Origin of the sequence: Streptococcus suis, from assembly GCF_046032515.1 — a bacterium.
Lineage (GTDB): Bacteria > Bacillota > Bacilli > Lactobacillales > Streptococcaceae > Streptococcus > Streptococcus suis_AL.
Genome location: NZ_JARQPJ010000016.1, coordinates 1 through 57,671 on the forward strand (window position 1 = coordinate 1; position 57,671 = coordinate 57,671).

General features: G+C 43.5%; 54 protein-coding genes and 1 tRNA gene (1 of these 55 running past the window's edge). 10 read left to right on the top strand and 45 right to left on the bottom strand.

The features are described from left to right. Positions 1 to 664: 664 nt before the first annotated feature. The 16 genes from rpmB to truA all read right to left on the bottom strand — a co-directional run bounded on the left by rpmB (position 665) and on the right by truA (position 16,586). The gene (gene rpmB, locus P7J49_RS07925) at positions 665 to 853 is read right to left on the bottom strand and encodes a 50S ribosomal protein L28 (protein ID WP_001140948.1); all 189 of its coding nucleotides are present in this window, start codon (positions 851 to 853) and stop codon (positions 665 to 667) included. Between the two features lie 393 nt (positions 854 to 1,246). Continuing rightward, positions 1,247 to 2,128 (bottom strand): class II fructose-bisphosphate aldolase, encoded by an 882-nt coding sequence (locus P7J49_RS07930; protein WP_024396627.1) that lies wholly within the window; start codon positions 2,126 to 2,128, stop codon positions 1,247 to 1,249. Positions 2,129 to 2,362: 234 nt separating this feature from the next. Further along, positions 2,363 to 2,448, bottom strand: a tRNA-Leu gene (locus P7J49_RS07935). 276 nt (positions 2,449 to 2,724) lie between these two features. After that, positions 2,725 to 4,329, bottom strand: a complete 1,605-nt coding sequence (locus tag P7J49_RS07940; protein WP_011921913.1) for a CTP synthase — start codon at positions 4,327 to 4,329, stop codon at positions 2,725 to 2,727. Between the two features lie 192 nt (positions 4,330 to 4,521). Continuing rightward, a complete protein-coding gene (gene rpoE / locus P7J49_RS07945) occupies positions 4,522 to 5,103 on the bottom strand; it encodes a DNA-directed RNA polymerase subunit delta (protein WP_004195758.1) in 582 nt (193 codons plus the stop codon). A gap of 126 nt (positions 5,104 to 5,229) precedes the next feature. Further along, positions 5,230 to 8,385 carry a pneumococcal-type histidine triad protein gene (locus P7J49_RS07950; protein WP_408570357.1) on the bottom strand — a complete coding sequence of 1,052 codons (3,156 nt, stop codon included), beginning with the start codon at positions 8,383 to 8,385 and terminating at the stop codon, positions 5,230 to 5,232. Between the two features lie 33 nt (positions 8,386 to 8,418). Further along, on the bottom strand, positions 8,419 to 9,333 hold the full coding sequence (locus P7J49_RS07955; RefSeq protein ID WP_029187056.1) for a metal ABC transporter solute-binding protein, Zn/Mn family: 915 nt from the start codon (positions 9,331 to 9,333) through the stop codon (positions 8,419 to 8,421). Between the two features lie 136 nt (positions 9,334 to 9,469). Then, on the bottom strand, positions 9,470 to 10,753 hold the full coding sequence (gene tig / locus P7J49_RS07960) for a trigger factor (protein ID WP_408570358.1): 1,284 nt from the start codon (positions 10,751 to 10,753) through the stop codon (positions 9,470 to 9,472). A gap of 102 nt (positions 10,754 to 10,855) precedes the next feature. Continuing rightward, the gene (locus P7J49_RS07965) at positions 10,856 to 11,467 is read right to left on the bottom strand and encodes a DUF1349 domain-containing protein (RefSeq protein WP_408570359.1); all 612 of its coding nucleotides are present in this window, start codon (positions 11,465 to 11,467) and stop codon (positions 10,856 to 10,858) included. 135 nt (positions 11,468 to 11,602) lie between these two features. Continuing rightward, on the bottom strand, positions 11,603 to 12,439 hold the full coding sequence (locus P7J49_RS07970) for an alpha/beta fold hydrolase (RefSeq protein WP_408570360.1): 837 nt from the start codon (positions 12,437 to 12,439) through the stop codon (positions 11,603 to 11,605). A gap of 8 nt (positions 12,440 to 12,447) precedes the next feature. Further along, positions 12,448 to 13,452, bottom strand: coding sequence for an NADP-dependent oxidoreductase (locus tag P7J49_RS07975; RefSeq protein WP_408570361.1), 1,005 nt, complete (start codon positions 13,450 to 13,452; stop codon positions 12,448 to 12,450). A 76-nt stretch (positions 13,453 to 13,528) separates the two neighbouring features. Beyond that, the gene (locus tag P7J49_RS07980) at positions 13,529 to 13,957 is read right to left on the bottom strand and encodes an Rrf2 family transcriptional regulator (protein WP_136670774.1); all 429 of its coding nucleotides are present in this window, start codon (positions 13,955 to 13,957) and stop codon (positions 13,529 to 13,531) included. A gap of 109 nt (positions 13,958 to 14,066) precedes the next feature. Beyond that, complete coding sequence (locus P7J49_RS07985; RefSeq protein WP_408570362.1) at positions 14,067 to 14,630, bottom strand: TIGR01440 family protein; 564 nt, start codon at positions 14,628 to 14,630, stop codon at positions 14,067 to 14,069. Then, a complete protein-coding gene (locus P7J49_RS07990) occupies positions 14,611 to 15,096 on the bottom strand; it encodes an ECF transporter S component (protein WP_408570363.1) in 486 nt (161 codons plus the stop codon). The genes P7J49_RS07985 and P7J49_RS07990 overlap by 20 nt, the downstream gene beginning before the upstream one ends. After that, the gene (locus P7J49_RS07995; RefSeq protein ID WP_408570364.1) at positions 15,086 to 15,847 is read right to left on the bottom strand and encodes a bifunctional hydroxymethylpyrimidine kinase/phosphomethylpyrimidine kinase; all 762 of its coding nucleotides are present in this window, start codon (positions 15,845 to 15,847) and stop codon (positions 15,086 to 15,088) included. Before P7J49_RS07995 ends, P7J49_RS07990 begins: the two co-directional genes overlap by 11 nt. Further along, positions 15,837 to 16,586 carry a tRNA pseudouridine(38-40) synthase TruA gene (truA, locus tag P7J49_RS08000; protein WP_408570365.1) on the bottom strand — a complete coding sequence of 250 codons (750 nt, stop codon included), beginning with the start codon at positions 16,584 to 16,586 and terminating at the stop codon, positions 15,837 to 15,839. The genes P7J49_RS07995 and truA overlap by 11 nt, the downstream gene beginning before the upstream one ends. A 166-nt stretch (positions 16,587 to 16,752) precedes the next feature. Here truA and P7J49_RS08005 point away from each other — a divergent pair, with 166 nt between their 5' ends. The 6 genes from P7J49_RS08005 (at position 16,753) to P7J49_RS08030 (ending at position 21,102) form a co-directional block, all read left to right on the top strand. Further along, positions 16,753 to 17,208 (top strand): Fur family transcriptional regulator, encoded by a 456-nt coding sequence (locus P7J49_RS08005; protein ID WP_014636557.1) that lies wholly within the window; start codon positions 16,753 to 16,755, stop codon positions 17,206 to 17,208. 162 nt (positions 17,209 to 17,370) lie between these two features. After that, positions 17,371 to 19,239 (top strand): heavy metal translocating P-type ATPase, encoded by a 1,869-nt coding sequence (locus P7J49_RS08010; RefSeq protein WP_408570366.1) that lies wholly within the window; start codon positions 17,371 to 17,373, stop codon positions 19,237 to 19,239. 131 nt (positions 19,240 to 19,370) lie between these two features. Next, complete coding sequence (locus tag P7J49_RS08015; protein WP_029187040.1) at positions 19,371 to 19,895, top strand: hypothetical protein; 525 nt, start codon at positions 19,371 to 19,373, stop codon at positions 19,893 to 19,895. A 1-nt stretch (position 19,896) separates the two neighbouring features. Next, positions 19,897 to 20,112, top strand: a complete 216-nt coding sequence (locus tag P7J49_RS08020) for a helix-turn-helix domain-containing protein (protein WP_015646430.1) — start codon at positions 19,897 to 19,899, stop codon at positions 20,110 to 20,112. 1 nt (position 20,113) lies between these two features. After that, positions 20,114 to 20,620, top strand: coding sequence for a DUF2975 domain-containing protein (locus P7J49_RS08025; RefSeq protein WP_408570367.1), 507 nt, complete (start codon positions 20,114 to 20,116; stop codon positions 20,618 to 20,620). An 11-nt stretch (positions 20,621 to 20,631) separates the two neighbouring features. Then, a complete protein-coding gene (locus tag P7J49_RS08030) occupies positions 20,632 to 21,102 on the top strand; it encodes a hypothetical protein (protein ID WP_408570368.1) in 471 nt (156 codons plus the stop codon). 37 nt (positions 21,103 to 21,139) lie between these two features. Here P7J49_RS08030 and P7J49_RS08035 read toward each other — a convergent pair whose 3' ends face one another. The 12 genes from P7J49_RS08035 to P7J49_RS08090 form a co-directional block, all read right to left on the bottom strand. After that, complete coding sequence (locus P7J49_RS08035; protein WP_408570369.1) at positions 21,140 to 21,811, bottom strand: amino acid ABC transporter permease; 672 nt, start codon at positions 21,809 to 21,811, stop codon at positions 21,140 to 21,142. Between the two features lie 91 nt (positions 21,812 to 21,902). Then, positions 21,903 to 22,778: a transporter substrate-binding domain-containing protein gene (locus P7J49_RS08040; RefSeq protein WP_029943879.1), complete on the bottom strand. Its 876-nt coding sequence runs from the start codon at positions 22,776 to 22,778 to the stop codon at positions 21,903 to 21,905. Between the two features lie 123 nt (positions 22,779 to 22,901). Next, positions 22,902 to 24,347, bottom strand: coding sequence for an amidase (locus P7J49_RS08045; RefSeq protein ID WP_408570370.1), 1,446 nt, complete (start codon positions 24,345 to 24,347; stop codon positions 22,902 to 22,904). Between the two features lie 91 nt (positions 24,348 to 24,438). Next, complete coding sequence (gene dnaJ, locus P7J49_RS08050) at positions 24,439 to 25,575, bottom strand: molecular chaperone DnaJ (RefSeq protein ID WP_408570371.1); 1,137 nt, start codon at positions 25,573 to 25,575, stop codon at positions 24,439 to 24,441. Between the two features lie 889 nt (positions 25,576 to 26,464). Next, positions 26,465 to 28,288, bottom strand: coding sequence for a molecular chaperone DnaK (gene dnaK / locus P7J49_RS08055; protein ID WP_002943084.1), 1,824 nt, complete (start codon positions 28,286 to 28,288; stop codon positions 26,465 to 26,467). Positions 28,289 to 28,481: 193 nt separating this feature from the next. Next, positions 28,482 to 28,913 carry a GNAT family N-acetyltransferase gene (locus P7J49_RS08060; RefSeq protein WP_408570372.1) on the bottom strand — a complete coding sequence of 144 codons (432 nt, stop codon included), beginning with the start codon at positions 28,911 to 28,913 and terminating at the stop codon, positions 28,482 to 28,484. Further along, complete coding sequence (gene grpE, locus P7J49_RS08065; protein WP_370594842.1) at positions 28,914 to 29,450, bottom strand: nucleotide exchange factor GrpE; 537 nt, start codon at positions 29,448 to 29,450, stop codon at positions 28,914 to 28,916. Between the two features lie 125 nt (positions 29,451 to 29,575). Further along, entirely contained in the window at positions 29,576 to 30,610 is a 1,035-nt protein-coding gene (gene hrcA / locus P7J49_RS08070) for a heat-inducible transcriptional repressor HrcA (protein WP_408570394.1), read from the bottom strand. A 164-nt stretch (positions 30,611 to 30,774) separates the two neighbouring features. Further along, positions 30,775 to 31,278 (bottom strand): DUF2812 domain-containing protein, encoded by a 504-nt coding sequence (locus P7J49_RS08075; protein ID WP_222330225.1) that lies wholly within the window; start codon positions 31,276 to 31,278, stop codon positions 30,775 to 30,777. After that, positions 31,268 to 31,591, bottom strand: a complete 324-nt coding sequence (locus P7J49_RS08080; RefSeq protein ID WP_222290805.1) for a PadR family transcriptional regulator — start codon at positions 31,589 to 31,591, stop codon at positions 31,268 to 31,270. Before P7J49_RS08080 ends, P7J49_RS08075 begins: the two co-directional genes overlap by 11 nt. Before the next feature lie 100 nt (positions 31,592 to 31,691). Next, positions 31,692 to 31,952, bottom strand: coding sequence for a hypothetical protein (locus tag P7J49_RS08085; protein WP_408570373.1), 261 nt, complete (start codon positions 31,950 to 31,952; stop codon positions 31,692 to 31,694). Positions 31,953 to 32,210: 258 nt separating this feature from the next. Further along, positions 32,211 to 33,071, bottom strand: a complete 861-nt coding sequence (locus tag P7J49_RS08090) for a helix-turn-helix domain-containing protein (protein ID WP_408570374.1) — start codon at positions 33,069 to 33,071, stop codon at positions 32,211 to 32,213. Between the two features lie 98 nt (positions 33,072 to 33,169). Between P7J49_RS08090 and P7J49_RS08095 the strand changes: the two genes are divergently transcribed. Beyond that, positions 33,170 to 34,066 carry an ATP-binding cassette domain-containing protein gene (locus tag P7J49_RS08095; RefSeq protein ID WP_408570375.1) on the top strand — a complete coding sequence of 299 codons (897 nt, stop codon included), beginning with the start codon at positions 33,170 to 33,172 and terminating at the stop codon, positions 34,064 to 34,066. After that, complete coding sequence (locus P7J49_RS08100; protein ID WP_408570376.1) at positions 34,050 to 34,742, top strand: ABC transporter permease; 693 nt, start codon at positions 34,050 to 34,052, stop codon at positions 34,740 to 34,742. The genes P7J49_RS08095 and P7J49_RS08100 overlap by 17 nt, the downstream gene beginning before the upstream one ends. An 80-nt stretch (positions 34,743 to 34,822) precedes the next feature. Here P7J49_RS08100 and P7J49_RS08105 read toward each other — a convergent pair whose 3' ends face one another. The 4 genes from P7J49_RS08105 to P7J49_RS08120 form a co-directional block, all read right to left on the bottom strand. After that, on the bottom strand, positions 34,823 to 35,518 hold the full coding sequence (locus P7J49_RS08105; RefSeq protein WP_024393277.1) for a histidine phosphatase family protein: 696 nt from the start codon (positions 35,516 to 35,518) through the stop codon (positions 34,823 to 34,825). 70 nt (positions 35,519 to 35,588) lie between these two features. Beyond that, positions 35,589 to 35,804, bottom strand: coding sequence for a hypothetical protein (locus P7J49_RS08110; RefSeq protein WP_024375940.1), 216 nt, complete (start codon positions 35,802 to 35,804; stop codon positions 35,589 to 35,591). 36 nt (positions 35,805 to 35,840) lie between these two features. Then, on the bottom strand, positions 35,841 to 37,178 hold the full coding sequence (locus P7J49_RS08115) for a PFL family protein (protein ID WP_029176352.1): 1,338 nt from the start codon (positions 37,176 to 37,178) through the stop codon (positions 35,841 to 35,843). A gap of 11 nt (positions 37,179 to 37,189) precedes the next feature. Beyond that, positions 37,190 to 37,456 carry an ACT domain-containing protein gene (locus tag P7J49_RS08120; protein WP_002941251.1) on the bottom strand — a complete coding sequence of 89 codons (267 nt, stop codon included), beginning with the start codon at positions 37,454 to 37,456 and terminating at the stop codon, positions 37,190 to 37,192. Between the two features lie 256 nt (positions 37,457 to 37,712). On the opposite strand from P7J49_RS08120, the gene P7J49_RS08125 reads away from it, so the two are divergent. Beyond that, entirely contained in the window at positions 37,713 to 39,455 is a 1,743-nt protein-coding gene (locus P7J49_RS08125; RefSeq protein ID WP_408570377.1) for an ABC transporter ATP-binding protein, read from the top strand. Beyond that, positions 39,445 to 41,193 (top strand): ABC transporter ATP-binding protein, encoded by a 1,749-nt coding sequence (locus P7J49_RS08130; RefSeq protein WP_408570378.1) that lies wholly within the window; start codon positions 39,445 to 39,447, stop codon positions 41,191 to 41,193. Before P7J49_RS08125 ends, P7J49_RS08130 begins: the two co-directional genes overlap by 11 nt. Before the next feature lie 94 nt (positions 41,194 to 41,287). Here P7J49_RS08130 and fni read toward each other — a convergent pair whose 3' ends face one another. The 13 genes from fni to thrC all read right to left on the bottom strand — a co-directional run. Continuing rightward, entirely contained in the window at positions 41,288 to 42,385 is a 1,098-nt protein-coding gene (fni, locus tag P7J49_RS08135) for a type 2 isopentenyl-diphosphate Delta-isomerase (RefSeq protein WP_184493830.1), read from the bottom strand. A 10-nt stretch (positions 42,386 to 42,395) separates the two neighbouring features. Then, complete coding sequence (locus P7J49_RS08140; RefSeq protein ID WP_408570379.1) at positions 42,396 to 43,475, bottom strand: phosphomevalonate kinase; 1,080 nt, start codon at positions 43,473 to 43,475, stop codon at positions 42,396 to 42,398. Between the two features lies 1 nt (position 43,476). Next, positions 43,477 to 44,502, bottom strand: a complete 1,026-nt coding sequence (mvaD, locus tag P7J49_RS08145) for a diphosphomevalonate decarboxylase (protein ID WP_408570380.1) — start codon at positions 44,500 to 44,502, stop codon at positions 43,477 to 43,479. Beyond that, complete coding sequence (gene mvk / locus P7J49_RS08150) at positions 44,495 to 45,430, bottom strand: mevalonate kinase (RefSeq protein WP_408570381.1); 936 nt, start codon at positions 45,428 to 45,430, stop codon at positions 44,495 to 44,497. The genes mvaD and mvk overlap by 8 nt, the downstream gene beginning before the upstream one ends. 608 nt (positions 45,431 to 46,038) lie before the next feature. Next, positions 46,039 to 46,914, bottom strand: a complete 876-nt coding sequence (locus tag P7J49_RS08155) for a helix-turn-helix transcriptional regulator (protein ID WP_408570382.1) — start codon at positions 46,912 to 46,914, stop codon at positions 46,039 to 46,041. Positions 46,915 to 46,929: 15 nt separating this feature from the next. After that, positions 46,930 to 48,546: an ATP-binding cassette domain-containing protein gene (locus P7J49_RS08160; protein ID WP_408570383.1), complete on the bottom strand. Its 1,617-nt coding sequence runs from the start codon at positions 48,544 to 48,546 to the stop codon at positions 46,930 to 46,932. A gap of 550 nt (positions 48,547 to 49,096) precedes the next feature. Then, a complete protein-coding gene (locus tag P7J49_RS08165; protein WP_408570384.1) occupies positions 49,097 to 50,374 on the bottom strand; it encodes an MATE family efflux transporter in 1,278 nt (425 codons plus the stop codon). Between the two features lie 5 nt (positions 50,375 to 50,379). Beyond that, positions 50,380 to 51,807: an ABC transporter ATP-binding protein gene (locus tag P7J49_RS08170; protein WP_408570385.1), complete on the bottom strand. Its 1,428-nt coding sequence runs from the start codon at positions 51,805 to 51,807 to the stop codon at positions 50,380 to 50,382. Next, positions 51,771 to 52,430 carry an energy-coupling factor transporter transmembrane component T gene (locus tag P7J49_RS08175; RefSeq protein ID WP_408570386.1) on the bottom strand — a complete coding sequence of 220 codons (660 nt, stop codon included), beginning with the start codon at positions 52,428 to 52,430 and terminating at the stop codon, positions 51,771 to 51,773. The genes P7J49_RS08170 and P7J49_RS08175 overlap by 37 nt, the downstream gene beginning before the upstream one ends. Next, on the bottom strand, positions 52,427 to 53,020 hold the full coding sequence (locus P7J49_RS08180; protein ID WP_408570387.1) for an MptD family putative ECF transporter S component: 594 nt from the start codon (positions 53,018 to 53,020) through the stop codon (positions 52,427 to 52,429). The genes P7J49_RS08175 and P7J49_RS08180 overlap by 4 nt, the downstream gene beginning before the upstream one ends. Then, on the bottom strand, positions 53,021 to 54,682 hold the full coding sequence (locus P7J49_RS08185; RefSeq protein ID WP_408570388.1) for an ABC transporter ATP-binding protein: 1,662 nt from the start codon (positions 54,680 to 54,682) through the stop codon (positions 53,021 to 53,023). It abuts the gene before it with no gap. Continuing rightward, the gene (locus tag P7J49_RS08190) at positions 54,675 to 56,435 is read right to left on the bottom strand and encodes an ABC transporter ATP-binding protein/permease (protein ID WP_408570389.1); all 1,761 of its coding nucleotides are present in this window, start codon (positions 56,433 to 56,435) and stop codon (positions 54,675 to 54,677) included. The genes P7J49_RS08185 and P7J49_RS08190 overlap by 8 nt, the downstream gene beginning before the upstream one ends. 152 nt (positions 56,436 to 56,587) lie before the next feature. Then, on the bottom strand, positions 56,588 to 57,671 hold the 3' portion of the coding sequence (thrC, locus tag P7J49_RS08195; protein WP_408570390.1) for a threonine synthase. The gene runs 401 nt beyond the window's last position; 1,084 of the gene's 1,485 nt are visible here — the last part of the coding sequence; the start codon falls outside the window, past its right edge — the gene reads right to left on this strand; it ends in the stop codon at positions 56,588 to 56,590.

Below are 57,671 nucleotides of genomic sequence, written 5' to 3' on the forward strand. Positions count from 1 at the left end.
TTTGTCATTGACGATTTATCCTTAGATAAATCACCCTGCACGTTTGGTTCGTCTTCTTTAATTTTCAAAGGTCTTGTTCGTTATCGCGCTCTCGCGACAACTATATTAGTTTATCATTTCTTAGAAACTTTGTCAACACTTTTTTGAAACTTTTTTTCGTTTCGCTGTTGACCAGTCCCTCAAGAGACAACTCAATTATTCTATCATCTTCTACTGAACTTGTCAACACTTTTTTGAAACTTTTTTCATCCCGCTACTGACTAGCCCCTCAAGAGACAACTCAATTATTCTATCACGACTTATACACATTGTCAACCGGTTTTTGGAGATTTTTTTGGATTTTTAAAACACTCTCTATTCTCTCTATTCTCTCTATTCTTCCAGTTCGTGATTCCCTTCTTACTTAGAACCCGTACGGATATGCTCCTCCCAATGTCAATCCAAGTTTAAATGTTCGACCTTAGAAAAATCCCCCACATCAATACACAGTTCATTTTTGACAACGTTCCTTCTTTGTTAACTTTTCAACAACAATGTGAAGGGCTATATAGTTGATATTCTTTCCTGTTTATTATGTAGTGACCGAATTTGCTCTTCATCGACTTTATATCTAGGCTATTTTTCCAAAAACAAAAGTCGCTAGATTTTTCTAACGACTTTGTTATTATACGCGTTCAACTTTGCCTGATTTTAGTGCACGTGCTGAAGCCCAAACTTTTTTAGGTTTACCATCAATCAAAACAGTTACTTTTTGAAGGTTTGGTTTAACTGCGCGTTTAGTTTGGTTCATAGCGTGTGAACGGTTGTTACCTGATACAGTCTTACGACCAGTGAAATAACATACTTTAGCCATTGTATCTTCCTCCTCATTTGATCAAATATATCGGATGTGCTAGCACCACATACCATACTATTCTAACAGAAAAGATTGGACTTGGCAAGAATTATTTTCACTTTCTTTTTTTAAAAGTATCTATACTCATAGGTAAATATTTTAATACTACAGTTTGCGCCCCATCCATAATTCTTCGTTCTCTAAGCTATTACAGTCATGAAAACTTTGGAGCGGTTTATATTTTAATTGTTCTCTGCTCACTTCTATCGTAGATTTCTTCATAGCGAAGAACTAGATCAAACTTAATCAACTATTATAATAAAAAGGATTCTCGAAAGAAAATCCTTTTTGGTTTAATCTAAGAAACTTATGCTTTGTTTGCTTGAAATCTGAGATTTCTTCGCAGTTACATTAAGCTTTGTTCGCTGAACCGAATACGTCGATACGCTCTTCAACAGATGCTTGGATAGCTTTCACGCCGTCTGCCAAGAATTTACGTGGGTCAAAGAGTTTTTTCTTATCGTATTCTGCTTCGTTTGCTTCATAAGCCGCTGCAAACTTACGAGTTGCGTTTGCAAATGCGATTTGGCACTCAGTATTAACGTTAACTTTAGCAACGCCCAATTTGATTGCTGCTTGAATTTGCTCATCTGGAATACCAGAACCACCGTGCAATACGATTGGGAAACCAGGTACAGCTTCAGTCAATTTACGCAAGTGGTCAAGATCAAGACCTTCCCAGTTTGCTGGGTATGGGCCGTGGATGTTACCGATACCTGCTGCCAAGAAGTCAATACCAGTTGCAACCATTGCTACTGCATCTTCGATTGGAGCCAATTCACCGCTACCAATGATACCATCTTCTTCACCACCGATAGTACCTACTTCAGCTTCAACTGAGATACCTTTAGCGTGTGCCAATTCTACAACTTCTTTTGCTTTTGCAAGGTTTTCTTCTACTGGAAGGTGTGAACCGTCAAACATGATAGAAGTGTAACCAACTTCGATACACTCAAGTGCATCTTCGTAGTGACCGTGGTCAAGGTGAATAGCAACTGGAACTGTAATGTTCATTGACTCGATCAAGTTAGCGATTAAGTTGCGAGCTACTTTGTAACCACCCATGTACTTAGCTGCACCCATAGAAGTTTGGATAAGAACTGGAGCTTGTTTTGCTTCTGCTGCACGCAAGATAGCTTGAGTCCACTCAAGGTTGTTTGTGTTAAATCCACCAACTGCATAACCGTTGTCACGCGCTGCTTGGACAAATTTTTCTGCTGAAACTAATGGCATTTCGATAGCCTCCTAATATTTTTTGAGGTTGCACCTCATACTCTTCTATTCTACCATTTTTATTTTGAAAATGCTAGTTGAAACCGTCTAGTTTTGAGAAAAGTTTCACATATCTTTTCATGAAAGCTATAACAATACCCGTTTCCTATCATTCTTGTAATTTATGACCTAGCATATATCGTGCTCTGCACTTATCTAGATAAAGCAAAAGGACTAGCCTTAGCTAGTCCACTATGCGGAGAGTGGGACTTGAACCCACACGACCTAAAGCGGTCACAGGATCCTTAGTCCTGCGCGTCTGCCAATTCCGCCATCCCCGCTTAACACAAGAATTAGTATATCATTAGGAACTAGCCTTGTCAACACTTTTTTTGAATTTTATTTTTTATTTTTACTTTTTTTGACAAAACGTATTGATTTAGCCGATTCTTTTGCAATACTCTACTAATATAATGCTTAAAACCATCTAGACAATGATGCCATATGGGGATGGTATTTCGTATTTTCTTCTATAAATACTGTCATCTTTTTCGTTTCTTTATATAAAATATAAAAGAAGATTGAATAATACCAATCTTCTTCTATAATAATTACACTTATTTTTCATTCTCCATAGCTGCCGAAACAAAGGCTGTATACAAACCTTCAGGGCGATTAGGACGAGATTGTAGTTCTGGATGATATTGGCAGGCAACGAAGAATTTATTTTCTGGAATTTCAACAATTTCTACCAAACGGTTGTCTGGTGACACGCCTGAGAAAACAAAACCTGCTTTTTCAAATTGTTCACGGAAGTCATTATTAAACTCATAACGATGACGATGGCGACGTTGTACAACTTCTTGATTATCATAAGCAGCTGCAGCCTTGGAGCCACGTTTGAGCTTGCTTGGATAAAGACCTAAACGGAGAGTTCCTCCTAAATCTTCCACTCCAATTTGATCACGCATGATGTCAATAATTGGATATTTGGTTTCTGGGTCTAATTCAAAGCTGTTAGCACCTTCTAAACCGAGAACGTGACGTGCAAATTCTACACAGGTCAGCTGCATTCCCAAGCAGACCCCTAGCATTGGCACGTCATTCTCACGAGCATAACGAATGGCTTGTATTTTCCCTTCTGTACCACGTTGTCCAAAGCCACCAGGAACGATAATTCCTTGTGCTTGTCCTAGACGTTCAGCTACGTTTTCTGCTGTCAAATCATTTGCATTGACCCAGTCCAATTCGATAGCAGCATCATTTGCATATCCTGAGTGTTTTAGAGCTTCAACTACAGAAATATAGGCATCTTGTAATTCTACATACTTACCAACTAAAGCGATTTTTACTTTTTTCTGGAGATTAAGAACCTTGTTTACCATTGCTGTCCACTCTGTCATATCTGCTGGAGGTACGTCGAGCTTCAAGTGATCGCAAACAATTTGATCCATGTTCTGCGCTTGCATATTTAATGGGATTTGGTAAAGATGTTCGACATCCAAGGACTCAATAACTGCTTCTGGAGCGACATCACAGAATTGTGCCAGTTTATTTTTAATTCCTTGTCCAGCAGGCTGCTCTGTCCGAATTACCAACATGTTTGGCTGAATACCTAGACCACGCAACTCTTTTACAGAATGTTGTGTTGGCTTAGTTTTCATTTCGCCTGCTGCTTTGAGATAAGGCAAGAGTGTTGTATGGATATACATAACATTGTCTGAACCGACATCTGCCTTCATCTGACGAAGCGCTTCAAGGAATGGCAAGCTTTCAATATCACCTACTGTTCCACCCACTTCCGTGATGATGACATCTGCATCTGTAGTACGAGCTGCACGCTTGATTTTGTCTTTCAAAGCATCTGTAATGTGTGGAATAACTTGAACTGTTGCCCCTAAGTATTCCCCTTTACGCTCTTTACGGAGGACTTCGCTATAAATTTTACCTGTTGTAACATTTGAATATTTGTTCAGGTTAATGTCGATGAAACGCTCATAATGCCCAAGGTCCAAGTCGGTTTCTGCGCCGTCGTCCGTCACAAAAACTTCACCGTGTTGATACGGACTCATTGTTCCCGGGTCAATGTTGATGTATGGATCAAATTTTTGGATTGTTACCTTGAGACCTCGGTTCTTCAATAAACGACCTAGGCTGGCTGCTACAATCCCTTTGCCGATAGAGGAAACAACGCCACCTGTTACAAAAATATACTTTGTCATGCAAACTCCTTTTCTACGATTCAGGCTAATAGGAAGCAATTTGTGGGGATACTTCCTGCTAACTTGAAGAAAAAACAAAAATAGCTCCCTATCGCTAGGGAGCTCCGACCTCAAAAGAGGTGCCCAATAATATCTTATCGTAATTTGGTAGTCTTGTCAAATTATTTTTAAGAATCTAGGGGGATATAATTCTTATTCGTCGACGACCTCTTCATCTGAATACTCGTCATCATCTTCACCTAAATCAACATCCTCTTCGTCCAATTCGTCATCTGGAATAATTTCGTTGATTTCTGAATCATAGGACTCAACTTCATCTTTTTCGTCATCTGGATTTTCATCATCGTATTCTGATGATGCACTACCCGGATAGTTGTCCTCATCTTCTGGATCGTCATGTCCATAGTCAATCGCATCATCATCACCGTCCATGAAGGCATTGACACGTTTCTTCTTGCGTTTTGGTGCATCTTCATCATCTTCTTCAAGAGTGATCACTTCTTCATCAATCTCATCGATTGCGTACCAAGAACGTAAGCCCCATTTGTTTTCGCCAAGTGGAATGAAGCTTCCATCCACATTCAAATCAGAATAGAAGGTTGGGAGGGCTGCGCGAATCTCGCTGTTTGATTTTTCAAGGTAGTTTTGAATTTCATTGACCAAGTCGTTGAAATACATTTCGTTGTCACGTCCACGTTCTTCCAAAATAGCACGGGCTACTTCAATCATGGAAAGTTCGCTTTTTTCTTGTCCTGCAAATACGTTAAGTTCCAAGGCTGTTCTCCTTTTTTGTCTTTCCTTTCTATTTTACGCTAAAAAAGGCAAATAGTCAAAGATAATCTTTATCGTTTTTCTGTAAAAAAATACCTGCAGAGCTAAGCGCTACAGGTATTTTGTTTACTATACTTGTTCTTCTAAACTTGGAAGGGAGATGGTCCGTTTGACCCCATCCTTATCTACAAGTCGAACAACTTTGCTTGTTGCATCATATTCGAAAGCTTCAAAAGAGACTTTGTAACGGTCTGAGAGTGTGACCAGACTTTGTTCAAAGGTTTTGAAGTCCATGCCAAACTCTTCTGCTCTTCGTTTTAATTCTTCTGTAAACTCGTCAATTTCCTCGGTTTCTTCAGAAATAATTTCTTCATCACTTTCTTCCGTCTCTGTTTCTTCTGTTGATTCAGATGGTGTACTTGGTGTAAATACTCCCCAGCCATCGTCTGAAACAGGGCGTTCTTGTGGATTAGTCATGTAGTACTTAACCGTTGCTAGGAAATCTTCTAGACTATACCCTTCAGGACTTCTTGCACTGCCTTGGTCAAACCATTTAAAGGATACATAGTGATAGTGATCTTGATGCGGAATTACCAGAGTCCCGTTGCGTACTTCGGTCGCATAGCCAGCATTGTAGGTCAGTGCTTCGAAAGGAACGACTTTCTTCGCTTCAACTCGGTTGTAAATTTCCTCTGCTGTTTCTTTGGCAACTTGTGGCTGTTCTGGCGTTGTTGTCTCGCCTGCACTTGTTCCTGTTTCAGTTGGTGCAGGTGTTGACGGTGAACTAGAATTAGATTTCTCACGTTGAGCTACCATAGCCTCTGCTGGGATCAGCTCGCTTAAGTAATTCAAATCACTCTTGTTAATCCGACGGTAACCATCTGTAATCACACGTGGGATGCGATAGCTATCCGTACCTATTTTCACTTTTAGATCTAATAGGTCTGCTGGGTCAAAAATATAGCCGTCTTTTGTTGTATATTTTCCTGCTGCCTTAGCTTCTACCAATTCTTCTGCTGAGTGAACAATTTGCCAATTTTTCAAACCTGTACGTTTCTCAATTGGTGTGACATTTTTCGCCAATTCTTCAGCGTCTCGTTTATCAAGAAGAGTTTGTACAGCTTCCAATTCTTCTTTAGATAAATCTTTCTTGGAAATTGAACGCAGAGAACCACCTGTCGCCCTTGGTAGACTGAATGCTTGACTAAAGACAAAACTTGCTGGATCTAGTACGTCTTCCGCCGAGAAGATATAGCCGTCATTTGTTGCAAATTTCCCTTTTGCACGTGCATCCATGACTTCTTCTGAGGTGTGAATGATTTGCCAATTTTTCAAGCCTAAGCGGTTTGCTTTAGGTGTTGCATTTAGAATTGGGGGAACAAGATCCGTTGCTTCTCCATCACCATGTCCACTTGTAGTCCAAGCAGATGGACGAATTTCAGGATGTTGCATGATATAACGGATCGTTGCAATTTGTTCCTTACTCAACCATGTGTAAGGTAGGACGTGGATGTGATCAATGTGTGGAATAATAAAGGATTGTCCAGTATCATAGGTCGCATTCGCTCCCTTCATCGGAATTTGATCCATACCGACCAACATGGCTGGCTTAAGATCTCCTTCTGCAAGCGGTGCAATATCAAAGATATACTGCTTATCTTTTTCTGCCAAGGTCAACTCAGCAAAAGAGATTTTCATCAAATCTAGTTCATCACGACCATACGTATACGTTTTTCCACCTACTTCCATTTCATAAACAACTTTTCCAGCCAATTTACGTTTAGCCGTTACTTGTTTGTATTCAAATGCAGGGCGATTTTCTTCTTGAATTGGTTTTACAGGTGTTGAATCGTTCCCTTGACTTGGTGTTGTGGGTTTAGCATCGTTTCCTACTTGTTCAGATATTTTCGGTGGCACTTGTTTGCCTGCCTTCTCATTAACCCATTCCTCTACTTGCTTGATTTCAAAATCTTCGAGCTCGCCAAAACCAACATAATGGAAATGATCTCCATGACTAGCTATCAACCCTTGATCATCAACTGAGGTAATAGAGGATTTGCTAAAGATGTATCCATCGCTTGTAAAGTATGCCTTACCATCTAACCCTTTTCCATAAGCAGGAATTTGACGTCCCATATAGGAAACTACTTTCCCTGTTGACTGCTTCGGTTGTGTTGGCAATACTGGTTGTGTAGGCGATACCGGTTGCGTTGTAACCGTGCCGATTGGTGTTACTGGACGATTTGGTTGTGTCGGTGTGTGTTGGGAGTGACTTGCTTGTGCACCAGAAGAAACACCTGCTCCATTTACACCAATAATTCGAGAAATCTTCTCTTCTAGAGGAGACATCTGGCTATATGGGATAAAGTGGTAATGGTCGCCGTGTGGAACGATGACACCTGCTGCAGTTTTCTTCGTAATCGTTCTTGGGTCAAATACCAATCCATCTGCTTCTACATGGCGTTGAGATAGCGGCGTTGCATCCAATTGAGCCAATAAACTAGCCAAATCCTGACCTTGCCCCGCACTAATTGTTGTCTGTTGTGCTCTATTGTTTCTATCGCCATATTGACTACCACTAGCCGAGCTCACACTTCCTTTTTGATTCCAGTAATCTTGTGCAGCCTTCAATTCGGCAGCTGATAAATCTTTTTTAGGAATAAAGTGGAAATGGTCGCCGTGCGGAACGATAAAACCATCTCCCGTGTCTTCAATAACATCTGTCGGATTAAAGACATAGCCATCGTCTGTTCTGTAGCGGCCGTCTTTACTATTTCCTGCTGCCTGATTCTTACTGTCAGCAGAAGAGATTCCTTTTTGCCGCTCCACTTCTTCTTTGCTACGAACATTTTTACGTTTGCTAGGGTCTTTTAGATAGAGATAGTATTTCCCGTCAACTTTTATGACGTAGCCATCCTGGACTTCATTGATAATGTGACTATCTTGTAAAACATAGTTCGGGTCCTTCATGACCAACTCTTCACTAAAAATCGCATCAAAAGGGACTTTACCATTATAGTAGTGGAAATGGTCACCGTGTGATGTCACATAGCCTTGATCAGTAATTTTAACGACTATCTGCTCAGCGTCAATATTTTCCTTGGCAGAAACTTGATCAGGCGTTAATTGTTCAGCAACGGTAGTTTGTACACTTTGACTATCTTCAATATAGGACACACGATTTTTTTGCTCTTCCATCGCTTGGAAACGTCCAAGCTGATAGCTACAGAGACTCATCCCTAAAACAAGGGCGGCTACGGAGCCAACAACTGCTTTTTTCTTCATTTTTTCTCCTTTCGGTCGATAGAATTCGGCCTTTTATTTTAACTCTTGAGCTAATGTTTCTAAGACTTGCTCTAGATTTTCTAGATAGGTTAAATTATTTTCTGGATCTGCTTCAAGAGGATCCAACACTTTTAAGTCCACACCTGTCGAACTCGCCAATGCCTTGGCAAGTTTATCCGAGGCACCTTTTTCTGTAAAAATTGTTTGCACATTGTAGGTGTCAACAAATTCTTTAATTTCCGCCAATTGTCTAGGGCTTGGTTCCTCCTCTGAAACTCCTGCGATTCCCAACTGCTTCAACCCGAAGCGTTGCGCAGTGTAAGAGAAGGCTGTGTGTTGAGTGACAAATGTTTTTGATGTGGCTTTTGAAAAGATTGGGCTATACTTGTCTGCCAACTTTTGCGCCTTTTCCTCCAAGGTTGCGGCATTTTGACGATAATAATCCGCATTCTTAGGATCACTTTCTGCTAAAAGTTCACCAATAGCAACAGCTTCCTGACCAACCAAAACTGGATCCAGCCATGTGTGGGGGTCATATAAACTAGCTTCATCAATCCCTTGACCAGCTTCCATGTCTTCTAAGCCTGGAACCTTTGTCAGCGGTAAATTAGTCGAAGCCTCCAAAACCTTGACAGATGAACCTTGCAAATTAGGTTCCAAACGTCCTGCCCAGGATTCCAAAATTCGCGAATGATAGATAAAAACATCTGCATCGTATATGGCCTTTATGTCCGCAGCCGATGGTTCATACGAGTGTATGCCCTGTCTTGAGCCAATCATTCGAACATCATTTTTGCTCCCAGACACTTCCTTAACCAGTGAATAAATTGGGTAAAAACTAGTGATAATAGTCAACCCCTCCTTCTCTTCCGACTTGGGCTGAAGTTGGCAAGCGGCCAACAAACAGATCAAACTCAGACAGAGAAAGCTAAACAATTTCTTTTTCATAGTTCCTCCTTTAAAATTATTAACTAGTTAAGTTTATATCACAAAATAATTAACTGGTCAAGTACTTTTTAGAGATTATATTATTTTTTTCTAAAAAAAGAAAACCCGATTGTGTCGAGTTTTCCAATTTGCATTATTATTTTACAGTTGCAGTGCTTGTGATCACTTCAACGGCTTTCTTCACAGCGATGTCGTGTTTAAGCATTTCTGGTGAAAGCAAGCTACGAACTTGTGCGACTTCCATGTTGTAAGTTGCTGCCAAGTCTTCGATTTCTTTATTGATTTCTTCTTCAGTTGCTTCGAAACCTTCTGCTTTCGCTACTGCTTCAACAACCAAGTTTGTCTTAGTACGTTTTTCAGCATCTGCTTCGTATTGTTTATGAAGGTCTTCACGAGTTGTACCAGTGATTTGGAAGTACATATCTGGTGAGATACCTTGTTGTTGCATACCACCCAAGAATTCATTGATTGCACGGTGAACTTCTTCGTGAATCATTTCTTCTGGCAATTCAACGATTTCAGCGTTTTCTACAGCCAATTCAAGAGCTGCTGATTCAACTGCATCGTCAAAGGCAACTTCTTTTGCTGCTTCCAATTCTTTACGGTACTTAGCTTTCAACTCATCAAGTGTTTCTACTTCTTCGTCGATGTCTTTTGCCAATTCATCATCCAAAGCTGGAACTTCTTTTGCTTTTACTTCGTGGATTTTTGTCACGAAGAGGGCTGGTTTACCAGCAAGGTCAGCTGCTTGATAGTCTTCTGGGAAAGTCACTTCAACGTTTACTTCTTCACCAGCTGCGTGGCCTACCAATTGTGCTTCGAAACCTGGGATGAATTGACCTGAACCAAGTCCAAGTGAGAAGTTCTCGCCTTTACCGCCGTCAAATTCAACGCCGTCGATTGAACCTACAAAGTCAATCACAACTGTGTCGCCTTCAGCTGCTGGGCCTTCTTTGATAACCAATTCAGCCAAGTTGTTACGCTCACGTTCGATTTTTGCATCTACTTCTTCGTCAGATACTTCTTTAGTTGCTTCTACTGAAACTGCCAAGTTTTTGTAGTCACCCAATTTTACTTCAGGTTTTGTCACAACTTCAGCAGTGATTGTCCAGTCTTGACCTTTTTCCATAGATACAACGTCGATTTTTGGTTGTGCAACGACTTCAAGACCAGCTTCAGCAACTGCTACTTCATAGGCTGCTGGCAAGAGAGCATTGACTGCGTCTTGGTAAAGAGCTTCTTCACCAAACTGTTGGTTGAAGACAGCACGTGGCAATTTACCCTTACGGAAACCTGGAACGTTCAAGTCTTTTTTAACTCGGTTAAACACGCGGTCCAATTCTGGTTTGATCGCATCTTGACCGATTGTGAAAGTCAAAACGCCGCGGTTTGTTTCTTTTGCTTCAAATGATACAGACATTCTGTCATTCTCCTTAAAATTTTATTGCATACTCTTCATTATAACACAATTAGCAAGGATTTCAACGATTTTATAGCGGACTTTTGGGAAATAGCAGAGCTTCTACTCAAGTTTTTCATCTGGTTGCTGTCCGTCGTGGGCCAACCACTTGCAGTCTGTCAAGCTCATTTCGGAAAAGACCGCTTCAAAAGAAGAATCTTCTGGTGAGCAGGCATAAATACCGAAATGGATGTTACCACTGCCTTCATGTAGGTGGCAAATCCGCATCTGCTCAAAATGGACACCGTCTTTAGAGTTCTCAATGCAGAAATCGCTACCCCGTCGGCTCAAACGGTAATAGATAGACTTGACAGAGGCTGGAATTTCCTGAGTTGCCCAGTCTGAAAAGCCATGATTGGTCACGACACTGCCCAGGTGCTGAAAGTTTTCATTTTCATACTCAATCGAGCCCTTAATCCAGTTTTCCGAGTCCTGATAGACCACGACACCACACTGGTCAAAGCGGGTATGACTATTGGAAAAATCTGTCTTAACCGTAAAGGAGAAATACTCTTCCTCCGTATCCATCAAAAGCAAAGGGGCATTGTCATTGACAAAATGGTAATAGGTCTTCTGCCACAAGTCCGTATGAGCTTGGGTTGTGATTCTGATTTCCGTATCTGATATCTGGTAGTGTTCTGGTTCTCGCACCCAGTAAAAATCTTTTGTGTTCATTTGATTTCCTTTCATTTTTAGACCATTATACAGGCAAAAGAAAAAGAAGACAAGTAACTCAATCAACTCTTTTAAGAGCAGGCTGAGGTGATTTTGGGGAATTTGCAGGACTTGTATCGTCAAGATTAGCGGGTACTATTCCTCCAAAAAGTCTATCAAGGCTGTTGAAAAGACCTCTGCATTTTGGAAGATAGATCCGTGACCCGCATTTGGATAGATGATCAGTTGGCTGTTTTTGATTTTCTCATGCATGATATAGGAATTTTCAGTTGGAACTTGTATATCCTTGTCACCATTGACGATCAGCGTTGGTTGCGTGATAAAGGCCATATCTTCTTGAGGATCTCTCCCCCAGCGTTTGATAGCCTTCAGCTGGGTTAAAAATCCTGGGATATTCATGTCCTTGTCTGCATACTCGGCTTTTCTTTCTCCCATACGCCCCAAAACTCTTTCAGCTTCCAGTAGTCCTGCTTTATCGTGGTTGTAGAAGATGAAGCGTTTTGGATCCACACGCTCCAGACCAGCCTTCAGCATATAGCGGAAGGTTTTTCCTGTCACCTTATCGACTTCAACACCGCCACGAGGACCTGTTCCTGCTAGAATCAAGCGGTTAACCATTTGGCTATCAAGACGAACGATTTCTTGGGCGATAAAACCACCCATAGAAAGACCAAGCAGGTTAATTTTCGTATGCCCCAAAGCCTTGATAATAGCATGAGCCTGCTCTGCCATTCCTGGAATAGTAGGAGCTACCTTGCCTTGACTGGCTCCGACGCCAGGCAAATCAAGAACAATGACATGCTCTTTTTCAGCTAGTAAGTCTAGCAATTTTGGATCCCAGTTGTCCAAGGTTGCGGCCAAATGGACTAACATGACCAAGGGCAGTTTGGACTTGCCCTTACCTAGTTCACGGTAGGCAATCTGATTGCCAGCGACAGTAATGTATTGGTTTTTGGTATCGATATAAGACATGACTTCTCCTATTTTTCAAAACTGAGGACAGTTTTTCCACGTGAGCGACCGTTGGCTACCTTGTCCAAGGCTGCGTTGACTTCTTCAAATGGATAAACGGTGTCGATAGACGGTTTGATTTCTAGTTTGCTGAAAATATCTGCTACTTCTTGTAGCTGTTGACCATTGCTTTCTACAAAGATGAAATGGTAGTGTACACCGTAGCTTGCCGCCATCTTGTCAAACTTGCGACCAACCAAGCCAAGCAGGATTTGTTTCCATTTTGGCAGGTTCATGCGTTTGGCAAATTCACCATTTGGCATGGCACGGAGGGAAACCAGCTGACCAGCTTTTTTCATGATCGACATTTGTTTTTCGGTTTCTGCACCACCAAGCGTATCCAGTACATAGTCGATTTGGGAGAGGGTTTTGGTGTAATCTTCTGTCTTGTAGTCGATAAACTGGTCAGCACCCAAAGCCAATACCCGCTCTGCATTTGCCCCGTCACCGTTGGTAATGACCGTCAAACCCTTGGCTTTAGCGATGGGAATAGCCATCCCGCCGACGCCGCCTGTCCCGCCTGAGATGAAAATGGTCTTGCCAGCCTCTGCACCCATGAGGTCAAGAGCCTGCATAATAGTCAAGGCTGTCAGGGGAACAGCCGCCGCTTCCACATCAGTCAGATAGGTAGGAACTTTAGCAAGGGCAGCAGCCTCAACCGCCACATACTCGGCAAAGGCACCGATATTGTCGAGAGGAAGACGACCAAAGACACGGTCACCAACTGCAAAATTTGTCACGCTGGATCCGACTTCCTCGACCAAACCAACGACCTCATTGCCCGCTGTTTGTGGCAATTTGTAAGGCACAATCATTTTAACCTCGCCACGAGAAATCATGTTGTCTAGAGGATTGACACCTGCCGCTGTCACTTTGACAAGGACCTGGTCTGGTTTGATGTTCGGTTTAGCAATGTCAGTTAGGTTGAGTGCGATATTGTTTTTGTTATAAGTTGTGTGTTGTGCTGCTTTCATGGTTTACTCCTTTTATTCGTAGACTTGTATCTAATACAAGTCTAAGTTGTGCTAAATAGAAACTGACTTGTGAAAGTCAGTTGGATTTTTTTGCCTTTTGATACAAGTTGGCAATAACCTGGGCCAAGCTTTCTTGGGATAATCTATCCTGCAAATCCTGCTCAATGGTCGCAAAGATTGGCTGGACAGCTCCTGCAATATGCCGACCAACTGGGCAGGCTTGATTCGCATGTTGGTGCTGTTGAAAGAGCTGGATATGCGTGACTTCCTGGGTGGCATAGTAGATGTCCAGGAGGCTGATGTCCGCCGGATCCTTGCTCAACTCATAGCCAGCCTTGCCCTGCTGGGACTGGATGATGCCGGCATTCTTCAAGAGAGCGATGACCTTGCGGATATAACTGGCATTGGTACCGACACTGGTTGCCAAGGCCTGCGACGTCATGACATCACTGCTCTCGCTAATCATGGTCAAGATATGCAAAGCTACTGAAAATTTGGTATCCATGGAAATCCTCCTTTTGAACTTGTATCAACCACAAGAACAAGTTTAGCAAAAAGAAATCCACTTGGCAAGGATTTTGTTTTCAAAAAAAATCACAACCTACAGGCTGTGATTAATTTTTCCGTATCTGATCTTCCATATAGGCCGCACGGGCTCCGCCGATGAGCTTAGGACGGCTGGCAAGGGCGGTGACATGAGCCTGACCGATCTCACGCAAGCTCGGTCTAATTGGCACTTGGACGTGCTTGATGTGCATACCAATCGCCGTATCACCGATGTCCACACCAGCCTGAGCGGTGATAAATTCCACTTCGACTGGATCCTTCATATACTTGAAGGCTGCCAACTGTCCAGAGCCTCCTGCATGAAGGGTGGGCAGGACATTGACCATTTCCAAATCCTTTTGAACTGCCAATTCTCGCTCTACCACCAAGGCACGATTGAGGTGTTCACAACCTTGGACAGCTAGATAAATACCTTTTGGCTCCAGAATTTCCAAGATGGTTTCAACAACCACCTCACCAACTTCCAAACTAGAATTTTTGCCAATATGCCCTCCAATGACCTCACTAGAGGACAAACCTAGTACAAAAATCTGACTCTTTTGAAGATTGCTGAGTTCTAAAATCTCTTCGACAACTTGCTTAGTTTGGTCTTTAATTTCCTTTAATGACATGATTTACTGCACCAATTCTTTCTATTGCCTGAGTCAAGATATAACCTAGCACCAAACCAACTGTGTTTTGCAGAGTATTACTCATCAGACTTGTAACAGCGTCAGCTACATTATACATGAAACTAGATGCCACAAAATAGCCACCAATCATGGAAAGACTGGCGAAAATGATGCCCAGAAAACGTTTCTTACCCGTCCATCCTGCGAAATAGCCCTGAGCACCGTGGAAAAGCAAGCTAAAGAAAGCCCACTGGGGATAGCCCAGCAAGAAGTCAATCAGAAGCCCTGACAGTCCGCCAACAATGGCTCCTTCTTTCTTGCCCAGGTAAAAGGCTGTAAAGAAAACACCAACATCTAACAACGTGACAAAGCCCGTTGGTGTCGGTACGTGGACAAAAGCCAGAGTCAAGGTCAAAGCTGTTAGAATGGCCAGCAATACAAGTTCTTGCGTCTTTTTATTTCTCATATTGAATCACCCCATATTGATCTGATTTTAAGATGGCTGTATGGACAAAGTCCTTGGACAGTCGGACTGCTTCCAAAGAGTCCTGACCTAGCAAAAGCTGACTGGCAATGCTGGACGCAAAGGTACAGCCTGCCCCCACATTGTTTTCTGAAAGCAGGGGCGACTTAAGCACCACCACTTCCTTCCCGTCATAGTAAACATCGACAGCCTGTGAACCTCCCAAGCGGTTGCCCCCCTTGATGACCACCGACTTGGAACCCAAGTCATAAAGTGCCACCGCCGCCTGCTCCATCTCTTCCACCGTTTGGATGTCTTTTTGGAGCAATAGCTGAGCTTCTGCCAGATTTGGTATGATGATGCTGACATAGGGAAGGAATTTCAAGAGTTCATCCCTCAGCTGGCTGACCTCGGTATCATGCGTTTCCTTGCAGACCAAGACCGGATCCAAAACCACCGGAATATCCTGATGGGCCTTGATAAATTCCAAGGCCTGCTCTGCTATGTCCACCGTCGGAAGCAAGCCAATCTTAATAGCTGAAAAGGGCACATCCTTCAAACTAGCCAACTGCTGGGCAAACACCGCCGCATCTGTCGGAATAACCTCAAACCCTTTTTCCGTCATAGCTGTCAAGCAGGTCACCGCCACAAAACCATGCAGCCCATGGACTGTGTAGGTGGTCAGGTCTGCATGGAGGCCGCCACCGCTGAAAATATCATTGCCCGAAAGCGCCAAAATATACTTAGTCTTCATAGATAATCTCCTTTAGATAGAGGCCGTTGCCTGCCGCAGTTGGACCTGCCAAACCACGATCCTTTTCCGCTAAAATCCGCTTAATCTCCCCCACAGGCATCCGACCATTGCCAATTTTCAAGAGGGTCCCCACCATATTCCGCACCTGCTTGTACAAAAAGCCATTGCCTGAAAAGGTAAAAATCAAGAACTGCCGCCGCTGGTCATACTCCATGGTCGCCGCCGTGATGGTCCGCACCTTGTCCTCGACTGAAGTCCCCGATGCTGTAAAGCCTGTAAAGTCATGGGTCCCCACCAGATCCTGGATGGCTTCTTCTATCAAGCCCAAGTCCAAATCATAGGGATAGAAGGTCGCATAGTGGCGCATCATGGGATTCTTGGGCCGGCCAATGTCCACCAGAAATTCATAGGTCTTGCTGTGCTTGGCATAGCGGCAATGAAAATCATCCGCCACCTGCTCCACCTGGACCACATCAATGTCCTCAGGGGTTTGGGTATCTAGGGCAAAGCGGAGCTTCTCAACATCTCGACTGCCAGCCAAGTCAAAGTGGATGACCTGACCGTAGGCGTGTACTCCAGCATCTGTCCGACCTGCGCCATGAACGGTCACTGGCTGGCCACTATTCAATCTTACTAACGTTTTTTCGATTTCTTCCTGAACTGTACGAGCATGGGGCTGGCGCTGAAAACCAGAAAATTCATGTCCGTCGTAGGAAATAATTGCTTTATATCGTGTCATGGTCTGATTGTAGCACAGGAAAAGTATGTAAACAAGTCAGGAGACATCAAACTGTCCTATGACAGATTTCCTGTCTCAAAATTGACACAACCTCCCAAATACACTATAATGAAACTGAATATTGTATCTTAGAATTTTTATAAAATAATAACGAAAGGAGGAAACTATGGAACTCCATTCTCACCTCAATGCAGAAAACCAAACTGCTTTTGAACACGTCATCCAACATCTAAAAGAAAAGGGTGTACGCATTACCGAAACTAGAAAAGCAGTCGTTGCCTACATTATCGAAAGCGATGACCATCCTAGTGCTGAGATGATTTATCAAGATCTACTACCTAACTACCCCAACATGAGCCTGGCGACTGTTTACAACAACCTCAAACTTCTATTGGAAGAAGGGTTTGTGACTGAATTGAAACGGACCAATGATAATACAACTTATTACGACTTTATGGGGCACGAGCACCTCAATGTTATTTGTGAAGTCTGTGGAAAAATCACTGATTTCATGGATGTAGAAATCCCGAGCTTGAAGAAGGAAGCTCATACCCAAACTGGTTACAAAATTACAAAAGAGGTGCTATCCATCTACGGCATTTGTCCTGATTGCCAGGGCTAAAAGACGAATATCAAAGCGGCTTTCTGTCGCTTTTTTTATTTCCCTTTGAATTATCAGAACAATCTTATTTAGAATTATTACAAATAACTTGACTTTCTTTTTATAATTGTTATAATTAACTTAGATAAATGATAATAATTCTAAATAAGGAAACAACAAACTATGACACTCGTATCCAACCTCAAACAACACAGCCATATCATCACAACCGCTCTCTGCTTGGCGCTCATTCTAATGGGTATCCTTTTGCTTCAGACTGGACAGGGAGGGGCACCCATCCTCTTCATTTCAGCCTTTGTCATCGGTGGTTACCAGTCAGCCAAGGAAGGTCTGACTGAGCTGATTTTCGACAAGCACCTGTCTGTTGACCTGCTCATGATCTTGGCTGCTATCGGCTCTGGCCTGATCGGCTACTGGATGGAGGGGGCCCTGCTCATCTTCATCTTCTCCCTTTCTTCTACTCTGGAAGAATTAGCCATGGAGAAAAGCAAGAATGCCATCGCAGCTCTGATGAACATGACGCCTCCAACAGCTCGTAAAATCGAGGAAAATGGTGATATCACTGTTTTGGATACTGCCGACATTCGCATCGGCGACCTCCTGCAAGTTCGCAAGGGCGACACGGTCCCACTGGATGCCACTCTCATCAGCCCGCAATCTATCTTTGACGAATCCATGATTACAGGCGAGCCGCTTCCTGCGGAAAAAGCAGCTGGTGCGGCGGTTATCGGCGGTACTATCAACCAAGGACCAACTGTGACCGTTCAAGTTACAGCTGAAAAAGGCGATGCCCTCTTCGATAAAATCGTCCAAATGGTCGAAAATGCCCAAGAATCCAAATCAAAAACAGCGACTTTCATAGAAAATATGGAAGATACCTATGTCAAGGTTGTTTTGGTGGTGGTGCCGCTCTTTATCCTCTTTGCTCATTTTGCTCTGGGGTGGGACTGGTTGACTGCCTTCTACCGTGGCATGATTCTCTTGACCATCGCTTCTCCATGTGCGCTTGTAGCTTCTTCTTCACCGGCGACACTTTCTGCCATCAGCCGTGCGGCACGCAAAGGCATGATTATCAAGGGCGGTGATATTGCGGACAACATCGCCAATTTAGAAGCTATTGTCTTTGACAAGACAGGTACCCTGACCATTGGTAAACCTGAAGTTGTTGGAGCGACCTATCTTGGCGATGAAGAACTTATCAAGCAGGTTGTTCAGGCAGTTGAAAAACAATCGAGTCACCCAATCGCTCAAGCTCTCATGACCTATACAGCTGACAGCTCTGCTATTGACCTCCAAAGCCTAGAAGACGTGACCGGAAAAGGCTTGGTGGCGGGCTATCAAGGCGATAGCTGGAAAATCGGTAAGGCAGGCTTTGTGGTGGATAGCTTGGTAGGTCCGCTGTCTGCTGACTTGCTGGCACAGATTGACGAGGCGGAGAGCACTGGGAAAACCCTGGTCTATGTCAGCCAAAATGATGTGCTGTCGGCGATTTTCATGGTGGAAGATAGTTTGAAGCCAGAGAGCAAGCAGCTGATTGCCCAGTTGAAAGAGATGGGCGTGACGCCAATTCTCCTGACGGGCGACCAAGAAAAGACGGCTCGTTACGTGGCGAGTCAGGTCGGTATTGACCGTGTGATTGCCAACTGTCTGCCGACGGACAAGGCTTCTGTTATCCAAGAACTGCAAACCGAGTTTGCATCTGTCGGAATGGTAGGTGACGGTATCAACGATGCTCCTGCCCTTGCCCAAGCCAATGTCAGCTATGCCATGGGAAGCGGAACGGATATCGCTATGGAGTCAGCCGACATCGTGCTCATGGAAGACCTGACACGGATTCCTTACTCCATTCGCCTCTCTAAGAAAATGCGGGGCATCATCAAGCAAAACATCATCTTTGCCCTGTCTGTCATTGCTCTTCTTATCATTTCTAACCTCTTCCAGTCTATCAACCTACCACTCGGTGTCGTGGGCCACGAAGGATCAACGATTTTGGTGATTTTGAATGGGTTGAGACTCTTGTATTTTAAATAACATCAAACCGCCAGCTACTTGGCGGTTTTCTTATTATTTTTTTTAAAAAACGCTTGCATTCCAAAAATTATTGTTTTATAATAATTTTGAAGATAATATTATCATAAAACAATAATAATCGGAGGTTTGCTATGAAAACGAATCTACTCAAAACAGCAGGATTGGTTGCTGCATGTGTTCGCTATTTCTTCTATTTTTTGATTGCTCTCTATGCCTTCTCTACATTGGCAGGTTTTAGCGGGGATTCTTTTGTAACACGTTCTTGGGAATACACCTTTAACAAACCCATTGACCAGATTGGTGTCTGGCTCATCCTTTTAACAAGTGGATTAATCTTAATTGTCTTAGCGGCTCTCAGTCACATTGCCCACTTGCTTCAAAAGTTATGTAAATTTCTTCTGGAAGAAGATTACTTCGCTTCAGCTAGCCTTGCCCTTTATCAGAAACTCTTCATCAGTTTGCTGGTCTTAACTGCTGGTCAATTTTGCCTAACCAGCTTGTTCGTCCTGATAAATGCTGCTGGACCAAACAACTTCCTCAATCTGCGTTGGTCAGATTTTATCCTCAATGCTCTCTTTATCTTCCTGACTTATTTTGTCTGGACCTTAGTACAAAAGGGGCAACAACTTGAAACCGAGAACAGCGAGTTTATCTGATATGGAAATGATTCGCGTAAATTTAGACAAGGTCCTCAAAGACCGACAAATGACTTCCAAGGACTTGGCGGAGCAAGTCGGCATTACCGAAGCCAACCTATCCATTCTCAAGACAGGCAAGGCAAAAGGTATTCGTTTCAATACCCTGATGAGCATCTGCCGAATCCTAGACTGCCAACCAGGAGATATTTTGGAATATGTGAGTGAGGGGAAATAGCATGAACAAAAAAATATTTTTCAACATCGTCATACAATTGCTGAATTTTATTCGTTATGGATTGATTGCCTTAACAGGACTGATAATGTTGGCACTTCTTATTCTACTTATAGGCGGGAAACCTATTCAAAATAGTTTACAACTAACTGTCCCCTTGCCTATCATTGTTATTATTCTAATCATAAGTATCCTATTGGTAGCCTGCTTCATCTACCTAGCTACCATACTCAAAAAATTAATTATAAACTTTCAGAAAGGAATTATTTTCTCAACTGAAAATGTAGTCTATACAAAGATAATTTTAGGAACTCTGATCGCATGGACTAGCATACAATTTGCAAGTGCTTTTTTCCTATCTTACCTAGACTTAAAGAATGTAAGTGATTTATACGATTTTTCACTCAGTGATTACTTCATAAATGGTGTGCTAATTATTATTGCATTACTAGCAAAAATGGTATTGGAAAAAGGTGTACTTTTACAAGCTGAAAACGATGAAATTATATAAAGGAGCCCATGATGAAAAAGTATATTTCCCTCATTGCACTCTGCATGATGATACCTTGCTTAAGTGCTTGTCACTCTGTCACTTCAGAAGTTAATAAAGAAATGCAAAACGAGCTAACAGCAGCTTCTATCGAAACAGAAAAAGCTCTAAAAACAAACGAAAGTCTGGCTAAGATTGAGAACTTTCAGCAAATTGTCGAAATCGCGGCATCCAAAGGAGAGTTCTCTCTTAAATCTCCTTTCTCTGGCAAAATCTATTTAATGGCAACCAAAGAAAATCTCGAGAAACTCTCAAAAGAAGAGTTTACTCTAAATGAACATAGTTTCTCAACTATCGATTCTGGTAGTAGCAATGATTTTAATATTCGCTATAAAAAACAAACTTACTTCACTGTTCAAAGCTTATCCGTGCAAGATGTGGAGGATTTCGAATACACCAAACCCTCTCCCACTTCCGCTATTCTTGTCTTCTATCCAGACTAGCAAAAATTCCTCGATTCAAAAGAACCGAGGAATTTTTTTAATACGTCGCCAAGCGTTTTTCCAACCTGAGCTGACCGAAGGCGCAGAGAGTGCAGATGGACCAATATATCAAGGCAACACAGATATAAACTGTCATGTAATCAGACTTGGCTCCGCCGACTATTTTTGCCTTATTGAAAATCTCTGGCACTGTAATCATAGCGGTCAAGGACGTACTTTTCACCATATCCAAGAGAACATTGCTAAGAGGTGGAAGGGCAATCCGAAAGGCTTGGGGGATGATGATTTTTCTGTAAATCACATTGGTCCGCAAGCCCAGAGAACGCGCCGCCTCCCATTGTCCCTTATCAATGGCCGAAAGAGATGCACGAATAATTTCAGAAATGTAGGCACTAGACATGGATGTAAAGGCGATGATAGATGCGGAGATAGCATCAAGTTGCAGCCCCATGAAAGGCAAACCAAAATAGATGAAGAAAAGAAGGACCATGAGGGGAATGCCACGCATGAGAGAAATATGGGCCATAGCCAACCAACGCAAGGGTCCAAACTTAGACATCCGCATGAGGGCTACAAAAAATCCACAGAAAGTCCCCAAGGCAAAACCAATTAGGGATAGGGATAAAGTGTAGGGTAGCCCCTCCAAAATCTGTGGAATGGCCTCTCTTGCAATATCTGCATTAAAAACTGCCTGCCAGTTAATATCCATATCTTCTCCTCTTTCCTAAAAACCAGATAGACCTTGCCAGTCTGGGACCGACAAAGTCTATACAACATACAATTTAATTTCTTACCAAGTCTTATTCAACTTCGATAACTGGCAACTCATCTGCATTTTCAACAGGAACTGTCAAATCTTGTCCTGCATAGTATTTCTCAGAAATTGCCTTCAAAGTTCCGTCAGCTTTCATCGCTTCAAGAGCCTCGTCAATTTTTTCTTTCAAGCTTGTGTCAGCCTTGCTCATGACAATACCTTGTTCTGTTGGATTGTATTTTGCATCACCCATCTTCACTTTGATATCTGGGAAGTTTGCATTGACCCATTTGATAGCCATGACTTGTGTGTAGTAGTCGTTTGGAATGAAGTCTGTACGACCTGTTGATACATCACGTAAGTAAACATCGTTGGTTACGTTGTCATAGATAACTGGCTCTGCGCCTTGTTTTTCAGCAATTTTCATGTACTGAGTACCTGCGCCACCACCTGCTTTTTTACCAGTCCAGTCGCTCAAGTCAGCTGCTTCGATTCCTGATGAACCATCTTCACGAACAATGTAGCCACCAACTGAATACTTGTAAGGGATAGAGAAGTTGTACTTTTCCTTACGTGCTTCTGTCATGTCAAAGTTGTTAACAGAAATATCGACCTTACCACTATCAACAGCTGTAAAGGCTTCTGCCACACCGATTTCTTGGTATTCAATTTCCAGTTTCAAACGCTTACCAATTTCATTGATCATGTCAATTTCATAACCGACCAATTCTTTGGCATCGTTGTAGTAAGAAGTTGGGAAGAGGGTTCCTGGTGTTGCAACCTTCAAGACACCTGCTTCTTGTACTTTTTCCCATTGAGTCTGTTCAGCAGAAGAACTGCTAGTATTCGAACTTGAGCTAGAACATGCTGCCAAGGTCAAAGTAGAAACCAAGAGAGCTGAGGCCAAAACTTTTTTCAACATAAAACAATCTCCTTTGGAAGCTATAACTTCCTTTTTAATTTTTCGGTGTTAACCCACCAACTTTTACAGGTTAACATTTTGAAAACGTTTTGGCAAATAATTGAACTGAAAAAATGAATTCCCTTACAAGTTGAGCAAACCAGCTGCCTCCATTTGGTCTGCCAACTGCAAAAGTAAATCCTCTCGTCCCTTGGCTGCTGTGAATTGAATGCCGATTGGCAGGCCTTGTGGGGTCTTATAAGTTGGCAAGCTGATAGCCGGTTGGCCGGTGATGTTTGCCTGCTGGGTAAAGGGTGTCCAGGCTAGACTATCTGCAAACATCTCCCAAATCAAGCTCTGCTGCTCTGCCATTGCCAACTCCTGCATGTGCAACAAGCGGTCCAGCATCTCTTGCGAGTGAGTGAACTGGTTTAGCTTGGGCGCTACATCTGCGACGGTCGGTGTCAGAAGGAGATCGTAGTGCTGGTGGAAGTCCGCCATGATGGCACTGTAGCGGTCCCAATCCTGTAAGACCTTAGAATAGAGTTTAGCTGGGATGGTCTGCCCGCTCTGGTAAATGGCCCAGGTCATGATCTCTATGTCATCAGGGGTCATGGGACGACCCAGCCCCGCTTCAATCTCGTCAAACATCTGAGCTGTTTCAACACTGTTCATCAGGTAATAGGCCTGCATGACTTCAAGGCCGTCTAAAATAGGACTTGCTAGCTCGGTAATCTGGTGCCCCAGTGCTTCTAACTGAGGCAGAAGGGACAAGACAGCTTGCTTGGCATCAGCGGAAACCGAACTGCCAATCGGCGATGCCAGACTGTAGGCAATTTTCAGAGGTTGATCTTGCGGTGCAAGGAGACTCTGCTCAGACAGGAGAGCCAGAGGAAAGGGAGCTTCCACCTGATAGGTCTGCAAGTGATAAAGAAGGTGTTTGGTATCGCGGACTGACTTAGTCAGAGCAAAGTTGCTGGAAGTGCCCTGCCAACCTCGATAAGAAATTGGTCCAACTGGAATCCGACCCCGACTGGGCTTGAGCCCAATCAAACCATTGAAGGAGGCGGGAATACGGATAGAACCGCCACCATCTGAAGCTGCTGCTAAAGGTACCATACCAGAAGCAACTGCCGCTGCTGCACCACCACTGGACCCACCTGCATTTCGGCTCAAATCTAGCGGCAACTTGACTGGCCCATGTAGGCTGGAGTCAGATATGTTCTTAAAACCAAACTCTGGCGTATTGGTCCGGCCCAAGATGATGAACCCCATATCCTTGAAAGCCTGTACCAATTTATCTGTATGCCCCGCTCGGTAATTCTGGAATAGACGAGAGCCCGCTGTTGACAAGTGCCCTTCTTCATTTTGCCCCAAATCTTTCAACAAAAGAGGAACACCACCAAAGGGCTTATCTTGAAAGTCCCCTGTTTCTGCTTCTTGCAGGGCTTGCTCATATTGCTTGCTGACAACTGCATTGATAGCAGGATTTTCCTCTTCTATTCGTTCAATAGCTTCCGCTACCAGTTCTTTAGCAGAAACCTGACCTGTTCGAACAGCCAAGGCCATTTCCGTCGCATCTTTCCACATAGGCTTCTCCTTGTATTTTTTATTAGCTTATCATGAAAGTAAAAAATCAGCAAGCCGAGCTTACTGATTTTGAATATCTGTTCAAAACAAATTACAATTCATCAAAGGCATCTTTTACCTTGTCAAAAAATCCTTTTTTATGGGGCTTGACATCAATATTTCCAGCTGCCGCAAATTCTTTAAGAGCTGCTTTTTGGCGGTCATTCAAACCTGTCGGAGTGACGATATTTACCGTCACATATTGGTCACCGATGACTCCACCACGAACACTTGGTGCACCTTTTCCTTTGAGTCGGAAGGTCTTACCAGTCTGGGTACCTTCAGGAATGACCATATCCACATCACCGTGAACTGTTGGCACATGAACTGTATCTCCAAGTGCTGCTTGGACAAAGTTGAGGTTCAGTTTATAGTGAATAGTGGTTCCTTCACGTTCAAACTTGTCTGAAGGTTGGACCTGAATGACAACGTAGAGATCTCCGTAAGGACCTCCATTGAAACCAGCTTCACCTTGACCTGCCAAGCGAATACGTTGACCAGTTTCCACACCAGCTGGTACCTTAACCGTTACCGTATGGGCTTGTTTTTCATGACCAGTTCCATGACAGGTTGTACATGGATCTTTGATTTGTTTTCCGCGACCATGACAGACATCACAGGTCATTTGACGGCGCATGGTTCCAAGTGGAGTTTGGGCGTCCACATTGATCACTCCAGAACCATGACAACGCCCACAGGTTACTGGACTTGTTCCAGGTTTGGCACCTGAACCTGTACAGGTTCGACAAGTTGCCTCACGGTTATAGGAAACTTCACGTTCCACACCAAAAATCGCTTCTTCAAATTTCAAGTTGACTGCATACTGCAAATCATCCCCTTGACGAGGTGCATTAGGATTGCGCGTCGCACCACCTCCACCAAAGAAGCTAGAGAAAATGTCTTCAAAGCCACCGAAACCTGCTCCGTCGAAACCACCAAATCCACCTGCTCCTCCGCCGATGCCTCCATTGGCACCAGCAGGACCATACTGGTCATAGGCTGCCCGTTTCTGCGGATCGCTCAAGGTTTCATAAGCCTCTTGGACTTCCTTGTACTTGTCCTCCGCACCTGGATCCTTATTAATATCTGGATGGTATTTCTTTGAAAGCTTGCGATAAGCCTTCTTAATCTCGTCCTGAGAGGCATCCTTAGAAACCCCCAGACGATCGTAAAATTCTGTGTTGTTCATAGTTTATGATACAAAAGGCGTTAAGAAAACCGTATGAAAATAGGAAACTGACGCAGTGTGTAAAACACACTAGGAGGTTTATCTTTTTCACTAGGTTTTTAGCCTGTGTTCGAATAAACGAACTTGTATTCCTTTCTTTGAAAATTAGAAAGTAGCCCGTGTTCAGTTACGAACACTTTCCTTTCTATGAAGATATTAAGCCGTTAAGCGACTCAAAGAAAAATAGGAAACTCTCCGACGATGCCTCGCATCTAGGTAAAGTTTATCTTTTTTCAAAGAGTCGTAGGCGTATTCAGTTACACCAAAATAGTCATGCAAGAATACTACATATAAACGACTGTGTTCGAATAAACGAACTTGTATTCCTTTCTTTGAAATATTGAAAGTAGCCCGTGTTCGATTACGAACACTTTCCTTTCTATGAAGATATTAAGCCGTTAAGCGACTCAAAGAAAAATAGGAAACTCTCCGACGATGCCTCGCATCTAGGTAAAGTTTATCTTTTTTCAAAGAGTCGTAGGCGTATTCAATTCTGTAAAAGTTAGAAGGGTATTTACCCAAAAACAGAGGCTGGGTTGCAACCTCTGTGATTGGAAATTTTATTGACGAATGATTTCTATTCTCGAGAAGATGAGAACTGAGTTCGAGCTAAGAACCTTAACCGACTTCCTACTAATTTTCAAGAAGTCAGGATAAAAAGGTCTCCCAGTCCAACCGCTCGTTTCTGAATTCTGGCTCACGGGATAAAAACGTTCCCTGAACCATTTACGACGTGAGAAAACAAAGTCGATCATACTTTGTTTTCGAGCTAGTAAGACACCTAGGTTAGCCGTAATAGCGGTAACCGTTAACTGATGAGCTACTTTTAGTAGCCATCAGTTTTGGTGTGTTACTTTTCAGTAAACTCGCCATCCACCACATCATCGCCTGCATTGTTAGCTGTTTGAGCACCTTCTTGGCCTGCGGCTGCTTGTTGTGCTGCTGCGGCTTGCTCATAAAGTTTCACTGCAAGAGCTTGAGCTTTTTCGTTGAGGTTTTCAAGTTTAGCCTTCATGTCGTCCAAGTTGTTTGCTTCTTGAGCTGCTTTCAACTCATCAAGGGCTGCTTGGGCTTGGTCACGTTCTGCGTCGAAGCCTTTTCCTTCCGTTTCTTTCAGAGTTTTCTCAGTCGCAAAGATTGCTTGGTCAACATCGTTACGAAGGTCCACTTCTTCCTTACGTTTCTTATCTGCTTCCGCGTTTGCTTCTGCATCTTTCATCATGCGGTCGATTTCTTCATCTGTCAAACCTGAGTTAGACTGGATAACGATAGTTTGCTCTTTTTGGGTACCAAGGTCTTTGGCTTTTACAGAAACGATACCGTTCTTGTCGATGTCAAATGTTACTTCGATTTGTGGAATACCACGAGGCGCTGCTGGAATGTCTGTCAATTGGAAGCGGCCAAGAGTCTTGTTGTCCGCTGCCATTGGACGCTCACCTTGAAGCACGTGGATGTCAACAGCTGGCTGGTTGTCCGCCGCAGTTGAGAAGACTTGTGATTTAGAAGTTGGGATAGTTGTGTTACGGTCGATGAGTTTTGTAAATACGCCACCCATTGTTTCGATACCAAGTGACAATGGAGTTACGTCAAGGAGGACAACGTCTTTGACATCACCAGTGATGACACCACCTTGGATTGCCGCACCCATGGCAACCACTTCGTCAGGGTTGACAGATTTGTTTGGCTCTTTACCAGTTTCAGCCTTAACAGCTTCTACAACGGCTGGGATACGAGTTGAACCACCGACAAGGATAACTTCGTCGATTTCTGACAAGCTAAGTCCAGCATCTGAAAGGGCTTGACGAACAGGAACTTTTGTACGTTCTACAAGGTCGTAAGTCAATTCGTCAAATTTCGCACGAGTCAATGTCATTTCCAAGTGAAGCGGACCTGCTGCACCTGCAGTGATGAACGGCAAACTAATTTGAGTTGAAGTCACGCCTGACAAGTCTTTCTTAGCTTTTTCAGCCGCATCTTTCAAACGTTGAAGGGCCATCTTGTCAGCTGACAAGTCGATACCGTTTTCTTTCTTGAATTCTGCTACCATGTGGTCGATAATCTTTTGGTCAAAGTCGTCACCACCGAGCTTGTTATCACCTGCTGTTGCAAGTACATCGAAGACACCGTCACCGAGCTCAAGGATAGATACGTCGAAAGTACCACCACCAAGGTCGAATACCAAGATTTTCTCGTCTTTGTCAGTCTTGTCCAAACCGTAAGCAAGAGCTGCTGCAGTTGGTTCGTTGACAATACGTTCTACTTCAAGACCAGCGATTTTACCAGCGTCTTTGGTGGCTTGACGCTGTGCATCGTTGAAGTAAGCAGGAACAGTGATAACGGCTTTAGTTACTTTTTCACCAAGGTACTCTTCAGCGTAGCCTTTCAAGTATTGAAGAATCATAGCTGAGATTTCTTGTGGTGTGTATTCTTTGCCATTTGCTGAAACTTTTTCAGAAGTTCCCATTTTTGATTTGATAGAGATGATAGTATCTGGGTTAGTTACTGCTTGGCGTTTTGCCGCATCACCAACTATGATTTCACCATTTTTGAAAGACACAACAGACGGAGTTGTGCGGTTCCCTTCTGGGTTTGCGATAATTTTTGATTCAGTTCCTTCAAGAACTGCAACTGCTGAGTTTGTTGTACCTAAGTCAATACCGATAATTTTAGACATGTGTGTTACCTCTTATTTTAGTTTACTTTTATTCATTCATAGTTTACCGTCATTGCAGACGAGGTTTTTTCATAGTTTTCGAGTAACTCTTGTCGCTTTAGCGACCTTAGAGTTACCGACACAAAGTTTGCCCAAGAGCTAGGAGCCTCGCGACGAAGCGATTGGTTGCAAACTACTGTGCATGACATTTCGGTCAGGTTGTTCGACGCATGAAGATATAGTCATCTTCAATGTTGTTTGATTCTTGAAATCCTAACTTCTTCCAGAAATTTCTAGCTTCCAAATGTTCTTTATGAACTGGTAGGGAAATTTGGGCTAGACTGTACTCTGTTTTCAGATAGTCTATACAGACTTCAGCTGCTTTTCTGCCAAATCCCTTTCCTTGGTACTTCTTATCAATTAAGAAATTGATGATTTCACCATTGCTGTCTTTGCAGTAAAGCGAAACGTAGCCTATCAATTCACCTTCATTGTAAATAGCTTTCGGATGTGAGAATGGTCGAAGGCTCCAAGCTTCTGCCAATGAAAACTCAACTGAATCAACATAGTCTTCTTTAGATAAGCCAGAATCCAGATGTAAGCAATCGTGAAAATTCTCATCACTGATTTCGCGTAGCTCTAGCATTTATTCCGATACCACCACCATAGCCGGTCTCAACAGACGTTCATGCAACTTGTAGCCTTTTTGGAAGACTTGTGCAATGTGTTCTGCGGGGCAGTCGTCTGTAGCTGGGACTGTTTGAATGGCCATGTGAAGATTTGGGTCAAAGACATCTGTTGCGACTTCTTCCACCCCTTCTTCTTTGAGGGCTTGAATCAAGCTTTCCTGTACCATTTCCAAGCCTTTTTTGACATCTTCCGTCAAGCCTTCGACTTGAAGGGCACGTTCCAAGTTGTCCAAACTTGGCAAGATTTTCTTGGCTAAGTCTTGCGAACGGTAACGCTGAATGGTTTGGCGTTCCTCATTGGCACGGCGTTGGATATTTTGCATTTCAGCGTGGGCACGGAGGTACTTGTTTTCAAATTCCTCTGCACGCTCATTTGCCAAATCCAATTCTGATTTTTCAGGTGTCTCCACAACTTCTTCTGTTGCTTCAACCTCTTCTACGATTTCTTCGTTTTTGATTTCTTCTGACAAGTTGTTCACCTCTTCGTTTTCTATTATTACTTTGACAAATAATAAATTGAGTTCGGGCTAGAAACTCAGAAAAAAGATAGATTTCCTTGTGTCTGATGACACCGCGTCAATCTCCTATTTTTCAATCGTTTCCTTCACGCCCTCACATCTTAATTGACTTCATAATGATTACTACTTAGATATCGGTAGTAATCGGTTAATTTCATAAATAGGACGCGGCTGATGATGTTGATCAAACTCAGCTGCCTACGGTAGTCCATGTCAACAGGACCAAGCAAACTCATCTGGGCCATGCCCCGATAGGGGATTGGAAAGCGATGATGAATAACCGTTACATCTGCAAGAGCCGGATCGCTGTGTTCTGCCACTGTGATACTGGTCTGCTGGTCTTGTCCCAAACCTGCCCGTAGCTCTGTTGCCAAAACTTGTGGGCTATCCAAGAGCTGATAGGTGGCGAGATTGCCATAGGTCAGCGAAGCGACCTTTCCACTGATAAAGACTGATTCTTGGAAGAGATTGGAAAAGATGTAGTCCATGAGATCCAAGACATTGTCCGTCGTGGTAAAGTAACGTTGCACCACCTGAGGAATCTCCGTCCGCAGCTTGTAGTGGATTGCCAAGACCGTCTGGTCAACGAAGCGTTCATCCACTAGGCGTTTGAGCACTTCCAAGTCCCTGGTCAAAAAGTTCTTGGGAATGGCAAACTGAACAGTGACAGGTTTGGACTGATCCAAGGTCAAGACTGCCAGAGCATCGTGGCTACTGAGCTGCACGATGTCAAAGGAAGTCAACTGCTGACTGGTCGGCTCCACATCTAAGATGACCGAGGTGTAGCCTGTCAAATCCGCTAGGACTGTACTGGCCCGCTCCAAGATGTCTTCCAACTTGAAGGCTTCAAAGTCGAAGGCCTTGACCACCTGATAAACATCTTCTTCATTGATGTGTTCCAAGTTAAGCGAATGGTTGACAAAGTATTGAAAACCAGCCCTACTGGGCATCCGACCGCTTGACGTGTGGGCCTTTTCTAGCAAGCCCAGCTGCTCTAGCTTAGCCATATCATTGCGAATGGTCGCCGAACTAGATGCAATCATCTCCTGCAAGGCCTTAGAACCAACCGGCTCATGATGGCGCGTAAACAATTCAACAATCAGATTCAAAATATCATTTTGACGTTGGGTAATCATCTCCGCTCCTTTCATGAACACGATTGATTTTTAGCTTTAGCACTCTCGTATGGCGAGTGCTAAACTATATACTCTCATTATACGCCGAAAAAATGGATTGTCAAGAGAAAAAGACAAAAAATTAGCACTCTTTTGCTTAGAGTGCTAAAAATCAGTCTGAGGACCTAGTTGTTTTTTACAAGTCGATAAAAACGGTATCCAATCAACAGTACGAGAGGGATATAGATAGCGGAAAAAACAAGCGTAAATACATCATGATGCTCATTCAGATTCATCCCTATCAAAATGAAATAAAGTCCTAAGGATAGTAGAAAGCGTCTTTGGATGATTGTTTTAACAAATACCAGCTTGCTTTCCCTATCACCGTATATCTCAAGATCTCCCTTTACAGCTGCCTTCCTAAAAATAACGAAGCTTCGGCATGATGTGACAAACTCCCATCCGTAATCCTCGTACATACGCAAATAGGAGTCTCGGTCTTTATTTTTTGATTCCTTAAAATCAACCTGATACACAACCTCTTCTGGCTGGCATTTTTCAAAATGATAAAAGAAGCTCCAACGAATTTTAGTTAGCCTCCACCCTTTCCGATGCATTTCAGTCAGATACTGCGCCTGCTGATTGAAATCCGTGATAAAAAATACTTTACACTCTGTCTTAGTCTCCATAACTTTCCCCCTTACTATTTCGATAGAGCCGTTCAATTCGAGCCAATTCTATGTCTAGGATTTCTCGACCTGTTTCTGTTATCCGATAAAACTTTCGCTTGTCTTCTTCTCTGACAAAGGCAATCAAGCCGTCTTTCTCCATTTTCGATAGGGCGCCGTACATGGTCCCAGGGCTAATCACGACCTGACCTGCCGTGACTTCCTTGGTCTTCTGGGTAATATCATAGCCATGCCGTTCTTCCTGTAAATGAAAGAGAATATAAAAGGCTGTCTCTGTCATGGGAACATAGATGCGTTTTAACTTATCGTTCATAAAACTCCTTTCGCACTACGATACATCGAACTTCGATATATAGATTATATCGCAGCTCGATACACTTGTCAAGAAAAAAATCAGAGAAAAGTCCCTGATTTCATTTCTTGATTGTTTTAGAAAATGGTGTTTTATGTGTCGTGATAAAGTTTTCAAGCCAGCTAGCATCATCGCTCTCCGTCGCTACTTCTTCCCTTTCCTCATCCGTGTCCTGTTCTTCATCGTCTGAAAAATCGACTTTTCCAAACAGAACTACCTTGCCCTCCGTTTCAGCACTTGCTGAACTGCTATTAGTTGTTAGAAGCCCAAAAGTTACAAAACCTAGCATTGCAAGAGCACCTAAAACAAGTAATTTCTTCATCGATTATTTCCTCCAAGATAATTAAGAACCTGTATTCACAGTTCAGCACTTCTAACTAAGGCTAGTTTTTCAGCTACTCACCGTTCGTTTTTTCAAAATACCGTCAGTATTCCCTCAAAAAAACTGCCTTGATTAGCGAAAAACCATCTCTTCTCTAAAAGCACTTTTCTTGTGAATACAGGTTCTAAACATTGTTTTATAAAGTTGTCAAACTTACAAGTATTATCTTACAGGAAATGACGAGCCACTAAAAATTCATTACATATCTGTAACTTTCTCAATTTCCTTATTGACCTGGTGGATTAAATCATAGCAATCTAAAAATTTGGCAATATGCAGGCATTCCTTCATTATTTCTAGGCCACCATCATTTCCATTCATGTAGGACAAGCGTGCTTTTAGGAGCTTAAGCAGCAAGCGATCCCGCATATTCTTTTCCATGATATTGACAGAGTCAAGAATTTTGAGAAAACGAATCGCAGCAATCTCCTCTCCCCTATCTAACAAACTACTCGAAATATTGATGAGTACCTTATAGACATTATCTCTATTTTCAGTGATATCCATATAAAACTTTGTTCGATTGAGAACTTCCATTCCCAGAACTTCCAACATCTTGCTAGGAAGACCTCTGCTACAATTTCCGAAAATCCAGAGTTCAAATTTCCCCCAATCATCTATGGACATTAAATAGTCCGATAAAATAGCTTTTTCATCCTCAGAAACATCATAATCAGGATCGCACCATTGTTGCTTAAAAATATGAAAGGCCGCAACCATCACCCTATCAAACGGATGTCCATCCCTATCATACTCTGCTTGATGGTACAAAATTCTATCATCCATATACTGAGCATTGTGACTATAAACTGCACGGACAAATTCCTCTGATGAAAACAAATTATCTATCTGAAAGTAGGACTGGTATAGGGTAGAAAATTCGCCCTCTACCACATTCATCCGTCTTAAGCAATAAAAAAATGTATCTACAGAAAGATTGCTCTTTCCGTTTTCAAAACGTGATAACTGAGCAGGTGTCACGAAATCCCCTGCCACTTCTTTTAGAGACATATTTTTTGATTCACGAATGAGTTTAAAAATTTTTCCGTAAGTTCCCATTATATTCTCCACGCGTTACATTTATGTAACAAAATTCGCTAACTTTTGAATCTAGTATATCATAGATTTATCATTTTTTTATAGAAAGGCAGGTAGTTATGGCCTCCCTCTTATCTACCCAAGAATTATCAAAGCAATATGGGAAACAAAAGGCCGTTCAGCAGGTTTCTTTAACGATTAATAAAGGTGAAATCTGTGGCTTAGTCGGTGAAAATGGTGCTGGGAAGACAACGCTTCTCAGAATGTTATCGGGTCTCATATCCCAAACCTCAGGTACCATTACTAGTTCAAAAGATTGTCGTATTGGAGCTTTAATTGAATCCCCTGCTCTACAACCTAATTTATCTGCGATCGATAATCTTCGTTACATGGCTCTGCAATTAAACCTTAAGCAAGCTGATGAAAAAATCTTAGAGACATTAGCAATTGTCGGTTTAGAGGATGTGGATCCTAAGAAAAAATCTAAAGATTTTTCATTGGGAATGCGTCAACGTTTAGCCATTGCCTTAGCTATCCTAGATGACCCTGATTTTTTAATCCTAGACGAACCGATTAATGGTCTTGACCCTGTTGGAATCAAAGAGATGAGAAGCATTATTTTAAATCTTCGCAATCAATATGGGATGACCATCCTTATCTCCAGTCATATCCTATCAGAGCTTGAGATGGTGGTTGATCGATACATTATTATGCATAAGGGCCTTATCGTCAAAGAATTCTCAAAGCAAGAGCTTGAACAAACCCTAGAAGAACAGCTCTATCTACAAACGAACAACCATCCTAAGACCTTGATCGTCCTTGAAGAAAAGGGCATCGCTTACAAAATCGATAAGGGGTATATCAGTCTGCCATCAGATACAAATGTTATGAGCCTCATTCATCTCTTGATAAACCATGAGATTAAGGTCAAAGAAATTTTTAAACAACAAATGTCATTTGAAGATTATTACCTGACATTGCTTCAAGAAGGAGAAGAGCATGATACATTACTTTAAAGCTGATTTATTTAAGATTCAAAAAGAACAGAGATTAACGGTTTCATTGGGAGTCTTGGCTTTACTGTCCTTTTTATCCGCTTTTTTGTTGCATGGCAACGAAGACTTCACTAGCTCTCTTATTCAATTGCTTTCTCAATTTATCACACTATTTTTTATCGTCCCGACAAACCTATTCTTTGGAGAAGATTTTACTTACCGTACCATCAATCATATTATTATCAAGCAACAAACAAGAAAAGGAGTATTTTTCTATAAAGTCTTAGCAACCCTTCTGCTAGATCTCGCTTATATCCTTCTAGCCTATTTATTGAGTAGCAGTGTTGGCTTACTTCTAGGTGATCGTGTTGATTTTGCAGTGATAATACAAAGTTTCATTGTTCAAACACCTTTATTTATCTGTATCTCTCTGTTATCCATCCTGATATTTGTCAAGTCCAATAAGGTCAATCAAGCCTATCTTGCCTTTAGTTTAATGAGCCTTCTTTTTGACAATATCTCCAACCTCATTACTAGTAACCTACTCCATATGAAATTACCAACAGATTATTTTCTATTTCTTTCGCTTCAACAAGGAGAACATATTTCAAGATTATCCATGGGCGTTAGCTTTATGGCTGCTATACTATATCTCTATCTGAGTTACTTTATCTTCAGCAGGAAAGAGTTAAAATGATGTAACTTAGATTTCATATATAAAAACATGTATGTCACACATCAGAAAAAACGTATGACATACATGTTTTCATTTCACATTTATTTGCCTTGGGCAATCAACTCTGCCCCACGTTTGCGGTAGGATAGGTCGCCAACTGCTTCAATTAAAAGCTTGCCATTTTCGTATTTGAGGACGGTGATTGAGCCGTTATCGAGAAAGACATTAGCACCACGCTCTGGCTCCAACAGATGAGCCAGGGTTGCAATAGTCATACCGTGGCTGACCACAAGGGCATTGCCTCCACCTTGTTTCTCCAAATCTTGAGCGATGGCTTCAAAACCTGTTAATATGCGGTTGCTCAAGACCTCCCAAGATTCTGCCCAGCCAGCTGTGTCTGCCTCTTGGATACCTGCTGCGATTTCTGCAAAGGACATGCCTGTCGCATCAACTGTCCCTTTCAAGCGAGGCAGGACACCTTGGAAAAGCTCGGCATCATACATGCCCTCAAAACTACCGAAACACCATTCACGGATACGCTTGTCTTGGTAGTAAGGGATTTTTCCTAAAATCCCCAACTCACGCTGGGCGATGGTCATAGTTTGAACAGTTCTTCCCAAGTCACTAGAAACAGCTAGCTTAAAATCAACGCCTGCATCCTTGAGCCCCAAGCCCAATTCACGAATCCCTTCCTCACCAGCCTTGGTCAGCGGCGTATCACACCAGCCCTGCACGCGCCCAATGGTATTAAACATGGTTTTCCCGTGACGAGAAATATATAATCTTACGTCTGCCATAGCATTCTCCTTGTCTTTTCTTACTATATAGTATAACAAAAAACCGACTGCTTGTCGCAATCGGTCTACCTTATTTATGACTTGTAACATGCCAGGCATGACAAGCTGGACAAAAATAAGATCGCACAAGGTTTCTTTCTCCAATTTCCTTTTTTACTCGTTGACACCTGATAACAAATAGTTCTGCACTAATTCTATCAGTAAACCGAGCCTTGCCGGAATAACATTCCTTGAGCCGTTCTTCTTTTAGAGCCTTTAAAGATTTCTGACGACGAGTTCTTGTCATTTCGCCCTCCTATCTCAAATCGACCTAAACCACCATTTAGTTCTTAAAGCTATGAATCGGTGCTGGAATTTGTCCACCACGATTGATAAAGTCCACAGACGATGCTTGATTGACCTTCATGACAGGAGCTGTTCCCAGAAGGCCGCCAAATTCGATCATATCCCCTTCTTTTCCGAGAGGAATAATACGGACCGCAGTTGTTTTCTGATTGATAACCCCAATGGCTGCCTCATCCGCAATCATAGCCGCAATGGTTTCAGCTGGCGTTGTTTCTGGAATAGCAATCATGTCCAAACCAACAGAACAGATAGCCGTCATGGCTTCCAATTTTTCAAGGTTAAGGGAGCCATTTTGCACCGCCGCAATCATGCCCTCATCCTCAGACACAGGGATAAAGGCACCTGACAAGCCACCGACTTGGTTGCAGGCCATGACCCCACCCTTTTTGACTGCGTCATTGAGCAAAGCCAGGGCAGCAGTCGTTCCGTGCGTACCAACGGTTTCTAAGCCCATTTCCTCCAAAACCCGTGCTACTGAGTCGCCAACAGCTGGTGTTGGAGCAAGCGACAGGTCCACGATACCGAACTTAACCCCCAGGCGTTCACTGGCCATATTGCCGACCAACTGACCGATACGGGTAATCTTGAAGGCCGTTTTCTTGACGGTTTCCGCCACCACATCAAAGCTCTCACCACGCACTTTTTCAAGGGCACGCTTGACCACACCAGGCCCAGATACGCCGACGTTGATGACCACATCCGCCTCGCCGACACCATGGAAGGCACCCGCCATGAAAGGATTGTCCTCGACCGCATTGGCAAAGACCACCAGCTTGGCAGCCCCCATATCAGAAGCCTCCGCCGTCTCCTTGATGATCCGCCCCATGTCCCGCACAGCTGTCATATTGATACCCGTCTTGGTCGAGCCGATATTGACTGACGAGCAGACCTTAGAGGTTTGGGCCAATGCCTGCGGAATAGAGTTGATGAGGATTTCATCACCCTTTTGGTAGCCCTTTTGAACGAGAGCTGAAAAACCTCCGATAAAATCGATTCCGATCTCATGAGCCGCCTTGTCCAAGGCATGAGCCAAGGGAAGATAATCCGTCGCATCCGTCGCCGCACCAATCAAGGAAATAGGCGTCACCGATACCCGTTTGTTGACAATGGGAATGCCCAATTCTGCCGCAATCTCATCGCCGACTGCAACCAAGTTCTTGGCCTTGGTGACAATCTTGGTATACACTTTCTCCGCAGCTTTCTCGATATCCGCATCAATACAGTCCAAGAGGGAAATTCCCATGGTGATGGTCCGAATATCGAAGTGCTGCTCCTCGATCATCTCAATGGTTTCTCTAACCTGTCTAATATCCATGATTGCTCTCCTTACAAGTTGTGCATAGCATCAAAAATGGCCGCACTTTGAATGTTGATTTTCACGTTCAAATTTTGACCAAAGGCATCCAACTCCGAACGCAACTGAGTGAAATCTTTCTTCTCATCTGACGACACCACCGCCATCATAGTAAAATACTCATCCAAAACTGTCTGGGAAATATCATCAATATTGAGCCCCAACTCCGCAATCTTGGTCGCAACACCCGCAACAATTCCTGACTTGTCCTTACCGACAACTGTAACAATAGCTTTCATCTGAACACCTCTTCTAAATTTTCATTTATTTTATCATAAATATACAGAAAAAGGTACAAATCTTTTGATTTCTACCTGTATCGTACGTGTTTACAACTCCAACTGTTTCTTCTATTCGGCCACGGCTAGAGTTGCCTAGTTTTTAAGTTCCAAACTTTCTATTTCTACCAGTCTGTGATACACTAGTGTCATCGAATTCTATTATTTGTTGGTGGCGACAAGCTACCAACCTTTCTTTTGTTCAGAAAGGACACTTATGAAGATTATCAAGCAATTGTGGTGGTTCTTTTCCCTTGAGAAAAAGGCCTACCTGATTGGGATTTTATCACTCTGTTTGGTCAGTCTCCTCAATCTCCTTCCCGCTTCTATCATGGGGCAGTTGATTGACCAGATTGCCAGCGGACAGCTGACTGAGCACCGCTTGCTACTCGGGGTAGCCGGGCTCATCTTGTCAGCCTTGGCCATGTACGGCCTCCGCTATCTTTGGCGAATGAACATCCTGGCAACATCTTATCGTCTAGGAAAAATCATGAGGGCTCGGCTGTTTGACCACTTTATGCACCTATCTCCATCCTTTTTTCAGCAACATCGAACTGGGGATTTAATGGCCCATGCAACCAATGATATCAATGCCCTGACCCGACTAGCAGGTGGTGGCGTCATGTCCTTTGTCGACGCCACTGTCACTGCTTTGGTCACACTGATCACCATGAGTTTGAGCATTTCCTGGCAGATGACCTTAGTTGCAATCCTCCCCCTACCCTTCATGACGCTCACCACTAATTTTTTAGGCCGTCGCACTCATGAAAATTTCAAGGCTTCACAGGCAGCCTTTTCAGAGCTTAACAACAAGGTACAGGAAGCTGTTTCTGGTATAAAGGTCACCAAATCCTTTGGCTACCAAGAACAAGAAACGGCGGCTTTTCAGGAAGTCAACCAAGCAGCCTTCTTGCAGAATATCAAAACCATGCGTTACGATGCCCTGTTCAACCCTGCCGTCCTCTTTTTTATTGGCCTGTCCTACCTGCTGACCCTTCTGGTCGGCTCTCACTTCATCTCGCAAGGTCAGGTCAGTCTGGGCCAACTAGTAACTTTCATGACCTACTTGGATCTCCTAGTCTGGCCTCTCATGGCCATCGGTTTTTTGGTCAATATTAGCCAGCGTGGTGATGTATCTTACAATCGGATTCAGACCCTTCTCAGCATTTCTTCAGAGGTGGTTGAAACAGAGCAGTCGCTGCCTGCACCGAGCAATGGAGAGATTGTCTATGAGATTAGCGAATTTGCCTATGATAACCTACCAGTCCTCCAAGACATCCAGTTTCACATCAAAAAAGGGCAGACGATTGGCCTTGTGGGGCCAACAGGCTCTGGGAAGACCAGCCTGCTCAAGCTCCTGATGCGAGAATACGATGTGACACAGGGGCAAATTTTGCTCAATCAGGAAAACATCAAGAACTACAAGCTAGCTGACCTGCGACGCTTAATCGGCTATGTACCCCAGGACCAGTTCCTCTTTGCGACCAGCATTACTGAAAACATCCGCTTCGGCAATCCAGACCTCTCACTAGACCAGGTAGAAGAGGCCACTCGGGCTGTCCATGTCTATGAGGATATTCAGGATATGCCCGACCGCTTTGAAACCATGGTCGGCGAAAAGGGGATTTCCCTTTCTGGCGGACAAAAACAACGGTTGGCTATGGCCCGTGCCATGATTCTCAATCCAGATATTCTACTCTTGGATGATTCGCTCTCAGCGGTGGATGCTAAAACAGAACACGCTATTCTCGAAACCATCAAGCAAGAACGCCTTGATAAGACCACCATTATCACCGCCCACCGTCTGTCAGCTATTGTCCATGCAGACTTGATTCTGGTTCTTGAAGATGGGAAAATCGTAGAGCGAGGTCGTCACCAAGAATTACTAGATGAAAAAGGCTGGTATTACGATACCTATATGATGCAGCAATTAGAAAAGGAGGAAAGTGATGCTCTCTAAGACCAAACAAGCTAGTGTTTTTTGGCGACTCTTGTCCTATCTCAAAGCCTATCGACTGCTGACAGTCCTTGCCTTGAGCTTTTTGTTGCTGACTACCGTAGTCCGCAGCCTGATTCCCCTTCTGGCTTCCTATTTTATCGACCACTACATTTCTTCTATTTCTGAGACTGCTGTGGTTATTCTAGCGGCCTACTTCGCCCTCTATCTGCTTCAAATGCTGCTCCAGTATTTTGGAAATCTCTGGTTTGCAAAAGTTTCCTATAGCATTGTGAGGGATATTCGCAGGGATGCTTTTGGGAGAGTGGAAAAGTTGGGAATGGCTTATTTTGATCAGACTCCTAGTGGCTCCATTGTCTCTCGCATCACCAATGATACAGAGAGTATTTCAGAGATGTTTTCAGGGATTTTATCCAGTTTTATCTCAGCTCTCTTTATTATCATCACGACTCTTTCGACCATGTTTGCTCTGGATTGGAAATTGACCTGTCTGATCATCCTCTTTCTTCCCTTGATTTTCGTCTTGGTTAATCAATACAGAAAACGGTCAGCTCCTATTGTGGCCAAGACTAGAAGTCTGCTGAGTGCCATTAACAGCAAACTGGCTGAAAGTATTGAGGGCATTCGGATTATCCAGGCTTTTTCTCAGGAAGACCGCTTAAAAGCAGAGTTCGAAGCTATCAACCAGGAACATCTGAACTATGCCAGCCGTTCCATGGCCTTGGACAGTCTCTTTCTCCGTCCTGCTCTGTCACTTGTCAAGATTTTGGCCTATGCCCTGCTCATGACCTACTTTGGTTTGGATTGGTCACAGGCTGGGATTTCTGCTGGTCTTATCTATGCTTTCATCCAGTATGTCAATCGTCTTTTCGATCCCTTGCTGGATGTCACGCAGCATTTTTCCACCCTCCAAACCTCTATGGTATCTGCCGGACGGGTCTTTACGCTCATGGACCAGACTATCGAGGAGCCACTACAGCTGGACCGAGGGGCCAAGATTGACAAGGGGCATATTGTCTTTGAGGATGTTTGCTTTTCCTATGACGGCAAGCGGCAAATTCTGGATAAGGTTTCCTTTGAAGTGAGACAGGGGCAGACCATTGCTTTCGTAGGGGCCACTGGGTCTGGAAAATCCTCAATCATCAATGTCTTTATGCGTTTCTATGAGTTCCAATCTGGGCGGATTCTGATTGACGGTCAGGATATCCGCAGTTTTTCGCAAGAGGAATTGCGGTCCGCGATCGGCCTAGTCCTGCAAGATCCCTTCCTCTTTCACGGAACCATTGCGTCCAATATCCAGATGTATCAGGATATTTCCCAGAAGGAGATTGAGGAAGCGACTCGATTTGTGGATGCTGCTCCCTTCATAGAAAAACTTCCTGAGAAATACGACCACTTGGTCACTGAGCGGGGTACCGCCTTTTCGACAGGGCAACGGCAACTGCTGGCCTTTGCACGCACCATGGCTAGCCAGCCTAAGATTCTCATTTTAGACGAGGCTACCGCTAATATCGATTCTGAGACGGAGCAGACAGTCCAGACTTCTCTTGAGAAAATGCGAAAAGGGCGGACAACCATTGCCATCGCCCACCGTTTATCAACCATTCAAGATGCTGACTGTATCTATGTCTTGGACAAAGGGAAAATCATCGAGTCCGGCAACCACGAGCAACTCCTAGCTCTCAAGGGTCACTACCACCGCATGTACCAGTTGCAAGCAGGGCAGTTAGCAGCGACCTAGGCACCACTCCATTACAAAAGCCAAGTTCCAAAATGGACCTGGCTTTTTTCTTTTTCTACATTGTTGAGAACTGAAGACATCAGTCTATCTCTCTTTAACTCACATTCGCTGACCGACGGGCATAGGCTTTCCAGTCAATCCCACGAGCCTCACACCAGTTTTGTACATTAGGAGCCAAGACCAAATCTTTCTGACGGAGTTCCGCAATGTTTTTAGCACCCAGCATGGTCATGATTTCAGCCATCTGCCATTGATAAGTCTTAATAGCCTGCAAGCCGTCGTCAAAACGATGCCCCTTACCATCCTTGACATACTGGAGGAAATGATTGGACATCCCAACAAGGTCTGCACCAAGGGCCAATGATTTGACAATATCTAGTGGCGTCTTAATACCACCAGACGCAATCAAACTTGGGCGAACTTCTTCAGGAACAGACATGGCTTCCACCAAGGATGTCACAGTTGACTGACCCCAACCCTCTAAGTAGGTATAATCATTGAAGGTCCGACGGGCATTTTCAATCTTGGCGAAATCCGTCCCCCCAGTACCAGATACATCAATGGTCTTGACACCGACAGAAGCCAGCTGGGCAACTGTTTCACGGCTCATACCAAAACCAACTTCCTTGACGATGACCGGCACTTCCATCTCCCGCACTAGAGTTTCAATATTCTTCAACCACATGGTAAAATCACGGTCTCCCTCAGGCATGACAATCTCCTGAGGTGCATTGACATGGATTTGGATGGCATTGGCCTCCAACAAATCCACCGCCCGTTTGGCGTTCTCAACACTGTGGTGGGCACCTAGATTGGCAAAAATAATGCCATAAGGATTTTCCCGACGCATAACGGAGAAGGTTTCCGCAACTGACGGATCCTTGATCGCTGCACTAACCGAACCTGAAGCCAGAGCAATCTTCCCAAAATGCCCCATAATTCCCAAGAGGCGATTGATTTCCCGCGTCTTCTTGCTTCCACCGGTCATGGCATTGATGAAGAAAGGAAAGGCAAAGTCCAAACCAGCTACACTGGTCGAAATATCCACTTCATCCACCTTGGTCTGAGGTAGGGAATGATGGACAAACAAGGTCTCCGTAAAGTCCTTGGCCGGCGTGGCACTATATTGCTGGTTGGCCAAGCCAACGTGTTGATCCTTGCGGTCTAAACCAAATTCTCCTAGATAAAACATAGGGTTCTCCTTATTCTCTACTTGTGATCTTTAGTTGGAGTGGAAGAATGCCGGCTTGTTGCCAAGCCTTCTCAATCGCTACTTTTTGTTCCTTACTGTCTACCAAGCAAATGCCGCAGTCACCACCGCCTGCACCAGATGATTTGGCCACCGCTCCATAAGTCTGGGCCAGGTCACAGAGTTGGCTCAGTCGAGGCGTTTCAATGACCAAGCCCATTCCTCTCGCAAAGTCTTGTAGGAGCTTGCGGTTCTGAGCAATGGCCTGTCTTACTGACGCTGAGTCATTTGTCTGACAAGCTACTATCAACTGCTCTACACAGGTCTTGGAGTCGGCTAGAAACTGGCTATGAATGTGCTCTTTTTCTGCCTGACTTTTTTGACTTTCCATCTGGGAAACCAATCGATCTGTCGAAGCCGCCGACCCTGTCCAGCCAACCAAGAGACCTAAGCCTTCAGGTAGCTGGATGGGGCTGATGGACAAACCCTGCCAATCACTTTCCACCAGATCAAGCAGGGACAGCTCTGCCATTTTCCCTAACAGCCAAGAACGGTCCAGGGAATGATAGGCAATCAAGCCACCAAAACTGGAAGCCGCCAAATCACCGAAGGAACCCGTCATGCCTAGCTTGGTCTGGGCCAGGGCTGCCAGCTTGTAGGTCAGGAGGGCATCTGGTCGGTGACCGTAGTAGGTCAGGAGAGCCTTGACCGTCGCAACCGTCACTGCCCCTGACGACCCCAAGCCGTACTTAGCACCTGAAGTCTGGTCATCCAGGTCAGATTGGACCTCTAGGCTGTAGGTTGCTTGACAGGACTGACCTTTGGCTGTCAGATAGGCTTCTGTCACCTGCATGGCTGTCTCAATCAGAGCATAGGGATGGTCACCTTGGATATGAAGGGCACCTTCCTGACGCTCCCAGGTCAGATAGAGGTCTGCTTGCTGGCTGGAGTGAAGAAGGCCGCGGTCACTTGGTTCAATGGTGACAGTCAGGTATTGGTCAAGGGCCGCAATCACTGCGGGATAGCCTGCCTCGACGACTGCATATTCCCCTGCTAGAAAGAGTTTTCCAGGTATCTTTACTTGTACTTTCATGCTACAAGCCCTTTTCAAACGCTGCTTGTGAGACCTGCCACTCGTCTTCACTGAGGACGTAGGCAGCAGGACCAGGCTTGCTGGTAATGATTTTCTCTCTTGGAAAGACTTTGGCCAATTCAGCTACTAGCTCATCCATTTGACTTGCTCGGCAGAGGACCTTGACATTTGGTCCGGCATCCATGGTCATGTAGGCTGATAAGCCACTTGCCTCACGAACCTGACGGACCGCCTCTTGGGCCACTAGGCTATCGGCTGACCAGTAGGTAAAGGGCGGATTGGCAGACAAAGTTGTTGCGTGCATCTTCATACCATTGTGCTCTGTGATCTGACCAAGTTTTTCAAAATCACGGTTGGCAATAGCTGACTTGATGTCCACCAAGTCTTGCTTGGCAGTTTCTACCCAGGCTGTGTAAAATGGTGAGGTGGCAACCGTGTGGTCCATTCCCTCTCGACTGGCAATCTTTTTCGGTCCAGTATTGACGGCTAAGACGACCATGGCAATATCCCAATCGGCATCGTCAATGGGATGGGCCATCGAATCTTCCGAACCAGTTCCCATATCCCACTCAACAAATCCACCGAATAGGCTACGGGTGCTAGAGCCAGAACCCCTGCGAGCAAGGGTTGATAGGGTAGCTGGTGACAAATCTAAATCCAAGGCAGTTGCGGTTGCAAGCGCAAGGGCTGCGAAAGCTGATGCTGAGCTTGCCAAACCAGCTGCAGTCGGAACAAAATTTAGACTTTCCACTCGGGCAAATGCCCTTTCACCTATATATTCGCAAAACAAATCCAAAAATCGAGAAATTTTTAAAATTTCTTTTTCATTTTGTAAAATTCCGTTGAGATAGAACTCATCAGCAGTTAATTCTGGGTCAAAAACGACCTTGGTATCCGTATAAAATGCGTCAAGAGTAAGAGATAAACTGGAATTCATAGGTAGGAATAATTCCTTATCGCGTTTTCCCCAGTATTTAATCAAGGCAATATTGGTATGGGCACGGGCAATGCCTATTTGTTTAGTCATTGGTTTCTCCTAAGTACTGTATCCAGGTTTGGCGGGCGCCTGCTTGGGTAAGAATTTGAGCAAGAGTTTGAGCATCTTGGCCTGTTCTAACAAGAGCAATCATGCAACCGCCTCTTCCGCCACCGGTTAATTTGGCTCCGAGGGCTCCATTTTCTTGGGCAAGTCTGACGAGCTTATCCAGGCTAGGATCAGACACGCCTAATTTTTGCAGGAGGGTATGGGCTTGGTTCATTCTGCCGCCTAGAAGCTCTGCTTGGTCTGTGGCCAAATCTTCCTTAGCCAGTCGGGTCAAGTTGCCCAGTTCTTCTACTAGCTTGATAGCCTCTGGCTTTTTCTCCAACAAATCAGCCACGTCTGAAATGGCTTTTAAGGTATTTCCCGTCACGCCTGTATCAGCCACTACCAAGTGGGCACGGAGTTTCAGCTCAAAAGGTTCGATGGGCTGGTGCTTGATAAAGAAGACGGGGGACTTGCCACTGGTAGTCGCCGCATCAATGCCCGAGGGATTACCGTGAGCAATTTTTTCCGAAGACTGAACAATGTCCCAGAGTTCGCCGTCCGTCAGGTCTTTTTCGTAGTAGGCAAAGAGGGCGCGGGCAACGGCTACTGCAACGGCTGCACTGGAGCCCATGCCGCGCTCGGCAGGAATGGTGGAACTAATCTCGATATGAATAGCTGGGTCTGTCGGTGCTCCGATACGGTAGAGGGAAAAGCGGATGGCATGCTTGAGGCTTTCCCAGATTTTTGGCATCTTGTGGACCAGACCTTCGTAGAAGTCACAAGCAACACTTAGAGCCTGACCCTGCGCCCTTACCTGAGCGGTAATTTCAACAGCAGAAAAAGGCATAGCAATTGCTGGCTGACCATAGACAACCGAATGCTCGCCCATCAAAATGATTTTTCCATTTGCTTTTCCTACTACTGACATACTTTTCTCCTTATACAATCACTTCTATTATACCATTTTTACATAAGAATAGAACACACGAAAACAGCCGACCGCAGTCAGCTGTTCTCTGGAGATTATATGAAAAAGATATGCCAGCCGTTTGAGCTTTAGCTCTTACGGATGACGATACTGAATACTATTCAGTAAAGTTGTTCGCTATTTCTAGCTCGAATATAGTATAAATCTTTGAACTTAAACAAAACTGAAAGTTTTCTTAGACTTTTCTAAAACGATTTCTCATACTTATTTACTTAAAACTTAACACGAAAACAGCCGACCGCAAAATGAGGCTGGATCTTCCTCTTTACTTTGAGTTTCAAGGCTCAAACCTCTTACAGTCCACTGGACTGTAAAATTCATACAATTTTTTATATTATCGTATCTAAAAAGTTGAATACAACCTAGATACTCGGAACTGTTAGTACTTCTCATCTTTTTATACCAATCAAAAACACCTAATTCCAACTCATTCTGAGGAATTTAGATATTTTATCATCATCTGAACTGATTCCAAATTTTAACTTAGTATCACTGATGGAATCTTATCACCGAATAATATCACATATGTAAGCAATAATACACTAAATTTAATTAATTTCTTTTTCATCTTGCGACTCCTGTTCCAATAAATCTATAAAGAATGACTGAGCTAAATTTTTTAAGAGCTCGTCGCCTTCTAAGTCATAAACAACTATTGATTTTTTGACCATATCAATTGCTTCTGAAATAATGGAGCGTTTTGCTAATATGTTGGCTCTCATTAACAAAGTATTGCCTAGCATAAATAGGGTATTTCGACTCTTTAATATTTCTAGTGATTCTGCATTATAAACCAAGGCTTTTTCAAACTTGTTACACAGGTACAAAATTCTAGAATATCCGTATTGAAATAATACTTTCAACTCCCAATCATTTGACTCATGATAGTGATGAATGAGACTTTCATATTGGTTCATTGATGCTACATACTCTTCTAACTCCGAATATATTCCTGCAATAGCAATACCAACTCGTAAAAATAGATTAGCATTTTCAACCAAAGTAGGCCGCAACCCTTCCAAAATCTCTAAAGCCTCATTTGACTTTTTGTATTTCCCAAATAACAATACCCCATTAAGGTATTGTATATATTGCATTTGAATCGGAGATACAGAATCTTTTGAAATAAATTGTAAAAAATATTCCAATGTATCATACTCTCTTCGGTAAAGAATGGATTTCAACTCATCCGTAAGAATCGATTCCTCTGTACTCTTCTTTAATTGAAACAATTCCAGTATCACACTAGAATCAATGTCTAATTTTTTGACGAGCTTAAAAAATAATTCGACTGATGGAGAAACTTCAGCTTTTTCAATTTTACTAATAACTGCTTGAGCACAAATACCCTCAGACAGTTCTTTTTGACTAAATCCTTTCTCCAAACGCGTCCGCTTAATAAGACTAGCAATTTTTTCTTTCACAATTCACATTCCAATTCATAGTATTTTCTCTATTGTACCACTATTCGGATGAATTTCCCATATCTCATCGTATAGGCCAAGATCCGACTCTGAATAGTGATGAGCAACCTCAAAGATTGTAATTGGTAAATTGGCAAGTTTTTTACGAATGAGGGCTGAGGATTGTTTATCAATTGCCGATGTCCCCTCATCAACTAACAAGATTTTCTTATTATGAAGGAGGGCTCTGGCAATCTCAATACGTTGTTTTTGTCCTCCTGATAACTGCGCCCCATTTTCACCATAATATTTCTCTAGACAATCTTCACCTAGCTCTTCTACCAAACCCAGTTCTGAAAGCAAGGCTAACAACTCCTCCTCACGGACAGACTCAAGTGCCATTAGGAGATTCTCTTTTAAGCTTGCCTCAAAATAGTAGGGTGATTGTTGGATTCTTGCCATTTGAATGCTAGGATTGTTTATTTTCTTCTGATGATTTAATACAGATATTTCCCCTTCCAACGGTTGCAGTACACCCTGTATGCTATCTAGTAAGGTCGTCTTTCCACTTCCTGAAGCTCCTCTAATAAGTATTTTACGACCATACGGGACTGTGGCATTAAAATTTTTGATAATTGCTGCCCCATGTCCAATGGCTACTCCTGAAAAATGAATCTCAGGCGTCAATATTGATTCATCAATATGATTTTCAGACACTTCCTGTTGCTGAGAATCCTGTAACATTTTCTCTAATTTTTTTCGAGTTGGCTCCGTTGATTGTATCATCCGTAAATAGTTCGAAACATTTCTAAATGGATAGATAACACGGTCGCTAGCTAAAAATAAAGCGATAACAATACTAGCATCTAGTTTCCCTTGGGTTACAAATACTAGAGCTACAGTTATTGGAACAATATAACTTAACCACGATAGCATGGAAGAAACGAGATTAACTATGCTGTGTTTATTATTTAATGCCTCATTACTATTTTCTAAGTCATTGACAACTGTCTCAGTCATCCCTAAAAACTTACGATTCGCACCATATGTCCATAGAACCGAAAAACCTTGAAAAATATCTTTTATGCTACGAATAAATTTCTCATTCGACTTTGTAAAGTGCTCTGTTGCCGTTCCTAGATATTTGCTAAATAGTACGGCTGGCAACATTGGAAGAAATGAGAAAATAATAAATAATACAGAAATTGCAGGACTTAGATAGACAAGATATATCAATGAAACTGCCCCTAAAAGACTGTAGTATAAGCAATCAAAGAGAACAGAAAAATATTTATCTTCTACTAATTTTAAATCTACTGTTAATACCGCAAGAGACTCTGTAACATCTAATGCATTTCCCTTATTTCCAAGATAGTTTAACAGTTCCATCTTATACTTTTTATGCAGATTTTTTAGTAAATCGTTTTTTATTATTGAAACAAATAAATCTGATAATTGAATCAATAAATAGAACAATATACTGCAACCAGCGAATAGTAAAACATCTTTTACAGTTGATTCCGAGCTAAATTGACTAACTCTCGAAATAACTTGAGACATAATAATACCGTCAAAACTCGCTCCTACCAATGCAAGCAAGAGTAAACATATTTTAAACTTAGGCAATATTCTCCACACCTGTTTTAATTTCATAATCCGTCCTCCATTTTTTAAAGATTTCATCAAGTAAATATAAAGTAAACTCTGAGGGTGCTGTTTGCACACCTTGCTTATATTTTACGTATCTGTATAAGACAAGTATAGAATACTTTTTCAGAAAAATCAATTACTTTTTTTGTATATTTTATAATTTTTGTGATATTTTTGAATTATATTTTGTTGTTCAGTATGTTTTTTTACTAAAAATCTATCTAAAGAGAAAAATTTACTTTACAGATTTAACTAGATATAAAAAGTCTGAAAATGATTTTAGGTGAAAAAGTCTGTTAACAAAGATAGGGACACCTTTAGGTGAAAAGAAGAATGAATAAAATTTTTAAAACACATAGAAACACGAAAACAGCCGACCGCGGTCGACTGTTCTCTAGGAGATTATATGAAAAAGATATGCCAGCCGTTTGAGCTTTAGCTCTTACGGATGACGATACTGAATGAAATTCAGTAAAGTTGTTCGCTATTTCTAGCTTGAATATAGTATATGGCTACTAACTTAAAAGAAACTGAAAGTTTTCTTAGCCTTATCTTAAATTGATTCTTGTTTTGAATACCTATACTGAAAAAATAGCACCCCTGCTCGGAAGGCATTATCTAAAATCGTTGCAATCCAAATGGCTGACAAACCGATTTTAAAAAATGTTACAAGTAAATAAGCTATGCCAATCCGCACTAGCCACATACCGATAGTTGTGGCATAAAAGGGTAATCTAGCATTTCCTAAACCTTGCCACAGAGCTGTCAAAATAAGAGTACCAGCTGTAAAGGGAACTCCCAACATGGCATAAAATAATACTGTTTGACTAGCTTGTGCTCCTTGAATATCCTTAGTATAAAGATCGATTAGGAAAGGACCCGCAAAATAAGTCACACCAGCTACCAAAAACATAAACAGCAAAGAAAGGCCAAAGCTTGTTCGAAAAATATGTCGGACCATAGCCTTATCCTGTCTGTGTTTCGCTGTAAGGATGATTGTCGCGGTAGCAATCCCTAAAGCCGGTATATAATTAAACTGCGTCAGGGTTTCTCCAATCGCATTTCCAGCTACCGTCGCTGTTCCTAAGCTGGTAATCAAAGCTACGACTACCACATCTCCCACCCGCATCATCAACCGTTCACCAGTTGCTGGCAGGGCAAGTCTAAGCAGTTCTTTATCAAAGGACCAGGTCCATGGTTTTAAAGAAATCGGTAAGCGAGACCAAAGCAGACTACAACCAATCAATCGCGATAATACCGTTCCAATCGCAACCCCAGCTACACCTGCATGAAGCACAAAGACTGCAAATGCTGAAAATAGTGCATTTAAAATGTTAGAAAGTAGACTGATATACATAGGAAAACGTGGTTCCCACAAGGTTCGTAAGATTGCACTCAAACTTGTCATAAGTCCCAAAAAAAGCGCTCCCCCACCAACCAATATCAAATAAAGACCTCCAGCCCGTACCACTTCTGACTCTGCCCCCAAGCTAGTAAGTACTATTGGACCTGCCAGAACTGAAAAAATTCCTAAAAGAAGACCGATAAAAACTGTAAACTTGACACTTTCACTAGCAGTTCCTCCAATGCCTTCTGAGTCCTCTTCACCCAAAGTCTGAGCCAAACGAGAAGACACCGCTGCTGCTAGGGCAATAAAAACCGCCTGATAGACGGCTAAAATATTATTAGCAAGAGAAACTCCAGACAAAGCTACGATGCCAATACTGGCTACTAGATAAGAGTCTACTACTCCCATTAACATCTGGAGAAGGTTTTCCCCCATGGCTGGAAAGGCAATGGTTAAAATTTCTTTATAGGTTTGTTTGTTCATAATCTCTATTTCAACTGTTTAATATCTACTATTTTATCACAAACAAGATTCAATAGCTCTTCATCGTGAGAAATTAACAAAACCAACTTATTCTTCATTTTTAAGTCTACTAAAGCGGTAGCAACTTGTTGCATTCGTCTCAAATCCAAGCCGCTCGTCGGTTCATCAAAAATGAAAATTTCCTTATCTGCCAGTAAGCTGGCCACTATCATCACGCGCTGTTGTTCACCACCCGATAAACTAACCGGATGCCTCTCCAACAAGTCCGATAGACCAAAACGAGCTACCAAACGTTCATCGACAGCTCTATTTTTCCTTCCAAGAGTAAGTTCTCGCTTAACATTTTCCGCAAATAGTTGGAGTCGAACATCCTGCATAACAAAGGCTGTTTTTTCCAATCTCTGGCGACCAGACAAGGTTTGACCTTGCCAAGACATCCTACTCTTCTTATCTTCCGCTAAACCGACCAGATAACGAGCAAGGCTTGTTTTTCCAGAACCATTCGATCCAACCAAACCCACCACCTGTCCTGGTGCCAAACAGAGTTTTTCAATCTCGTAGAGAGTATTCTCTTTCTGACTTACCGATAAATTTTCAACAAGTAACCCCTCTTTATCATTAACAAACTGGTCTGCCAGCTCCGCTATTGCCCGCCCATAAGGCTCCGAGTCATAACAACGCAGTCCCATATCCTGACGGCATTCTTCTGTCCGGCTTAAAAACTCATCTGCTAGATAATCCGTCACCACTTGCCCATCTTGAAAATATAAATAGCGATCTGCCAACTGACTGAGATAAGACAGTCTATGCTCGGCAATAATGATGGTCTTTCCTTGGCTTTTTAAAGTTTTCAAGATGTCCTGTACAATCGCAATCCCTTCCTGATCTAGGTTGGCAGTCGGCTCATCTAAAACCAAGACACCTGTCCCTTGCATAGCTGCAACGGCCAAGGCTAGACGTTGTTGCTGACCACCTGATAGACTGGAAATCGTTCGCTGGCTAAGAGAAGCCAAACCAAATAATTCCATAACCCAAGCCAGGCGATTCTCGATTTCTTCTCTTGACAAACCCTGATTTTCACAAGGGAAAACCAATTCCTGCAAGACCTGACTATGAAAAAATTGAGTAGACGGATGCTGAAAGACTGAAGCAATGTGCCGAGATATTTCTTCCAGACTAGATTTTTGTAAATCCAAGTCCCCTAAGAAAATTTGTCCCGAAAGCTGAGCAGGATAATATTCTGGCGTCAAACCATTTAACACCTTGAGAAAACTAGACTTCCCAGAGCCACTCTCCCCACATAAAACAACACACTGGCCTTTTGGAATGGTCAGATCCTCTATCTGCAAGGCTGGTTTATCTGCTCCTGAATAAGTTAATGCTACATTTTTTACCGTCACAGCCGGACGAGAATCAGAAAACCGAGACAACATAAACAAAGACTCCAATCTAGCACGGTCCAAGACGACCGAATATATGCAGGTGATTTCGTAGATACAGCCAAACCTTTTGTCAGACTGGCTACTGTCAATTCCTGAGCTGTTCGCAAGAGAGACATCATCAAGGGAACCAAGAAAAACTCCATGTACTGGAGTGGCTTACAAACCACATCTCTCTTCCGTAAAAAAATTCCTCTAACCTTCAAAGAGGCACAAATCGTACGAGCATCCTGTTTAATGGCAGGTAGGAAACGAAACATTACTCCCAACGTCAAAAGAAATACTTCTGGCAGGTGCCATTTCCGCAAGCCATGAATGAGTTCGTAACCACTTGTCGTCATCAGTAATAGATGTCCTGCCAAAAGCGGAGGCCATGTATAGATCAATACAAGCAACAAATGCGTCAGCCATGCTGGTAAAAATGTAATATAGGACAACAGACAAAAAATAGAATAGGCTATCGGACTCATTATAGCCATTTTCCGCTTTCCAGAAAACCAGAAAAGCAGGCTAAGGCCTAAGACCAGCACTGCATTTTCTAATATTGTAAGCCTCATCCCATAGGTAAAACTAGTGAAGATGACGAGAATAATTTTTGTACGAGCATCTAATTTCATGAAAGATAACCTGATTGTTTAAAATAGCGCTGAAGCATATATTGACCAAACAAACCACTGATAAGAGCTGTTAAGATAATGGTCGTTGACAACCATAGCACATTCTCTGGAGTGAAATCAAGCATGACACAAGCGATGTATTCTGCTGATTTTCCACGTGCCAAAAGATTGGCCTCATAGGCATCTCGCATGAACCACATAAGAATAATAGGTCCTAAGTTTCCAAAAGAGAAAATGATATAGCTAAGAAGATTGGTCCATTTTTGTTTATAGCGACCTGACTTCGCTACCATTTCTGCCAAAAAACCAAAGGTCAAACTTGGGAGAAAGGCCGCTGTCATATAGCCTGATAGGAAAAAGAAACAGGCCATTACTGCTCCAACCAGACTAATTGAACCAAATTTACCAACCTTGGCTACCAATAACATATAAACAGGCCCTGCCAAAAGGGCTGCTCCAGCAGGTGCATACATCATGTTACCCGAACGATCAAAAACCAAGCTCAACAAGGTTCCTAGACCAACACAAACAAAGTAGAGGGCAGCAAAAGCCCCTGTTACCATCAGATCTTTTACTTGTAATTTCTTCATTTATTTTTCCTTTACTAATTGTCCGTCTTCCAAGCGGAAAATGGTATCCGCACAGCCCATGGTCGAGCTTCTATGAGAAATCAAGAAGACCATGCCCTGACAGTGTTCCTTAACCAGCTGGATAAAGCGGGCTTCATTGAGCGAATCTAGGTTACTAGTTGGCTCATCAAAGATATAGCAATCCGCATTTTTGAGCAGGGCTCGCATGAGTTCCAAGCGTTGCCCCTCTCCTGCTGAAAAATCACTGGCCTCCACAAGCGTATCCAAGCCCTGCGGTGCTGCCAAAATCCGTTCTTTCATGTGGCATTTTTCTGCCAAGTCCATGATGGTTTCATCCGACACATCTGTCCGACCCAAGACAAGATTTTCACGAATGGTCTGGCGGAAGATTTGCGGTACCTGAGGTACATAGGCAAAGGAGCCTTGTAAATGGGCCTTGTCTGCCTTCCGACTATCCAAGCCAGACAGGCGGATTTGACCTTGCTGCCAATCGTACCACCGCATGATTAGTTTCATCAAGGTGGATTTTCCTGCACCGGACTCACCGACCAGACCAATGATGCCACCCTGTTCAAACTGGACAGACAGATTACGATAGATCCCTGCTTCTCGAACATCATAGTCGAAGTCAACTTGCTCAATAGCAATGTCCGTCACGCTGACCTCAACCAAGTCACCTGTTCGCTCTGCTTCTTTTTCATCCAAAAGAGCATAGATGTTCCGACCAGCATTCATAGCCCGCTTGAAACCAAGAGGCAGACGGCTGAGTTCCAAGAAGGGAGCAAAGGAACTGGTAAAGGACACCAGAAGGGCTACTCCTGTCGCCAAGTCCAAGCTCTGACTGCCAACCAAGTCGAAGGTCAGCCAGGCAAAGCCCATGATAGACAAGCCAACCACTAGGAAAGAAACGGCATACTGCATGAAGTTAGTTTGAGCGACCTTTCGCTCCTGACCATTGACCTCTTGACTTTTCTGCGTCAGCTTGGCAAAACGAGCATCTGTCTGCTGGAACTGCATCAGGTCCTTCATGCTTTTGAGACTTTCGATAAAGTAGAAAACATAGCCCTTACGGCTAGCATTTTGTTCCTTGAGCAAGGGTTCCAGCTGCTTGGCAAACTGATTTGGAATAGCAATTGCCAACAGAGCATAGGTCACTAGAGCCAAGAGGGACAAGCCCCAGCTGGATAGCGCAAAATAGACCGTCAAACCAAGAGCCACTAGAATCCCTGTACAAATGGGAGCAATGGTATGGGCAAAGAAAACCTCCAAGGCCTCAATGTCCTCCCCAATCATCTTAAGCAGGCTACCACTGTCCTGTCGGTCCAATTTCCCAGGAGCCAAGGCCCGCAGTTTTGCGAAAATCAAACGACGATAGGCCGCCAGCGTATGAAAGGCCACATAATGACCAAAGTAATGCTCACCGTAGCGGAAGGCACCACGGAAAAGCGCTAGGAGAATGAGTATTCCCAAGGTCCATAGCGGAGCAGGATTGCCAGTAAGGGCATCAAAAGCCAGATAGACCAGCGTAACTGGAATAGCAATGGTCACCACCTGTCCCAAGACCGCAAAGCAAACCGCCACCGCAATCCGTGGCAAGAGGTGCTTCATGGACTGCAAGAGTCTCGGAATCAGCACACTTGTTGGCATTTCTTTCTTATCCATAAACTGCTTCCTCCAATTCTCTTTGTTGATCGACCAGCTGACCATAGGCCCAGCTAGTCTGATAAAGCGTAGCATGATTGCCTGTCACAGCCCCCTCCGCAGACAGGAAGAGGATGTCATCTGCCTGCTCCACTTGTTTCATCTTATGTGTAATAATAATCACAATCGCATCCTTGGCCACCAAGTTAATGAGGTCGTAAATCAAGCCTTCATTGTCCTGATCGACGCTGGACGTCACCTCGTCAAAGATATAGAGCGAGCGTTTGGCCAAGACCGCACGGGCACAGATAACCTGCTGGCGTTGACCAGGCGACAAGAAAGCACCGTCATCACCCACAATCGTATCCAAACCGTCTGGCAAATTCTTGACAAACCGCAAGACCCCATGCTGATCTGCCCAAGCCAAGATGTCCTCCTTGGACCAGTCACAAGCCATCCGCAAGTTATCATAGATAGACTGGTTGAGTAGGGTTGACTGGCCCGATACATAGAGGACCTGCTCATTCAGAGACAACTGGCTAACAGTCGAAATCTCCTGCTCACCCAAGAAAATAGCTCCCTTATCCGCCCGCAAGCGTCCCAAGAGCAGCTGGGCCAAGGTCGTTTTCCCCTGCCCTGACTCACCGGCCAAGGCATAGACCTTTCCAGCCGTCATGGTCATGGAAATATCTTCTAGGACTGGCTTTTCTCCGTAGGCAAAGGCCAGATTTTCCAGTTTCAGACTGTCAAAAGCAGGCACATGGGCAGCATCGATTTCCTGCTCCGCTGTCATGCTGTCCAAGAAACCAAAAATGCGATCCGCCATCTTGGTATTCATCATAACCAAGTGCATACCGTAGCCCTGCTCCCGTATGGGTGCAAAAAACTCCGTCGCAATGAGGACAAAGAAGAGCATGCTAAAGAGGGACAAATTGCCTGCCGCTAGGCTATTGACCGCCACAAAACCAGACAGTCCAATCCCCAGATACATGACCGCATCCATGTAGCCCACCGCTTGCAGCTGAAAGCTGAGCAACTCCATGGTCGCATCGCGGAAGTCCTCAGCCTGTTCATTGAAGGTCTTCTCATAGGTCGCGTCCGCCTGATAGGAATAGAGCGTATTGAGGCCCTTGAGGTCATCCAGGAAAAGATTGCCCACATCCATATAGGAACCCCAATAGCGATTCATGATCCGCTTGGACCGCTTCTGCATGGCGATGATGGAAATGGGAATCAGAGGCAAGGCCAAGATGAAAATGACCGCACCCAGCGGGAAAATCAGAAAAACCAGCAAAAGAACCGTCGCACAGTTGAACTGGGTCCGCAAGGAAGAAGCCATGTAATAAGAATAGTAGGTATCCAGACTATCAATCCCCTGGGAAGCGATGTTAAAGACATCCGCCGCTGTCGCTTTTGACTCAAACTGACCGTCCTTGGCCAAGAGAGCCTCGAAGAAGGACTGTTTGAGCGAATCCCGAGCAAACTGGGAACCCAAGCCCTGCAAACGCTTAGCAATCAAAGCCGCACCATAACCAAAGGCATTGAGACCTAGCAAGATGAGGACAAACCGTACTAAATCAACCTGTCCGCCCTCATAGTAGGTCACAAAACCCTTAGCAATCAGGTAGAAGGAAATAATCCGCATCAAAAATTGCACCCAGGATAGAAAGGCCGCCAAATAGACCAGCTTCATCTTGGGCTTGATGCGTTCTTTGAGCCGCTTCAAGAGGGCTTTTTTCTTTTCTCTGGAGATTTTCTCCTGTTCTTGTGCCATAGTTCACCTATTTTTTCATTTTATCATCACACTGATGTGTGTCAAACTAGCTCCTATTATACCATTCTTTGAATTGTCTGTAAATTTTAATTTAAACAATACAAAGAAAACAAACTGCTCAGCTGAACAGTTTGTTAGCAATCATTTATAGATTAAACACCCAAATAGCGTTCTACTTCAACCTGCATATCTGCAGCTGCAACGACGGTAGTGTGGCGGACAGGTGCCGTTTCCAAGCCGTCCACAGCTGGTGGCAAGGCTACACCTGAAATCTCATGCAATTTTGCAAGGGCTTCAAAGTCGGTCAAGCCTGACTGGCCTGTCACAGCCTCAACCGCAACCACCGGGAACTTGTAAGGACTAGCAGTTGACGCAATCACTGTCGGAGTTTGGTCTCCTGTTTGCTCCACATACTGTTTATAGACAGCTGAGGCAACAGCCGTATGTGGGTCTTCAATGTAGTCTGACTCGTCATAGACACGCTTGATTTCCGCAGCGGTTTCTTCTTCTGTCGCAAAGGCGGCAGCAAAGAGAGAGAGGATATCCGCGTCAGCCCCTTGAATGTCATACTGACCAGCTGTGTTCAAGGCTTCCATCAGCTCGGCTGTTTTTGCAGCGTCATTGCCAAAGAGGTGGAAAATCAAGCGCTCCAAGTTAGAGGACACCAAGATGTCCATGGACGGACTGGTGGTCACGCGGAAGGTACGGTTCTTGTCGTAAACGCCTGTCGAGAAGAAGTCGGTCAGAACGTTGTTGTCGTTGGACGCACAGATGAGCTTGCCAACTGGCAGACCGATTTGTTTGGCGTAATAAGCCGCCAAGATGTTTCCAAAGTTTCCTGTTGGAACGGTGAAGTTGACCTTGTCGCCCGCCGCAATCTCGCCAGTCTTAACCAGCTGAGCGTAGGCATAAACATAATAAACAATCTGTGGCACCAAGCGGCCGATGTTCATGGAGTTGGCAGATGAAAACTGGAGTTTCTTAGCCGCCAATTTGGCACGGAGGGCCTCATCATTGAACATGTGCTTGACATTGGTCTGGGCATCGTCAAAGTTTCCGTCAATAGCCACCACGTGCGTGTTAGCCCCTGTCTGCGTGGTCATCTGCAATTCCTGAACTTTCGACACCCCGTCACGTGGGTAGAAGACAATGATTTGCGTGCCTGGGACATCCGCAAAGCCAGCCATAGCCGCCTTGCCTGTATCGCCTGAAGTCGCTGTCAAGATGACAATCTCG

Excerpts from the sequence above, each read along its gene's own strand:
- rpmB (WP_001140948.1), bottom strand. The coding sequence starts at position 853 with ATGGCTAAAGTATGTTATTTCACTGGTCGTAAGACTGTATCAGGTAAC.
- P7J49_RS07930 (WP_024396627.1), bottom strand. The coding sequence starts at position 2,128 with ATGCCATTAGTTTCAGCAGAAAAATTTGTCCAAGCAGCGCGTGACAAC.
- P7J49_RS07940 (WP_011921913.1), bottom strand. The coding sequence starts at position 4,329 with ATGACAAAGTATATTTTTGTAACAGGTGGCGTTGTTTCCTCTATCGGC.
- P7J49_RS07950 (WP_408570357.1), bottom strand. The coding sequence starts at position 8,385 with ATGAAGAAAAAAGCAGTTGTTGGCTCCGTAGCCGCCCTTGTTTTAGGG.
- P7J49_RS07955 (WP_029187056.1), bottom strand. The coding sequence starts at position 9,333 with ATGAAAAAGAAATTGTTTAGCTTTCTCTGTCTGAGTTTGATCTGTTTG.
- tig (WP_408570358.1), bottom strand. The coding sequence starts at position 10,753 with ATGTCTGTATCATTTGAAGCAAAAGAAACAAACCGCGGCGTTTTGACT.
- P7J49_RS07965 (WP_408570359.1), bottom strand. The coding sequence starts at position 11,467 with ATGAACACAAAAGATTTTTACTGGGTGCGAGAACCAGAACACTACCAG.
- P7J49_RS07970 (WP_408570360.1), bottom strand. The coding sequence starts at position 12,439 with ATGTCTTATATCGATACCAAAAACCAATACATTACTGTCGCTGGCAAT.
- P7J49_RS07975 (WP_408570361.1), bottom strand. The coding sequence starts at position 13,452 with ATGAAAGCAGCACAACACACAACTTATAACAAAAACAATATCGCACTC.
- P7J49_RS07980 (WP_136670774.1), bottom strand. The coding sequence starts at position 13,957 with ATGGATACCAAATTTTCAGTAGCTTTGCATATCTTGACCATGATTAGC.
- P7J49_RS07985 (WP_408570362.1), bottom strand. The coding sequence starts at position 14,630 with ATGTCATTAAAGGAAATTAAAGACCAAACTAAGCAAGTTGTCGAAGAG.
- P7J49_RS07990 (WP_408570363.1), bottom strand. The coding sequence starts at position 15,096 with ATGAGAAATAAAAAGACGCAAGAACTTGTATTGCTGGCCATTCTAACA.
- P7J49_RS07995 (WP_408570364.1), bottom strand. The coding sequence starts at position 15,847 with ATGAAGACTAAGTATATTTTGGCGCTTTCGGGCAATGATATTTTCAGC.
- truA (WP_408570365.1), bottom strand. The coding sequence starts at position 16,586 with ATGACACGATATAAAGCAATTATTTCCTACGACGGACATGAATTTTCT.
- P7J49_RS08005 (WP_014636557.1), top strand. The coding sequence starts at position 16,753 with ATGGAACTCCATTCTCACCTCAATGCAGAAAACCAAACTGCTTTTGAA.
- P7J49_RS08010 (WP_408570366.1), top strand. The coding sequence starts at position 17,371 with ATGACACTCGTATCCAACCTCAAACAACACAGCCATATCATCACAACC.
- P7J49_RS08015 (WP_029187040.1), top strand. The coding sequence starts at position 19,371 with ATGAAAACGAATCTACTCAAAACAGCAGGATTGGTTGCTGCATGTGTT.
- P7J49_RS08020 (WP_015646430.1), top strand. The coding sequence starts at position 19,897 with ATGGAAATGATTCGCGTAAATTTAGACAAGGTCCTCAAAGACCGACAA.
- P7J49_RS08025 (WP_408570367.1), top strand. The coding sequence starts at position 20,114 with ATGAACAAAAAAATATTTTTCAACATCGTCATACAATTGCTGAATTTT.
- P7J49_RS08030 (WP_408570368.1), top strand. The coding sequence starts at position 20,632 with ATGAAAAAGTATATTTCCCTCATTGCACTCTGCATGATGATACCTTGC.
- P7J49_RS08035 (WP_408570369.1), bottom strand. The coding sequence starts at position 21,811 with ATGGATATTAACTGGCAGGCAGTTTTTAATGCAGATATTGCAAGAGAG.
- P7J49_RS08040 (WP_029943879.1), bottom strand. The coding sequence starts at position 22,778 with ATGTTGAAAAAAGTTTTGGCCTCAGCTCTCTTGGTTTCTACTTTGACC.
- P7J49_RS08045 (WP_408570370.1), bottom strand. The coding sequence starts at position 24,347 with ATGTGGAAAGATGCGACGGAAATGGCCTTGGCTGTTCGAACAGGTCAG.
- dnaJ (WP_408570371.1), bottom strand. The coding sequence starts at position 25,575 with ATGAACAACACAGAATTTTACGATCGTCTGGGGGTTTCTAAGGATGCC.
- dnaK (WP_002943084.1), bottom strand. The coding sequence starts at position 28,288 with ATGTCTAAAATTATCGGTATTGACTTAGGTACAACAAACTCAGCAGTT.
- P7J49_RS08060 (WP_408570372.1), bottom strand. The coding sequence starts at position 28,913 with ATGCTAGAGCTACGCGAAATCAGTGATGAGAATTTTCACGATTGCTTA.
- hrcA (WP_408570394.1), bottom strand. The coding sequence starts at position 30,610 with ATGATTACCCAACGTCAAAATGATATTTTGAATCTGATTGTTGAATTG.
- P7J49_RS08075 (WP_222330225.1), bottom strand. The coding sequence starts at position 31,278 with ATGGAGACTAAGACAGAGTGTAAAGTATTTTTTATCACGGATTTCAAT.
- P7J49_RS08080 (WP_222290805.1), bottom strand. The coding sequence starts at position 31,591 with ATGAACGATAAGTTAAAACGCATCTATGTTCCCATGACAGAGACAGCC.
- P7J49_RS08085 (WP_408570373.1), bottom strand. The coding sequence starts at position 31,952 with ATGAAGAAATTACTTGTTTTAGGTGCTCTTGCAATGCTAGGTTTTGTA.
- P7J49_RS08090 (WP_408570374.1), bottom strand. The coding sequence starts at position 33,071 with ATGGGAACTTACGGAAAAATTTTTAAACTCATTCGTGAATCAAAAAAT.
- P7J49_RS08095 (WP_408570375.1), top strand. The coding sequence starts at position 33,170 with ATGGCCTCCCTCTTATCTACCCAAGAATTATCAAAGCAATATGGGAAA.
- P7J49_RS08100 (WP_408570376.1), top strand. The coding sequence starts at position 34,050 with ATGATACATTACTTTAAAGCTGATTTATTTAAGATTCAAAAAGAACAG.
- P7J49_RS08105 (WP_024393277.1), bottom strand. The coding sequence starts at position 35,518 with ATGGCAGACGTAAGATTATATATTTCTCGTCACGGGAAAACCATGTTT.
- P7J49_RS08110 (WP_024375940.1), bottom strand. The coding sequence starts at position 35,804 with ATGACAAGAACTCGTCGTCAGAAATCTTTAAAGGCTCTAAAAGAAGAA.
- P7J49_RS08115 (WP_029176352.1), bottom strand. The coding sequence starts at position 37,178 with ATGGATATTAGACAGGTTAGAGAAACCATTGAGATGATCGAGGAGCAG.
- P7J49_RS08120 (WP_002941251.1), bottom strand. The coding sequence starts at position 37,456 with ATGAAAGCTATTGTTACAGTTGTCGGTAAGGACAAGTCAGGAATTGTT.
- P7J49_RS08125 (WP_408570377.1), top strand. The coding sequence starts at position 37,713 with ATGAAGATTATCAAGCAATTGTGGTGGTTCTTTTCCCTTGAGAAAAAG.
- P7J49_RS08130 (WP_408570378.1), top strand. The coding sequence starts at position 39,445 with ATGCTCTCTAAGACCAAACAAGCTAGTGTTTTTTGGCGACTCTTGTCC.
- fni (WP_184493830.1), bottom strand. The coding sequence starts at position 42,385 with ATGTTTTATCTAGGAGAATTTGGTTTAGACCGCAAGGATCAACACGTT.
- P7J49_RS08140 (WP_408570379.1), bottom strand. The coding sequence starts at position 43,475 with ATGAAAGTACAAGTAAAGATACCTGGAAAACTCTTTCTAGCAGGGGAA.
- mvaD (WP_408570380.1), bottom strand. The coding sequence starts at position 44,502 with ATGACTAAACAAATAGGCATTGCCCGTGCCCATACCAATATTGCCTTG.
- mvk (WP_408570381.1), bottom strand. The coding sequence starts at position 45,430 with ATGTCAGTAGTAGGAAAAGCAAATGGAAAAATCATTTTGATGGGCGAG.
- P7J49_RS08160 (WP_408570383.1), bottom strand. The coding sequence starts at position 48,546 with ATGAAATTAAAACAGGTGTGGAGAATATTGCCTAAGTTTAAAATATGT.
- P7J49_RS08165 (WP_408570384.1), bottom strand. The coding sequence starts at position 50,374 with ATGAACAAACAAACCTATAAAGAAATTTTAACCATTGCCTTTCCAGCC.
- P7J49_RS08170 (WP_408570385.1), bottom strand. The coding sequence starts at position 51,807 with ATGTTGTCTCGGTTTTCTGATTCTCGTCCGGCTGTGACGGTAAAAAAT.
- P7J49_RS08175 (WP_408570386.1), bottom strand. The coding sequence starts at position 52,430 with ATGAAATTAGATGCTCGTACAAAAATTATTCTCGTCATCTTCACTAGT.
- P7J49_RS08180 (WP_408570387.1), bottom strand. The coding sequence starts at position 53,020 with ATGAAGAAATTACAAGTAAAAGATCTGATGGTAACAGGGGCTTTTGCT.
- P7J49_RS08185 (WP_408570388.1), bottom strand. The coding sequence starts at position 54,682 with ATGGATAAGAAAGAAATGCCAACAAGTGTGCTGATTCCGAGACTCTTG.
- P7J49_RS08190 (WP_408570389.1), bottom strand. The coding sequence starts at position 56,435 with ATGGCACAAGAACAGGAGAAAATCTCCAGAGAAAAGAAAAAAGCCCTC.